The 57,671-nt window shown below is 71.3% G+C and carries 45 protein-coding genes and 2 pseudogenes (2 of these 47 only partly in view); 23 read left to right on the top strand and 24 right to left on the bottom strand.

Annotated features, from left to right (window positions below):
• The 4 genes from ACZ7M2_RS22450 to ACZ7M2_RS22435 all read left to right on the top strand — a co-directional run.
• Window positions 1-184: the 3' portion of a hemerythrin domain-containing protein gene (locus tag ACZ7M2_RS22450; protein WP_471596744.1), read on the top strand. Its footprint begins 446 nt before the window's first position; only the last 184 of its 630 coding nucleotides appear in the window; the start codon falls outside the window, past its left edge; it ends in the stop codon at window positions 182-184.
• Window positions 185-350: 166 nt separating this feature from the next.
• Window positions 351-596: a hypothetical protein gene (locus ACZ7M2_RS22445; protein ID WP_054234230.1), complete on the top strand. Its 246-nt coding sequence runs from the start codon at window positions 351-353 to the stop codon at window positions 594-596.
• 3 nt (window positions 597-599) lie between these two features.
• On the top strand, window positions 600-977 hold the full coding sequence (locus ACZ7M2_RS22440; RefSeq protein WP_355431836.1) for a toxin Doc: 378 nt from the start codon (window positions 600-602) through the stop codon (window positions 975-977).
• Between the two features lie 541 nt (window positions 978-1,518).
• Window positions 1,519-3,408, top strand: a complete 1,890-nt coding sequence (locus ACZ7M2_RS22435) for an RICIN domain-containing protein (RefSeq protein ID WP_471596743.1) — start codon at window positions 1,519-1,521, stop codon at window positions 3,406-3,408.
• Window positions 3,409-3,449: 41 nt separating this feature from the next.
• On the opposite strand, the gene ACZ7M2_RS22430 is transcribed toward ACZ7M2_RS22435, so the two are convergent.
• Window positions 3,450-4,487 (bottom strand): 2-hydroxyacid dehydrogenase, encoded by a 1,038-nt coding sequence (locus ACZ7M2_RS22430; RefSeq protein WP_471596742.1) that lies wholly within the window; start codon window positions 4,485-4,487, stop codon window positions 3,450-3,452.
• Window positions 4,484-5,653, bottom strand: coding sequence for a lactate 2-monooxygenase (locus ACZ7M2_RS22425; protein ID WP_471596741.1), 1,170 nt, complete (start codon window positions 5,651-5,653; stop codon window positions 4,484-4,486). The genes ACZ7M2_RS22430 and ACZ7M2_RS22425 overlap by 4 nt, the downstream gene beginning before the upstream one ends.
• A 113-nt stretch (window positions 5,654-5,766) precedes the next feature.
• On the opposite strand from ACZ7M2_RS22425, the gene ACZ7M2_RS22420 reads away from it, so the two are divergent.
• Entirely contained in the window at window positions 5,767-6,945 is a 1,179-nt protein-coding gene (locus tag ACZ7M2_RS22420) for a PucR family transcriptional regulator (protein WP_471596740.1), read from the top strand.
• A 620-nt stretch (window positions 6,946-7,565) separates the two neighbouring features.
• Here the strand turns inward: ACZ7M2_RS22420 and ACZ7M2_RS22415 are convergent.
• From ACZ7M2_RS22415 to ACZ7M2_RS22395, 5 genes and pseudogenes are all read right to left on the bottom strand, one after another.
• Entirely contained in the window at window positions 7,566-8,234 is a 669-nt protein-coding gene (locus tag ACZ7M2_RS22415) for a cyclase family protein (RefSeq protein WP_471596739.1), read from the bottom strand.
• Between the two features lie 71 nt (window positions 8,235-8,305).
• Window positions 8,306-9,888 (bottom strand): annotated as a pseudogene (locus ACZ7M2_RS22410) (purine-cytosine permease family protein).
• 244 nt (window positions 9,889-10,132) lie between these two features.
• Entirely contained in the window at window positions 10,133-10,579 is a 447-nt protein-coding gene (locus ACZ7M2_RS22405) for a TIGR03668 family PPOX class F420-dependent oxidoreductase (RefSeq protein WP_471596738.1), read from the bottom strand.
• A 64-nt stretch (window positions 10,580-10,643) separates the two neighbouring features.
• Window positions 10,644-11,471: an LLM class F420-dependent oxidoreductase gene (locus ACZ7M2_RS22400; protein WP_471596737.1), complete on the bottom strand. Its 828-nt coding sequence runs from the start codon at window positions 11,469-11,471 to the stop codon at window positions 10,644-10,646.
• 50 nt (window positions 11,472-11,521) lie between these two features.
• Window positions 11,522-12,073 carry a hypothetical protein gene (locus tag ACZ7M2_RS22395; RefSeq protein WP_067360110.1) on the bottom strand — a complete coding sequence of 184 codons (552 nt, stop codon included), beginning with the start codon at window positions 12,071-12,073 and terminating at the stop codon, window positions 11,522-11,524.
• Window positions 12,074-12,382: 309 nt separating this feature from the next.
• Here ACZ7M2_RS22395 and ACZ7M2_RS22390 point away from each other — a divergent pair, with 309 nt between their 5' ends.
• From ACZ7M2_RS22390 to ACZ7M2_RS22365, 6 genes are all read left to right on the top strand, one after another.
• Window positions 12,383-12,892 carry a subtilase-type protease inhibitor gene (locus ACZ7M2_RS22390; protein WP_471596736.1) on the top strand — a complete coding sequence of 170 codons (510 nt, stop codon included), beginning with the start codon at window positions 12,383-12,385 and terminating at the stop codon, window positions 12,890-12,892.
• Between the two features lie 400 nt (window positions 12,893-13,292).
• On the top strand, window positions 13,293-14,147 hold the full coding sequence (locus tag ACZ7M2_RS22385; protein ID WP_471597013.1) for an ABC transporter permease: 855 nt from the start codon (window positions 13,293-13,295) through the stop codon (window positions 14,145-14,147).
• Window positions 14,144-15,031 carry a carbohydrate ABC transporter permease gene (locus ACZ7M2_RS22380; RefSeq protein WP_471596735.1) on the top strand — a complete coding sequence of 296 codons (888 nt, stop codon included), beginning with the start codon at window positions 14,144-14,146 and terminating at the stop codon, window positions 15,029-15,031. The genes ACZ7M2_RS22385 and ACZ7M2_RS22380 overlap by 4 nt, the downstream gene beginning before the upstream one ends.
• A gap of 29 nt (window positions 15,032-15,060) precedes the next feature.
• Window positions 15,061-16,710 carry a type 2 periplasmic-binding domain-containing protein gene (locus ACZ7M2_RS22375; RefSeq protein WP_471596734.1) on the top strand — a complete coding sequence of 550 codons (1,650 nt, stop codon included), beginning with the start codon at window positions 15,061-15,063 and terminating at the stop codon, window positions 16,708-16,710.
• A 58-nt stretch (window positions 16,711-16,768) separates the two neighbouring features.
• The gene (locus ACZ7M2_RS22370) at window positions 16,769-17,923 is read left to right on the top strand and encodes a LacI family DNA-binding transcriptional regulator (RefSeq protein WP_471597012.1); all 1,155 of its coding nucleotides are present in this window, start codon (window positions 16,769-16,771) and stop codon (window positions 17,921-17,923) included.
• A gap of 186 nt (window positions 17,924-18,109) precedes the next feature.
• The gene (locus ACZ7M2_RS22365) at window positions 18,110-20,080 is read left to right on the top strand and encodes a DUF2264 domain-containing protein (RefSeq protein WP_471596733.1); all 1,971 of its coding nucleotides are present in this window, start codon (window positions 18,110-18,112) and stop codon (window positions 20,078-20,080) included.
• A 19-nt stretch (window positions 20,081-20,099) separates the two neighbouring features.
• Here ACZ7M2_RS22365 and ACZ7M2_RS22360 read toward each other — a convergent pair.
• A pseudogene (locus ACZ7M2_RS22360) lies at window positions 20,100-20,396 on the bottom strand (STAS domain-containing protein); the annotation flags it as partial.
• A gap of 143 nt (window positions 20,397-20,539) precedes the next feature.
• Between ACZ7M2_RS22360 and ACZ7M2_RS22355 the strand changes: the two are divergent.
• Complete coding sequence (locus ACZ7M2_RS22355) at window positions 20,540-22,135, top strand: phosphatase PAP2 family protein (protein WP_471596732.1); 1,596 nt, start codon at window positions 20,540-20,542, stop codon at window positions 22,133-22,135.
• Window positions 22,136-22,146: 11 nt separating this feature from the next.
• Here the strand turns inward: ACZ7M2_RS22355 and ACZ7M2_RS22350 are convergent, their stop codons facing one another.
• Window positions 22,147-23,646 carry an MFS transporter gene (locus ACZ7M2_RS22350; RefSeq protein ID WP_471596731.1) on the bottom strand — a complete coding sequence of 500 codons (1,500 nt, stop codon included), beginning with the start codon at window positions 23,644-23,646 and terminating at the stop codon, window positions 22,147-22,149.
• Between the two features lie 209 nt (window positions 23,647-23,855).
• On the opposite strand from ACZ7M2_RS22350, the gene ACZ7M2_RS22345 reads away from it, so the two are divergent.
• The gene (locus ACZ7M2_RS22345) at window positions 23,856-24,209 is read left to right on the top strand and encodes an ArsR/SmtB family transcription factor (RefSeq protein ID WP_471596730.1); all 354 of its coding nucleotides are present in this window, start codon (window positions 23,856-23,858) and stop codon (window positions 24,207-24,209) included.
• 5 nt (window positions 24,210-24,214) lie between these two features.
• Entirely contained in the window at window positions 24,215-24,751 is a 537-nt protein-coding gene (locus tag ACZ7M2_RS22340) for an SRPBCC family protein (protein WP_471596729.1), read from the top strand.
• Window positions 24,752-24,771: 20 nt separating this feature from the next.
• On the opposite strand, the gene ACZ7M2_RS22335 is transcribed toward ACZ7M2_RS22340, so the two are convergent.
• The 4 genes from ACZ7M2_RS22335 to ACZ7M2_RS22320 all read right to left on the bottom strand — a co-directional run bounded on the left by ACZ7M2_RS22335 (window position 24,772) and on the right by ACZ7M2_RS22320 (window position 30,935).
• Complete coding sequence (locus ACZ7M2_RS22335; protein ID WP_471596728.1) at window positions 24,772-27,597, bottom strand: NHLP bacteriocin export ABC transporter permease/ATPase subunit; 2,826 nt, start codon at window positions 27,595-27,597, stop codon at window positions 24,772-24,774.
• 1 nt (window position 27,598) lies between these two features.
• Window positions 27,599-29,821, bottom strand: coding sequence for an NHLP family bacteriocin export ABC transporter peptidase/permease/ATPase subunit (locus ACZ7M2_RS22330; protein ID WP_471596727.1), 2,223 nt, complete (start codon window positions 29,819-29,821; stop codon window positions 27,599-27,601).
• A complete protein-coding gene (locus tag ACZ7M2_RS22325; RefSeq protein ID WP_471596726.1) occupies window positions 29,818-30,627 on the bottom strand; it encodes a hypothetical protein in 810 nt (269 codons plus the stop codon). Before ACZ7M2_RS22325 ends, ACZ7M2_RS22330 begins: the two co-directional genes overlap by 4 nt.
• Window positions 30,628-30,719: 92 nt before the next feature.
• Window positions 30,720-30,935, bottom strand: a complete 216-nt coding sequence (locus tag ACZ7M2_RS22320) for a hypothetical protein (protein ID WP_067360085.1) — start codon at window positions 30,933-30,935, stop codon at window positions 30,720-30,722.
• A 669-nt stretch (window positions 30,936-31,604) separates the two neighbouring features.
• Between ACZ7M2_RS22320 and ACZ7M2_RS22315 the strand changes: the two genes are divergently transcribed.
• The gene (locus ACZ7M2_RS22315; protein WP_471596725.1) at window positions 31,605-33,029 is read left to right on the top strand and encodes a S1 family peptidase; all 1,425 of its coding nucleotides are present in this window, start codon (window positions 31,605-31,607) and stop codon (window positions 33,027-33,029) included.
• 149 nt (window positions 33,030-33,178) lie between these two features.
• Here ACZ7M2_RS22315 and ACZ7M2_RS22310 read toward each other — a convergent pair whose 3' ends face one another.
• Window positions 33,179-35,338, bottom strand: a complete 2,160-nt coding sequence (locus ACZ7M2_RS22310) for a SpoIIE family protein phosphatase (protein ID WP_471597011.1) — start codon at window positions 35,336-35,338, stop codon at window positions 33,179-33,181.
• A 178-nt stretch (window positions 35,339-35,516) separates the two neighbouring features.
• Between ACZ7M2_RS22310 and ACZ7M2_RS22305 the strand changes: the two genes are divergently transcribed.
• From ACZ7M2_RS22305 to ACZ7M2_RS22290, 4 genes are all read left to right on the top strand, one after another.
• A complete protein-coding gene (locus tag ACZ7M2_RS22305) occupies window positions 35,517-37,952 on the top strand; it encodes a SpoIIE family protein phosphatase (RefSeq protein ID WP_471596724.1) in 2,436 nt (811 codons plus the stop codon).
• 67 nt (window positions 37,953-38,019) lie between these two features.
• Complete coding sequence (locus ACZ7M2_RS22300; RefSeq protein WP_471596723.1) at window positions 38,020-39,540, top strand: hypothetical protein; 1,521 nt, start codon at window positions 38,020-38,022, stop codon at window positions 39,538-39,540.
• Between the two features lie 115 nt (window positions 39,541-39,655).
• Entirely contained in the window at window positions 39,656-40,822 is a 1,167-nt protein-coding gene (locus ACZ7M2_RS22295; RefSeq protein WP_471596722.1) for an acyltransferase family protein, read from the top strand.
• A gap of 27 nt (window positions 40,823-40,849) precedes the next feature.
• The gene (locus ACZ7M2_RS22290) at window positions 40,850-41,350 is read left to right on the top strand and encodes a metallophosphoesterase family protein (protein ID WP_471596721.1); all 501 of its coding nucleotides are present in this window, start codon (window positions 40,850-40,852) and stop codon (window positions 41,348-41,350) included.
• 5 nt (window positions 41,351-41,355) lie between these two features.
• Here ACZ7M2_RS22290 and ACZ7M2_RS22285 read toward each other — a convergent pair whose 3' ends face one another.
• The 7 genes from ACZ7M2_RS22285 to ACZ7M2_RS22255 form a co-directional block, all read right to left on the bottom strand.
• On the bottom strand, window positions 41,356-42,003 hold the full coding sequence (locus tag ACZ7M2_RS22285) for an SRPBCC family protein (RefSeq protein ID WP_471596720.1): 648 nt from the start codon (window positions 42,001-42,003) through the stop codon (window positions 41,356-41,358).
• Window positions 41,987-43,147, bottom strand: a complete 1,161-nt coding sequence (locus ACZ7M2_RS22280; protein WP_471596719.1) for an XdhC family protein — start codon at window positions 43,145-43,147, stop codon at window positions 41,987-41,989. The genes ACZ7M2_RS22285 and ACZ7M2_RS22280 overlap by 17 nt, the downstream gene beginning before the upstream one ends.
• 33 nt (window positions 43,148-43,180) lie before the next feature.
• Window positions 43,181-44,326 carry a vWA domain-containing protein gene (locus ACZ7M2_RS22275; protein ID WP_471597010.1) on the bottom strand — a complete coding sequence of 382 codons (1,146 nt, stop codon included), beginning with the start codon at window positions 44,324-44,326 and terminating at the stop codon, window positions 43,181-43,183.
• A gap of 68 nt (window positions 44,327-44,394) precedes the next feature.
• Window positions 44,395-45,279 (bottom strand): AAA family ATPase, encoded by an 885-nt coding sequence (locus ACZ7M2_RS22270; RefSeq protein ID WP_471596718.1) that lies wholly within the window; start codon window positions 45,277-45,279, stop codon window positions 44,395-44,397.
• Window positions 45,280-45,284: 5 nt separating this feature from the next.
• The gene (locus ACZ7M2_RS22265) at window positions 45,285-46,136 is read right to left on the bottom strand and encodes an FAD binding domain-containing protein (protein ID WP_471596717.1); all 852 of its coding nucleotides are present in this window, start codon (window positions 46,134-46,136) and stop codon (window positions 45,285-45,287) included.
• On the bottom strand, window positions 46,133-48,535 hold the full coding sequence (locus ACZ7M2_RS22260) for a xanthine dehydrogenase family protein molybdopterin-binding subunit (RefSeq protein WP_471596716.1): 2,403 nt from the start codon (window positions 48,533-48,535) through the stop codon (window positions 46,133-46,135). Before ACZ7M2_RS22260 ends, ACZ7M2_RS22265 begins: the two co-directional genes overlap by 4 nt.
• Entirely contained in the window at window positions 48,532-49,002 is a 471-nt protein-coding gene (locus ACZ7M2_RS22255; protein WP_054236554.1) for a (2Fe-2S)-binding protein, read from the bottom strand. The genes ACZ7M2_RS22260 and ACZ7M2_RS22255 overlap by 4 nt, the downstream gene beginning before the upstream one ends.
• A 247-nt stretch (window positions 49,003-49,249) precedes the next feature.
• Here ACZ7M2_RS22255 and ACZ7M2_RS22250 point away from each other — a divergent pair, with 247 nt between their 5' ends.
• Both ACZ7M2_RS22250 and ACZ7M2_RS22245 read left to right on the top strand, forming a co-directional pair.
• Window positions 49,250-51,235, top strand: coding sequence for a GTP-binding protein (locus ACZ7M2_RS22250; RefSeq protein ID WP_471596715.1), 1,986 nt, complete (start codon window positions 49,250-49,252; stop codon window positions 51,233-51,235).
• 116 nt (window positions 51,236-51,351) lie between these two features.
• Window positions 51,352-53,220: a cellulase family glycosylhydrolase gene (locus ACZ7M2_RS22245; RefSeq protein WP_471596714.1), complete on the top strand. Its 1,869-nt coding sequence runs from the start codon at window positions 51,352-51,354 to the stop codon at window positions 53,218-53,220.
• Here the strand turns inward: ACZ7M2_RS22245 and ACZ7M2_RS22240 are convergent.
• On the bottom strand, window positions 53,213-54,481 hold the full coding sequence (locus ACZ7M2_RS22240) for a YncE family protein (RefSeq protein WP_471596713.1): 1,269 nt from the start codon (window positions 54,479-54,481) through the stop codon (window positions 53,213-53,215). The two genes, ACZ7M2_RS22245 and ACZ7M2_RS22240, sit on opposite strands and share 8 nt — an antisense overlap.
• Before the next feature lie 173 nt (window positions 54,482-54,654).
• Between ACZ7M2_RS22240 and ACZ7M2_RS22235 the strand changes: the two genes are divergently transcribed.
• Both ACZ7M2_RS22235 and ACZ7M2_RS22230 read left to right on the top strand, forming a co-directional pair.
• Complete coding sequence (locus ACZ7M2_RS22235; RefSeq protein WP_471596712.1) at window positions 54,655-55,308, top strand: TetR/AcrR family transcriptional regulator; 654 nt, start codon at window positions 54,655-54,657, stop codon at window positions 55,306-55,308.
• 454 nt (window positions 55,309-55,762) lie between these two features.
• Entirely contained in the window at window positions 55,763-56,917 is a 1,155-nt protein-coding gene (locus ACZ7M2_RS22230) for a polyprenyl synthetase family protein (protein ID WP_471596711.1), read from the top strand.
• On the opposite strand, the gene ACZ7M2_RS22225 is transcribed toward ACZ7M2_RS22230, so the two are convergent.
• Together ACZ7M2_RS22225 and ctaD are read right to left on the bottom strand one after the other, a co-directional pair.
• On the bottom strand, window positions 56,904-57,242 hold the full coding sequence (locus tag ACZ7M2_RS22225) for a hypothetical protein (RefSeq protein ID WP_471596710.1): 339 nt from the start codon (window positions 57,240-57,242) through the stop codon (window positions 56,904-56,906). The two genes, ACZ7M2_RS22230 and ACZ7M2_RS22225, sit on opposite strands and share 14 nt — an antisense overlap.
• A gap of 5 nt (window positions 57,243-57,247) precedes the next feature.
• Window positions 57,248-57,671, bottom strand: partial view of an aa3-type cytochrome oxidase subunit I gene (gene ctaD / locus ACZ7M2_RS22220; protein WP_471596709.1) — the end only. The gene runs 1,262 nt beyond the window's last position; the window shows 424 of its 1,686 coding nt (coding positions 1,263-1,686); the start codon falls outside the window, past its right edge; its stop codon occupies window positions 57,248-57,250.

Here is a 57,671-nt window from a genome sequence, read left to right as displayed (position 1 = left end):
CACCGGCCGTATCCGTAAGACGCAGGGCGTGCGCGGGGCCGCGCTCTTCGTACCGTGGATCGTCGACGGAGCGCCGCCCGCCGACCGCGCCCGGTTCCTCGGCGCGCTCCCGCCGCCCGTACGCGTCCTCAACAAGCTGTTCTGGGAGGCGGGCTACCGCAGGCGCGGCCTGTGGGGGGCCTGAGAGCGCGGAAGCGCCCAGGCGGGGTTCCGCTCCATCCGGCCCTCCGGAGCGGGGCCGCCGCCGAGCGCCCGTACGTGGCCTCGCCGAATCGGCTCGCGGTACCGCCGCGCATACCCCTTGAGCAGGTGATATTTACGAGTAAGTACCCTCGCGGTACCGTGGTGGCATGCCAGCGTTGAATGTGGAGTTCAGTGACCGTGAACTCGAGGACCTCCGGCAGATCGCCAAGGAGCGCGGTACGTCGATGAAGGCCCTGGTGCGCGAGGCGGCCGCGGCCGACATTGTGCGGCACCGGGCGCTGAAGGAGGGCGCGGAGGTGTTCCGCCGCTTCTTCACGGCGCACGCCGACGAGTTCGCGGCCGCCTTCCCCGAAGACGAACCTCCTGGCAGGGGTGAGGGACGGGCGGCCTGAGCGATGGCTCCCGTCATTCATATCGACGTGCCGTGGCTGCTACAGCGCCACGAAGAGGTGCTGCCCGACCAGCCCACGGTCAACGACTTCTCGGCCCTGGTCGCCGCGGTGGCCCGGCACCGCGTGGACCCGCCCCGCCTCGGAGTCGACTCCGACCCGGCCTGGCGCGCCGCCGCTCTTCTGCACACCCTGGCCCTGCTGAAGCCGCTTCCGGCGGCCAACGCGCGTTTTGCCTGTTCGGCGGCGGTGGCGTACATGTTCGTCAGCGGTGTCGGGATCGACCCGCCCTACGGGGCGCTCGTCGATCTCGCCCGGGATCTGATCTCCGGCAAGGCCGACGTCTACGGCGCGGCCGACCGGCTGCGCTCCTGGCAGATCTGACACCTGCCGCGCGGCCGCCTGTCGCCCCCGAGGCCGCCGGCCGAGGGCGGGAGGATCGGGGCCGGCGGCCGGTTTCGCGCGGGAGAGCCGCCGTCCTGCGCGGGGCCTCCGAGAAGGGCCGGGTTCCAGTGGACTACGGAGGTCCGCGCGCCGGGAGCGTGCGACGGGCTCCGGAGTGAGCGCGCGGTTCACACGGGGCGCTTGAGCACCCCATGGCGTATGAACGTGGTGCCGCGGTGAGGCGCGTGAACGTGGCGCGGGAAATTTCGAAAACCGGTGCGAGCGCAGTGAGTTGGCGCAGTTACTGACTATCTTTCAATATGCGGATGTTGCCCAAGTGCCTTGTTGGTCGTGAGCGTGTTGTGCGAGGGTGAACTTACCGCGCGGGTCAATGGCCGGGTATGAAATCGGTGTTCAGTATTCCGGGCCGGCGGCCATTTTCCCGGCGCTCCGTCAAAAGGTGTGCACCAGGCAGGGGCTCCCTTTTCGGCGACCAAGGAATTTCTGTGCACCACCTTGCACCGTGGAAGGAACCCGCTCTGTGCCCACCCCCCACCCCCCTCGCCCGTCCTATCCTCCCGGCGGTGCTCCCGGGGAGTCCGACGAAAGTCTCGCCGCGCGGCTGAGAGGCCGGACGGAGGACGAGGCCACGCAGTCCGTCGCCCTGCTGATGGCGCGGCACTGGCAGCCGACGTACGACTACGCGGCCATCTGCCTCGCCTCTTCCTCGAACGTCGCCTCGATGGTCGCCGCGACGTCCTTCCACTACGCCCTCGACTGCCTGATACGCGGTGAGTCCGGAGCGGCCCTGCGGCCCCGGCTCCTCGTGACCGTGCGGGACACCGTCAACGAGTGGTCCGGCGAGGACCGGATATCCGGCGTTCTGCCGGATTTGAGGAAACCCGCCGGGGGGCGGGGTATGCGGGCGGCGCAGTCCATGACCACCGAAAATCGTAAGCTCGCCGAGCGTTCTTTCCATGCCTTGCCGCCCCTCGCCCAGTGCCTGCTGTGGCACACCGAGGTCGAGGCCGAGGACATTTCCGTACCGGCCGGTCTGTCGGGCCTGGACGTCGACACCGCGTCGGCCGCTCTGGAGCAGGCCCGTGAGCAATTCCGCCAGGGATGTGTGCGCGCCCACCGGGAACTCGCGCCGAGCAAGGAATGCGGCTTCTACAACCGGCTGCTCGACGTCCCGATTCGTCGTGGGGGCGCCTTGCTGCCGGATGTCCGACAGCATCTGGGGGAGTGCCGCCACTGTCGGCACGCGGCCGAGCAACTCGGTTATTTCGAGGGTGGCTTGGGGATTCTCCTCGCCGAAGCGGTGCTCGGCTGGGGCGCGCGACGCTACCTCGACGCACGCCCGGGGCGTGTGCGGGAAGCGATGCGCCCCGAGGAGGGGGCCGCGTTCGGCGTCGGACGGGCGGGCGCCGGCGGAGGCGCGGGTACCGGCGGGCGCGTGGGTACCGGCGGGCGTCCTGGAAGTGCCGGCCGGCATCGTCTGCTGGCGCAGATCCCCGCGCCCGGACGGCTGGCCCAGATCGCCCAGAAGCACTCGAAGGTCTTGCTCACAGGGGCGGGCACGGCCTCGGCGGTACTGCTCGTGACCGTGCTCACCATCAGCCTGTGGTCCCACGGCGACGGTGGCGCCGACCCGACCGCCTCCACGGGTGTCGGCAGCAGCCACACCGTCTCGCCCAGCCCGGTCGACCCGGACCCCTCCGCCGACTCCTCGCCCCCGACCTCGGCCGGACTGCCCACCAGCACCGAGCAGACCCGGCTGCGCAACCTCGCCGCCGATCTCTGCCTCGACATCCGGGGCGGAAAGGCCGAGGTCGGTGCCGAGGCCGAGCTGGCGGTCTGCTCGTCCGCCTGGACCCAGCAGTGGTCGTACGAGAGCGACGGCCTGTTGCGCAGCGTCGCCGACCCCGCGCTGTGCCTGGACTCGCACGCCGACGACGGTGTCGTCGCCCTGGACCGCTGCGTCGCGAACAGCGCCGCGCGGGGCGGTGACGTGCGCTACGACCTCACCGTGCGGGGCGAGTTGCTGTCCCGCTCGCGCGAGGGACTCGCGGTCACGCCCAGTTCCACCGATCCGAACGCCGACATCGTGGTCAAGGACCGGGACGGCTCCGACGCGCAGCGGTGGCGGACCGACTCCGCCTCGGCCGACCCCGGATCGCTGTCGATCGCGGGGACGGCGAGCTCCTCGACCCGGCCGGTCAGCAAACCGCCGTCCCCGCGGAGCACGGCCGATGAGCCGAGCGCGTCGCCCAGCGAGTCGCCGACGGACGGCGGGGCCGACCCGTCGGCGACTCCTTCGGAGTCCTCCGCCGAGCCCCGTTCCGTGACGGTCGGCGACCGCACGAGCGCCGGGCCCGCGCTTCCGCTGACCGCTCAACTCTCGTCCCTGGCAGAGGGGTTGGGACTGTAACGGGACGCGCCGGGCGGACGACGGGAAGGTGACGACAGGACCTAGGACACCACGTCCCGTGGCGGCTTGCCCGCCACGAAGTCGGCGGCGTTCTGGACCGCCGCCAGCGCGATCCGTACGAGCGTCTCGCGCGTGACGCCCGCGACGTGCGGCGACAACACCACGTTCGGGGACTTGAGCAACCGCAGGGCCGAGGTGGGCGGTTCGGGGTCGAAGACGTCGATGCCCGCCCCGGCCAGGGCACCCGCCTCGAGCGCGTCCGCGAGGGCGTCCTGGTCGATCAGGGCGCCCCGCGAGGTGTTGACCACGAACGCGGTCGGCTTGAGGAGCGCGAGCCGCTCGGCGTTCAGCACATGCCGGGTCTCCTCGGTGAGCGGGGCGTGCAGCGTGACGTAGTCCGACGTGCGCAGCAGTTCGTCGAGTTCGACATGACGGGCGCCGCCGAGCCGCGCCTCGGCCTCCGCGCCGACGGACTGCGGACCGGCATACACGATGCTCATGTCGAACGCGACCGCGCGCCGGGCGACCTCCTCGCCGATGTGGCCGAGCCCGACGATGCCGAGGGTCTTGCCGGACAGTTCGGTGATGGACCGCTGCAGCCTCGGCAGCGCCCAGTCGGCGTCGACGAGCGCGGTGTGCGCCGGGACCAGCTGCTTGGCGAGGGCCAGCATGAGGGCGAAGGTCTGCTCGGCCACGTTCTGCTTCTCGGCGCCGCTGGAGCCGATGTTGCACACCGGCACACCCTTGGCGCGGGCGGCGTCCAGGTCGACGTAGTCGAAACCGTGGCTCGCGCACTGGACCAGTTCCAAGTCCGGTGCGGCGGCGAGGTGTTCGGCGGTCACCGGGCTGAGACCCGTGATGATGACATGGGCCTCGCGCAGCGCGGCCGGGTCCTCGTCTGTCGTCTCCACGACGGTGACCTTGGCCTCGCCGGCGAAGACGCCGGCGAGCGCGGCGCCGGCGGCGCGACCGCCGACGTGGGCCGAGACCACGGCCAGGACGTTCTTCGCCGCCGCGGTGACCGACGGGTCGGTCGTGTCGGTCGTGCGGGCCGTGTGGGGGGTGTCGGTCGTGCTCATGCGGATTCCTCGATCAGGTCGTCGGGGCCGAGGGTGGCGGGGCGGGCGTGCCCGGACAGGGCGAGCGTGAGGTCGAACTCAGCGAGCAGACAGCGGACGACGTGTTCGACGCCCGCCTGTCCGTCCAGGCCCAGCCCATAGGCGTACGGGCGTCCGACGAGCACGGCTCGCGCGCCGAGCGCGAGCGCCTTGAAGACGTCGTCGCCGGATCGGATGCCGCTGTCGAAGAGGACGGTCAGCTGTTCGCCGACCGCCTCCACCACCCGTGGCAGCGCGTCGGCCGCCGCCACCGACCCCGCCACCTGCCGGCCGCCGTGGTTGGAGACGACCACGCCGTCCATCCCGGCGTCGGCGGCGCGCCGGGCGTCGTCCGGGTGCAGGATGCCCTTGAGGACGATCGGCCCGTCCCAGTTCTCCCGCAGGAACGCGAGATCGGGCCAGGTCTTGCCCGGGTCCGCGAACATGCCGACGAAGTGCATCACGGCCGCGTTCGGGTCCTCGTGCACCGGCTTGGCCAGACCCGCCTGGAACGCCGGGTCGGAGAAGTAGTTCGCCGTGCCCACACCGTGCAGGAACGGCAGATACGCCTGGTCGAGGTCGCGCGGACGCCAAGCCAGCAGCGGGGTGTCGAGGGTGACGAACAGCGCGGTGAACCCGGCCGCCTTCGCCCGGTCCAGGAAGGACCGGGTGACCTCGCGGTCCTTCGCCCAGTACAGCTGGAACCAGCGCTCCGCCCCGCCCATCGCCTCCGCGACCTGCTCCATGGGCGTGCTGGAGGCCGACGACAGGATGTACGGGACGCCCTGCGCCGCGGCGGCCCGCGCGGCGGCGGACTCCGCGTCCGGATGCATGATCGACAGCACGCCCACGGGCGCGAGCGCCAGCGGCGCGGGCAAGGCGCGACCCAACACCTCTACGGACAGATCGCGCTCGTGTACGTCACGCAGCATGCGCGGCACGATCCGGCGCCGGTCGAGGGCGGCCCGGTTGGCCCGGGCGGTGCTCCCGTTGCCCGCGCTGCCCGCCACGTAGCCGACCGGACCGGGCCCGAGCCGCTGCTCGGTGAGCTCCTCCAGCCGGGTCAGATCGGTGGGCAGCCGCGGTACGGCGCCCGTCATTCCGTTCAGATAGATCTCGTACTGGAAGTCGGCCCAATGCTTAGCCATCCGTACGTCCCGCCTCTCGTCCCTGAGACCGCGCTGTACGCCGTCGATCCTGGCGAAGGTGACAAGGCACGTCCACCGTGGTGCGCACATCGCGCGGCTGGAATCATCACCCTGTGACAAGTCAGCCCGTTGCCGCCAGAGAACACGTCCGGCAGGAGATGGTCGCCGATCCGCGCGTCGTGGCGGCGATCGTCTCGGCGGTCCACGAACAGGTCCCGGTGTACGCCGCGCTCGACGACAGCCGGCTGCCGGAGGTACGGGCGATCGCGGCCTGGGGCCTGGAGCGGCTCCTCCACCTGTGGGTCACCGACGGCGCGCTCGAACCGTCGGACCTGCGGCGCCTGCGAGGTATCGCGGCGGCCCGCGCGGCGGACGGGCGACCCGTGCAGGCGGTGCTGCGGGCCTACCGGGTGGCGGCGACCGTCCTCACCGACGAGATCGCGGCCCGCGCGCCCCGGCTCGCCGCCCCGGACGCCTTCGCTCTCACCCGGATGCTGCTGACCGCGCTCGACACCCTCTCCGAGGAGATGACCACGGCGTACGCCGCCACCGACGAGGACCTTGCGGCGGACCGTGACCGGGCACTGCGGCTGCTGCTCGACGACCTGATCGCCGGGCGGCACGCCTCGGTCGGCGCGCTGAGCGACCGGTCGACCCGGCTGGGGATCCAACTCCCGGATCCCTATTGTCTGTTGGTGGCCGAGCCGGTGGGCGCGGAGCGTCCCGACATGGCGCTCGACGCGGCGACGGGGCTGCTCGAGGCGTTGGCCGTGCCGGGGGACGAGGTGGCTTCGTCCGCAACGGTACGTGGCTCCCGTGCCGTTCTGTTGCTGCCGGGTGCCGCTGCCGCCGGGGCGGGGGCGGTGCTGGGCGCGCGGTCCTGGCGGGGCTGTGCGATCACCGGAGAGAGCCTGGACCGGGTCGCCGTGGCGCATCGGCTCGCCGCCGACGCCCTCGATACGGCGCCCGCCCACGCGCACCGGCCGGGGCGTGTGCTCACGGACGCCGACGCCCATGTCCTCGCCCTGCTCGGCGGGCATCCGGCCGCCGCGCCGGACCAGGTCGCCCGCCTCGTTCTCGGGCCGCTCACCGACCCGGGGCAGCGGCATCTCATGGAGGCGCTGACCGCGTACATCGACGCCGGCTCGGCGAACGCCGCCGCGCGGGTGCTCCACCTGCACGCGCAGTCCCTGCGCTACCGCCTGCGGCGCATCCACGCCCTGACGTCCCGTGATCCCCGCGACCCCTGGCAACGCCTCACCCTGGACATCGCCCGCACGATCAGGCCGTAACCTCCTCGCCCCCGCCGCCCCTACCCGCCCCATCCCCAGGGGCTCCGCCCCTTCAACCCCGACCCCGAAGGCCCTACACCCGTACACCCCACCGGGTGCTGCGGTCCTGCATCCCACCGGGGGCTGCGCCCCTGCACCCCTCCCGGGGCTGCGCCCCTGCACCCCACCCGGGGCTGCCGCCCAGGCCCTCCGGCGGGGCTGCGCCCCCGGCCCCCGCGGGGCTGTGCTGCTGGACGTCCCGCGGGGCTCCGCCGCCGCACCCCGCCGGGAGGCTGCGCCCCTGAACCTCCGCCGGGGGTGCGGCCCCCTGCCCCCCCGCGTCGCCCGAAGGGCTCGTCCTCAAGTGCCGGATGGGGTGAGTGACGTGCGCTCTCAACGGCGGCCGGGGCGAGGCTTTTAGGGGCGCGGGGAACTGCGCGAACGGCCCCCACCGGCCCGCAGCCAAACGAATCCGGGCGGGCCGGTATCCGGGGCGAAGCCCCGCCCGAGGGGCGCGGGGAACCGCGCGACCAGCCCCCACCTCCGCACCCGACGACCGCACCCCCGGGCAGGGACCCGCACCCGACGAACACACCCCCAGGCAGGGCCCCGTACCCGACGACCGCACCCCCAGACAGGAACTACCGCGCGCCGGGCGTGATGCGGGCCGTCGCCCGGACCGGGCCCCCGTCGGCCCCGGCGAGGCGCAAGGGGAACAGGAACACCTCCGCTGAACACCCCGCGGCCTGCGCGTCCGCGACGCCTCCGAGCCCGGTCAGGTTCTCGGCGATCACACCCCCCGCTCCGCACAGCACACGGTGGGAGGGGAGATCCACAGGACCGGTCGGATCGACGCTCAGCGCGTCGATCCCGACGGTGAGGACCCCCGCCGCGACCACGGCCTCCGCCGCCTCGGGCGTGAGCCAGGGATGGGCGAGGTAGTCCTCGGTTCCCCAGTAGCGCGACCACCCGGTGGCCAGCAGCAGGATCGAACCGGGCCGCAGCAGGCCGAGGGCCGGGGCGAGCAGGCCGGGAGTGATCGGCGCCCGCGCCGGCAGACCACGGACGTCGGCGACGACCGCCGCCCCCGCGAACCGCTCCAGCGGCAGATCGTCCAACGTGGGCCACGCCTCGTCCACGTGGTACGGCGCGTCGACGTGCGTACCGGACTGCGACCCCATGTGCAGCCGAAGGACGTTCACTCCGTGCTCGGCGACCCGCAACGCCCTGGAGACCTCCACCTCCGGGTCACCCGGATAGACGGGCATCCCGGTGACCACGGGCACGGACAGGTCGAGCCAGCTCTCCATCAGCCAGTTCTCCTTCGGTTCTCCATGAGTCAGATCTCCATCGGCTCGTCAGCCAGTTCTCCGTCGGCGCATCAACTGCCGTCGACGGCGAGCACCGCAGGCGTGCCCTCGCTCTCCGCACCCGGACCGGTGATCGGCGGCACCGGCACGTCGACGGCGCGGGCCAGCCGCGGTCCCTCGGGCCCGTACACCGCGCGAGGCTCGGGGAACAGTCGCAGCATCGCCAGATACAGCACGGCGGCGACGGCCAGCGACAGCGGCAGGCTGATGTCGATGCCGTTCGCGAGGTCGCCCAGCGGTCCGACGAACTGGCCTGGGATGTTGGTGAACAGCACACCGACCACCGCGGCCACCCACCAGGCCGTCATGCCCCGCCAGTTCCAGCCGTGTGTGAACCAGTAACGGCCTCCGCGCTGACGGCGGTTGAAGACCTGGAGCGCGTCCGGGTCGTACCAGCCGCGCCGGGTGTAGAACCCGAGGATCATCACGACCATCCAGGGCGTGGTGCAGGTGATGATCATCGTGGCGAACGTCGAGATGGACTGAACCAGGTCGAATCCGAAGCGGCCGATGAAGATGAACGCGATCGACAGGACTCCGACCAGGATCGTCGCCTGGACCCGGGACAGCCGCGGGAACACCGACGAGAAGTCGAGCCCGGTGCCGTACAGCGACGTCGTGCCGGTCGACATGCCGCCGATCAGGGCGAGCAGACACACCGGCAGGAAGAACCAGCTCGGCGAGATGGCCAGCAGGCCGCCGACGAAGTCGGGGCCGCCGGGTCGACGTACTTCGGCGCCTTGGTCGCGATGATGCTCGCGGTCGCGAGCCCGAACACGAACGGCAGCAGGGTGGCGATCTGGGACAGGAACGCGGCACCGACGACCTTGCGGCGCGGCGCGTTCGCCGGGATGTAGCGCGACCAGTCGCCGAGGAACGCGCCGAAGGACACCGGGTTCGACAGCACGATCAGTGCCGATCCGATGAAGGAGGGCCAGAACAGCGCCTGCGTCGCCGAGTCGGCCGAGGCCGTGAAGACACCGGCGTACGAGGGATCGAAGTCATCCGCGAAGGCGATCGCGCCGAGCAGGAACAGCACGGTCGCCGAGGTCACCGCGATCTTGTTGACGAACAGCATGAACCGGAACCCGTACACACAGACCGCGAGCACCAGGCAGCCGAAGAGCGCGTACGCGACCACGTACGACAGGTTGCTGCGCTCCAGGCCGAACAGCCGGTGCGCGCCGCCGACCAGGGCGTCGCCGGAGCTCCACACCGAGATCGAGAAGAACGCCACGGCCGTGAGCAGGGACAGGAACGAGCCGACGACCCGGCCGTGCACCCCGAGGTGCGCGGAGGACGCGACCGCGTTGTTCGTGCCGTTGACCGGGCCGAACATCGCCATCGGGCACAGGATCAGGGCCCCGACGACGACTCCGAGGAGGGTAGCCGCGAGCCCCTGCCAGAAGGAGAGGCCGAAGAGGATGGGGAAGGCCCCGAGGACGCAGGTGGAGAAGGTGTTCGCACCGCCGAAGGCGACTCTGAACAGGTCGAGCGGCGACGCGGTGCGGTCCGCGTCGGGGATGCGCTCGACGCCGTAGGTCTCCACCTCGGTGAGAGACCGCGACGACGTGGCGGGGGAGTTCTCGGACAAGGGTGCTCCAGCGAAGTGCCTGTGCCCGGAAGCGGGCGGTGGAGCGCGTGGTGGCGCGAGGGGAGGTCGGCTCCAGTGTCGCCGCGGGGGTGTGCGGCGGCGGATGCCGTCCTTGGTAGGTCTGCCGACGCTAAGGCCGGGCCGGAGACCTGCGCCAGAAGGTAAAACATCCATCTTCCGTGCCCGGGATGGAGCATTCGTCCAGTCCGGCGTGTGTCTGTCGCGGGAGGTGCCCGGCGGTGGCTCAGTGCTCCGGGCCGGGCTCCGGGGTGGCGCGCCAGCCGTGCCAGCGGTGGACGGTGACGGCGATCACCGGCCCGTCCGGCGGCCGCTGCCGGTACTGCGCGTACTTCTCGCGCAGCAGGTCGATCGCCGCCGTGTACTCGTCCTGTGGGCCGGGCGGCAGGACCCGGGCGTCGCCGTCCGCCCGTACCCACCACAGCCGCTCCCAGTCCTCGTCGTAGGCATCGACGAGCAGGCATACGGCGGGGTGGGCGGCGATGTTGCTCAGCCGCCGCAGCCGCCGCGACCTCTTCGGTTTGTGGTCGACCGCGGAGACGATCTCGCCGCCGCGCGCCGCGAAGACGAGGGGCACGAGGTGCGGGCGCCCCTCGGAGTCCACCGTCGCCAGGCGCGCCACCCGTGCCGCCACGAACCGGAGGCGCGCCTCCTGCTCGTCCATGTCCGGCACGGTGAGCTCCGATTCCCCGGCGGCGGGAACGCGGTGGGCTCACGATCCCCGGCGGCCGGAAGCGTCAGCGGTGGGCGGACACGGCCTCGGCCAGTTCGTCGAGTGTGCGCAGTGTCTCGTCCTCCGGCTGGGTCGGCAGATACAGCAGCACGCGGTCGACGCCGAGTTCCGCGTAGGTGTCGAGGGACTCCCGGTCGCTCCCGCCCGCGTAGACCACGACCGCCGGCCGGTCACCGGCGGTCTTGCGCATCTGTTCGATGCGCGTGCCCAGTTCCTTGGCCGGTACGCCACTGGGCAGCCACGCCGACCCGTACTCGGCGACGCGGGCGAAGGTGCGCTCGCTGTTGCCCCCGACCCAGATGGGCGGGTGCGGCCGCTGGACCGGCTTGGGCCAGGCGTAGACCGGTGCGAAGTCGACGAAGTCGCCGTGGAACTCGGCCTCGTCCTTCGTCCACAGTTCGATCATGGCGCGAATGCGTTCGTCCATCAGCCGGCCGCGGGAGGCCGGATCCGTGCCGTGGTTGCGCATCTCCTCCCGGTTCCAGCCGGCGCCGACACCGAACACGGCACGGCCGCCGGAGATCAGGTCGAGGGAGGCGATCTCCTTCGCGGTGGTGATCGGATCGCGCTGGACCACCAGAGCGATCCCCGTGCCCAGGAGCAGGTCCCGGGTCACGGAGGCAGCGGCGGCGAGCGCCACGAACGGATCGAGCGTGCGGTAGTAGATGCGGGGCAGTTCGCCGCCGCCCGGATACGGCGTCTCCCGGTTCACCGGGATGTGCGAGTGCTCGGCCAGGAGCAGCGTGTCGAACCCGCGCTCCTCCAGAGCGGGACCCAGGGCCCTGGGGCCGATGCCCTCGTCGGTGATGAACGTCGACACTCCGAACTTCATCCGCGACCACCTCGTCTTGTCGGCTGTTGTCGCCAGTGTGACGCGGTCGGTCACTCCTCGTCGGGTGTGGCGTCCCGCGGCGTGGCGTCCGGACCCTGGGCCCGGACCCGCTGCACGTGTTCCAGCGAGTCGCGCAGTTCCGTCAGCCAGTCGTCGGCGTGACGCTGGACGAGGCGGACACACCAGGCGAGGGCGTCGCTGCGGCTGCGGGCGACCCCGGCGGCGATGAGGGTGTCGAGGACCTGGCGCTCGGGCTGGCGCAACCGGGTCATGACGGGTGCGGCGATGTGGGTGAACAGGGCGCGCTCGCCCCCGCACTCCACACCCCAGGAGACCTTCTTGCCGAACCGGTGCTCGGCTTCCCGTGCCACCGCGACCCGGTCGTCGCGGGTGCGCTCGCGGAATTCCTGGATACGGGCCTGGGCGGCCGCCTCCTTCTCGGCGTCCGAGGCACCTTCGGCGAGCCCGGGTTCGGGGATACGGCCGACGACGGTGATCTCCTCCCGGTCGACCGTCACCTCCACCAGGCTCTCGAAGAGATCGTCGGGCAGGCGGCCGGCGAACCAGCCGCGCAGCTTCTCGTGCTGCTCTGAAGTAATCATGTAATGACGATTACTCCGTTGCCTGGAAGAAGCAAGGGAGTCCGCCGGATGCTGAACCGGAATGTTTCAGGCCTATTGCGGAGCCGGGGGAATCCGGCCAGGAGGGTGCCCTTGGCGATCAACAACCCCTCAGTTCCGGGGCTTGAACGTTCGAATTTCGTTACTTCGCGCCACTGATTCAATACTCAAGGTTACTGAAACGCATGGGGTCGATGTGTGTTTCCGGTCCGGACTCGGCAGACTCGCGCTCGCCGCACCGGCACCCAACCGAGCCGGTACTGCATTCAATCGAGCGGAAGGATGCACACAATGCCGACCACCGCGCGCTGGGCAGCGACTCTCACCCTCACGGCCGCTGCCGTCTGCGGCCCCCTCGGGGGGTCCGCCCTCGCCACCCCGACCCACACGACCCAGACGGCCGAGACCTGGACGATCACGAGCCAGGCCCACGCCACGCCGGCACACGCCACGCCGGCCCTCGCCCCCTCAGGGCTCTACGCCCCCTCGGCCTTGGTGCTCACCATGGGCCACGGAGAGACCGCCGCCACCGTCACCCCGGAGCGCGCGGTCACGCTGAACTGCGCCCCGACCCCCTCGGGCACCCACCCCGCCGCCTATGACGCCTGTGCCGAACTCCGGGCGGTGAACGGCGACTTCGACGCCCTGACCCTAAGAGACGGCGCACTGTGTACGCGGCAGTTCGATCCGGTGGTCGTCACCGTCCAGGGTGTCTGGCGCGGCAAGCGCGTCGCGTACGAACGGACCTTCGCCAACGAGTGCGTGAAGAACTCCTACGGGACGAGCTTCTTCACGTTCTGAGAGACCGGGATCGCGCGGCCTTCGTGAGCGTCGAGCGGGGTCAGTAGGTGGGGAGTGCGCGCCCCGAAGCACGGAGTACGACGCGATCTCGCATCGGGGGTCGGTCAGGCGGAGTGGGGCCGCCGGCCGGCCCCCGACATCTGTTTGTCCGGCGTCCGCCCCGGCGCCCGCCCCGGCTGGGTGTCCTCAACTCGTAGTTGTGTCAGAAGTGTTGACCCCGCATTGGAAACGTTTTAATTTCCCCTCACCCGACAGTCTCAGGTGAGGAGGCTCCGTGGCCGCAGTGTTGCGGGACCACGCAGGTACAGAGGTGGTGGACCCTTCGCGCCGCCCTCCGATCGAGGCCCGTCGCGGCTTGAAACGCTTTCATAGACGTGGCGGCAGGGCGCTGTTCCTGCTGATGCTCCCCGGGCTCGCCTACTTCCTGGTCTTCCACTACGGCGCCCTGCTCGGCAACGTCATCGCGTTCAAGGACTACGTCCCGTTCGACGGCATCTGGGGCAGTCGGTGGGTGGGTCTCGACAACTTCCGGCGCATGTTCGAGGACGGCGAGTTCTGGGACGCGGTCCTCAACACCCTCTGGATCGCGGTCCTGCAGATCATCTTCTACTTCCCCGTCCCGCTCGCCCTCGCCCTGCTGCTGCACAGCCTCACCCGCAGCAGCATCCGCCGCTTCGTGCAGTCGGTGGCCTACCTGCCGCACTTCATCTCGTGGGTGATCGTCGTCGCCCTGTTCCAGCAGGTCCTGGGCGACACGGGCATGGTGAACAGCTATCTCGGCGACGCCGGCCTGCACACCGTGGACATCATCGGCAACGCCGACGCCTTCAAACCGCTCGTCGTCGCCCAGGTCATCTGGAAGGACGCCGGCTGGGGCACGATCATCTTCCTCGCCGCGCTCTCCCAGGTCGACGAGCAGCAGTACGAGGCCGCGGCCATCGACGGCGCGGGCCCCTGGCGCCGTTTCTGGCACGTCACCCTGCCCGCCATCCGCGCGGTGATCGTGCTGTTGCTCATCATGCGGCTCGGCGACATCCTCTCGGTCGGCTTCGAACAGATGCTGCTCCAGCGGGATGCCGTCGGCCCGCAAGCCGCCGAGATCATCGACACCTTCGTCTACTACCAGGGCATCGTCGGCGGCGACTACGGATTCGCCGCCGCCGCGGGCTTGTTCAAGGGGGTCGTCGGCGCCCTGCTCGTCTACGCGGCCAACAAGGTCGCCCACCGCCTCGGCGAACAGGGGGTCTACCGGTGAGCACCCATGCCCGGCCCGGCTGGATGGAGAAGCCGAAGCCCGCGACCCAGGCCGCCAAGGCCGTCGCCCTCGTCACCGTCGTCCTGCTGGTGTGCGTGCCGTTCCTCGTCATCCTCTCCACCTCGCTCGCCTCCCAGCGGGAGGTCGTCGCGAACGGCGGCTGGGTGCTCTGGCCCCAGCACCCCACCCTCAAGGCCTACCGCGACATCCTCGACGGCGGCATCGTCACCCATGCCCTCGGCGTCAGCGCGGGCGTCACCCTCGTCGGCACCCTGCTCAGCCTCGTCTGCACCGTCACCCTCGCCTACGCGCTGTCGCGACCCGGCGTCTTCGGCGGCAAACCGGTCCTGCTCCTGATCCTGTTCACCTTCCTCTTCCCCCCGGGCATGATCCCCGGCTTCCTGCTGGTCAAGGAGCTGGGCATGCTCGACACGTACAGCGCGCTGATCCTTCCCGTGCTCGTGAACGTGTTCAACCTCGTCGTCCTGCGCGGCTTCTTCCAGGCGATCCCGGAGGAGTTGTACGAGGCCGCACGGCTGGACGGGGCGGGGGACTGGCGGGTGCTGTGGTCGGTCGTACTGCCCCTGTCGAAGGCGGCCCTCGCCGTCGTCGGACTGTTCTACGCGGTGGCGTACTGGAACTCCTGGTTCTACGCCTCCCTGTATCTGGAGAGCGACCACTGGCCGCTCCAACAGGTGCTGCGCACCTACGTGGTGGCCGGCTCCGGGCTCACCGACACGACGGTCGGCGAGGGCACGGTCAACGCGCCGCAGACCGTGCAGATGGCGGTCCTGGTGATCGCCACCGTACCGATCCTGCTCGTCTATCCCTTCCTCCAGAAGTACTTCACCAAGGGCGTGCTCACCGGCGCCATCAAGAGCTGACTCCGTCCACCAGGAAAGGTCGGTTTCCCATGCCCTCCCTGTCCCGGCGCACCCTGCTGCGCTCGATGGCCGTCGGCGGCGCCGCGCTCGCCGCACCCGGCACACTGGCCGCCTGCTCGACCGGCTCGGGCGACGGCGACGTCTCCAACGCGGGCAAAAAGCTGGCCCCTTGGCCCGCGTACAAGGCGTTCGCCGGCCCGAAGCCCGACCTCGCTCCCACCGACGCCGGGGTCCAGGCCGGATACACGGCCTACCCCGCCGACCTGGTCACGGCGGTCTCGGGCACACCGGGCGACGGCTCCACCGTCAAGGTCATGTCCGTGACCTTCGGTACGCCGCCCAAGCCGGCCTCCGCGAACCAGTTCTGGGCGGCGGTCGAGAAGGCGCTCGGCGTGAAGATCGAATACACGATCATCTCGCAGACCGACTATCAGAAGAAGATGGCCACGGTGATGGCCGGTGACCCGGGCGAACTGCCCGACATCATCAACGTCTTCTCCGGCTTCGTCCTGCCCCGCGAGGCCCAGTTCGTACAGCGCAGGGCCGAGGACCTCACCCCGTACCTCTCCGGCGCGGCGATCGCGGACTACCCCAACCTCGCCAACATCCCCACCCACGCCTGGCGCGACATGGGCCGCGTCGGCGGCCGGATCTACGGCATCCCCCTGGAACGCCCGCTGCCGGGCTCCACCCTCTGGCTCAACCAGGCCTTCTTCACCGACGCGGGGATGAAGGAGGGCTGGACCTCCCAGGACTTCGCCGCCGTCGCCAAGAAGGGCACCAGCGGAAAGAAGTACGCGCTCGGGGCCGCGACCGGCTCGCTGTTCGGCAACGCGGTGCACTCCGCCGCGCACAACGCGCCGCAGGGCTGGGCCGTGGACAAGGACGGCACCTTCCACGCGAACTACGGCGACGAACGCTACAAGGCGGCCATCGCCTACCAGGCGCAGCTCCGCAAGAACGGCTCCTACCACCCCGACGCCACCTCCCTCTCCCAGCCGGACCTGAGCACGCTCTTCCTCAACGGCACCGTCGGCTCCATGCAGGACGGATTCGGCGGCTACCTCCCCAAGTACCTCGACTCCAAGGGCCTGTTGACCCCGGCCGCCGCGCTGCCGTACAGCGTGGACGGGACACCCGGCGGGATCGTCGCCGGCCGCCGCTCCTTCGGCTACACGGTCCTGAAGAAGGCGAAGAAGGAGCGCATCGAGCTTCTCCTGCGCGTCCTGAACTACCTCGCCGCGCCCTTCGGCAGCAAGGAGTGGGAACTCGTCCACTACGGCGTCGAGGGCACCCACTTCACCCGCGGCAAGGACGGCTCGCCCGAGGCCACCAAACTCGGCGACGTCGAGAACAACACCAACCTGCCGCTGAAGTACCTCGCCGAGGGGCCCCAGGTGCTGTTCGTGCCGGGCATGCCCGAGGCCGTACGCGCCCTGCACGCCTGGCAGGTGAAGGTGGTCCCGGTGGCGATCCGCAACGCGTCCTTCGGGTTGCAGTCCCGCACGTACACCGCCCAGGGCACCACGCTCAGGGCGCTGATGGACGACACGGTCACCGGCGTCATCGCGGGCCGCCTGCCGCTGTCCGAGCTCGACGCGGCCGCGAGGAAATGGCGCGATCGCGGCGGCGACAGAATGGCCGAGGAGTTCGCGAAGGACTACGCCGCCAACACCTGAGGCGGCGGAGCCGGTCGAAGGAGAGGCACGGGGGATGGGCATGGGGATGGGGAACGACATGACGTCGAAGGGGCGGGTCACGATCCGCGAGGTGGCCGAGCGGGCCGGAGTGTCCATGGCCACGGTCTCGCGCGTGCTCAGCGGCAACCACCCGGTGCCCGCGTCCACCAGGGCCCGGGTGCTGCGCGCCGCCCGCGACCTCGACTACGTCGCCAATGCGCACGCCCGCGCCCTGGTCGGCGGCGGCCGGAAGATGGTCGCCGTCGTCCTGCGCCAGGTCACCAGCCCCTTCTACGCCCAGGTCGCCGAGGGCGTGGAGGCGGAGGCCGCCGCCCGCGGCTGGCTCTGCCTGGTCGGCACCACGGGCGGTGACCCCGGGCGCGAGCTGGAGTTCGTCCAGCTGATGCGCGAGGAGGGGGCAGGGCTGGTGATCCTGGTCGGCGGGGTCGTCGAGGACGACGCCTACCGCGAGCGCGTCGCGCACTACGCCCAGGCCCTCGCCTCGTCCGGCGCGCGGCTCGTCCTGTGCGGTAGGCCCGCGCCGGATGCCGACATCCCGGCGCTCGTCGTCGAGTTCGACAACGAGGCCGGGGCACGCGCGATCACCGGCCATCTGCTCTCGGCCGGCCACCGCAGGATCGTCTTCCTCGGCGGCCTGCCCGGCAACACGGCCCTCGACGCCCGCGTCGCCGGATACCGGGCCGCACTCGCCGAACACGGCCTGGGCCCCGAGGCCGCCCACGTCGTCGACTGCGGCCTGGGCCGGGCCGCGGGCCACCGCGCGATGACGGAACTGCTCAAGGCGGGCGGGGGCCCGGGCCCCGGTGACACCGCCACCCTGGACACCGCCACCGTCGACACCTTCACTCCGGACCCCGCCACCGCGGGAACCGCCACCCCGGACTCCGGCCCCGCGCGCTTCACCGCGGTCTTCGCCGGGGACGACATGGTCGCCGCCGGAGCCCTGCGGGCCATCGCCGACGCCGGGCTGCGCGTGCCCCAGGACATCTCGGTGGTCGGCTACAACGACATCCCGCTCGCGGAGGACTTCAACCCTCCACTCACCACCGTCCGCACCCCCGCAGAGGAACTCGGCCGCGCCGCCGTCCGCATCGCCCTGCGCGACCCCGAACACGCGGCGGGCGCCCACCACTTGCTCGGCACCCACATCGTCGTGCGCGACAGCGTCCAGCCGCCCCCGCCGGGGGCCTAGGGCCTGTGTGGAGTTGTGATCTGGGCTCGCGGGGCGTGGCACGCACGCTCGCCGCGTTGCCGAAATGCCCTAGTAGCTCCGCTACGAGGACATTCCGGCGCCTTGCGATCGCACGCACCACGCCCCGCTCCCTGATCCAGATCACAACTCCACACAGGCCCTAGAAGACGGAGGATCCACCCCCGTATGACCGTGCCGCACGTGTCGCTCACCACCCCGACACACCTGCCGCCCCCCGACCCCACCACCTCACCGGTCACCGGCTGGACCCGGGCCCACTGGGAGGCGACCGCCGACCGCCTCCTGGACGGACTGCTCCCCTATGCCTCACCCACCTGGGCCCAGTACCGCCTCCCCGGCCGGGTCAGTCACTCCGGACCCTGGTCCGACGGCCTCGAGGGCTACGCACGTTCCTTCCTGCTCGCCGCCTTCCGTATCGCGGGCTCCGGCGGCCGGGTGGGTCCCGGGCTGATCGAGCGCTACGCGGCGGGGCTCACCGCCGGGACGGACCCGCACGGCCCGGACCGGTGGCCGCCCATCACCGACCGGGGCCAGCCCATGGTCGAGGCCGCGTCCGTCGCGATCGCCCTGCACGAGACACGCCCCTGGCTCTGGGACCGCCTCGACGACTCCGTACGCGGCCGTGTCGTCGACTGGCTGAGCGGCTTCATCGGCGCGAGGGCCAACGACTCCAACTGGCGGCTCTTCCAGGTCATCACGGAGGAGTTCCTCGCCTCGGTCGGCGCCCCGCACAGCCGGGACGAGATCGACGCCGGGCTGGCGCGGCTGGGGGACTGGTACCGGGGGGAGGGCTGGTACACGGACGGCGACGGCCGCAAGTTCGACTACTACAACGCCTGGGCCCTGCACCTGTACCCGGTGCTGTGGGCGCGTGTCGCCGGATCGCGGGCCGCCCCGGAGCTGGTGGCCGGGCACCGCGCCCGACTACGCGAATTCCTCGGCGTCCATCAGTACTTCTTCGGCGCGGACGGCGCCCCCGTGCACCAGGGCCGCTCCCTGACCTACCGCTTCGCGACCACCGCCCCCCTGTGGGCGGGAGTCCTCGCCGACGCGACCCCGCTGGCACCGGGCCTGACCCGACGCCTCGCCTCCGGAGCCCTGAAGCACTTCGCCGAACGCGGTGTGCCCGACGAGAAGGGGCTGTTGTCGCTCGGCTGGTACCGCCCCTTTCTCCCGGTCACCCAGCGCTACTCGGGACCCGCCTCCCCGTACTGGGCGAGCAAGGCGTTCCTCGGCCTGCTGCTCCCCGCCGACCACCCCGTGTGGACGGCCCCCGAGGAGCCCGGCCCGGTGGACACCGCCGACGCGTGCGTGGCGCTGCCCGTCCCGGGCTGGCTCCTGCACTCGACGGCCGCCGACGGCGTCGTACGCCTGGTGAACCACGGGAGCGACCGACTGCCGCCCCCGCCCGCACCGGACGAGGACAGCCCGCACTACACGAGGTTCGCCTACGCCAGCGCGGCCGCGCCCGACACCGAGTGGGCCGGGATGGCCACCGGGGGCGCCGGGATCGACAACCAGCTCTCGCTGGTCGCGGCGGACGGCACGCGGTCCCGGCGCGGCCGGATCCATCCGCTGGGCGCGGCCGGGCGCCGCGCCGCCTCCTGGCACACGGCACGTCTGGCGGGCGCCGAGCATCGCATCGAGACGACCAGCGTGGTGCACGGTCCGTGGGAGGTGCGGGTGCAACGGGTGGCGGGGCCGCGCGGCGCGGTCGTACGGGAAGGGGGGTGGGCGCTGGCCGACGACGCCGGGGCGCCTGCGGAGGGCACGGGGCCGCGATGGGCGTGGGCGCGACGCCCGGACGGGCTGACGAGCGCGGTCGTCGGACTGCTCGGCTGGGACGCGTCGGGAAACGGCCTGGTCGCGCGGGCCAGGGACGCCAACGCCTACGGGGTCCATTCGGCGACTCCCCACCTCGCGCTGCCCGCTCACCCTGGCGGGGTCCATCTCCTCGTCACCCTGGTGGTCCTCGGCCGCGATCCCGAACTCGTCGGTGCGAGCGCCCGGGTCACGACCGGGGGCGGGGTTCTGATCCGCTTTCCCGACGGGACGGAGGAGGAACTGCCGGGCGGTTTCGCGGGTCCGTCGATTCCGGTGGTTCCGGGAGGCCGGCCAGCGGTGGAAAGCGGCTGAGCAGGTGCGCGGCGCGCAGGAGGCGGTGGACGCGGTGCCCGTCGGAGACGACGCGGAGCCGTCCGCCGCGCTCCCGCGCCCGTGTCTCGGCGCGGCACAGTACGCGCAGGCCCGAGCAGTCGAAGAAGGCAACCCGGCGCAGATCGACCAGCACGTCCGGCTCGGCCCGCGCCGTCGCCGCCGACAGATGCTCGGCCAGCGCCTCCGCCGTCGCGATGTCGATCTCTCCCGTCACCTCGACCACGGTGAACGGACCGCGCGGATAACTGTGGGCGTAGGGGTTGGTCGAGGGAAGCCCGGAATCTGCGAGGGTCATGTGGTCTCGCTAGCTACCCCGGCCCGGCCGGAAACATCCTCAGGTCGCCACAGACGCGATCCCGTTCACTCGAACGGGTGAATATTGGGGATGGTGTATTGACTGGGGATGCCGGGGCGGGCCGGGTGCCGTAGCCGTGGGGCATGAGAGTTCTCGGCGAGTGGGACCGGCGGCTGTTCACGCGGGTGGCCGCGGCACGGGTGCCCGGCGCGGATCCGGCGCTGCGACGGCTCAGCCGCTCCGCCGATCACGGACGGCTGTGGCTCGGCACGGCGGCCGGCCTCGCGCTCGTCGGGGGCCGGGCGCCCCGCCGGGCGGCCCTGCGGGGCGTGGGCTCGCTCACGATCGCCTCGCTGACCGTCAACACCGTCGTGAAGTGGAGCACCCGGCGGCCCCGTCCGCTGCTGGAGCATGTGCCGTCGATCCGGCACCTGAAGCGTCAGCCGCACACCACCTCCTTCCCCTCCGGCCACTCCGCCTCGGCCGCGGCGTTCGCCACCGGGGTCGCCCTGGAGTCGGCCGGATACGGCGCCCTGGTCGCGCCCTTCGCTGCCGCCGTAGCCTTCTCGCGGGTGTACGTCGGGGTGCACTACCCCGCGGACGTGCTGGCCGGGATGGCGATCGGCGTCGCAGCCGCCGCGCTCACCTGCCGCTGGTGGCCGCCGCGCCCCGCGCTCCCGGCGCGCGAACGGCCCTCGGCGTCCGCGCCCGCGCTGCCCGGCGGCGAAGGACTCGTCGTCTTCGTCAACGCCCGGGCCGGGACGGGTGCGCCGGGCACCCCGTTGCCGCCCGCCGAGCGGCTGCGCGGACTGCTGCCGCGGGCCGAGCTGATCGAGCGCGGCCCGGACGACGACTTCGCCGCGCTGCTGGAGCGGGCGGTGGACCGGGCGGTCGAGCGGGCCGGGGCGGCGGGCGGTGCGCTCGGTGTGTGCGGGGGCGACGGCAGTGTCAACGCGGCGGCCCGCGCGGCGGCCGGGCGGGGGCTCGCACTCGCGGTGTTCCCCGGCGGCACCCTCAACCACTTCGCCCAGGACGTCGGCGTACGGGATGTCGAGGACACCGCCGTCGCGGTCGCGCGGGGCGAGGCGGTGGCCGTGGACTTCGGCGTGGCGCGGTCGGGGGCGGGGCACGAGGTGCGGTTCCTCAACACCTTCAGCATCGGCCTGTACCCCGAACTCGTGCGGACGCGGGAGCACTTGGAGCAGCGCATGGGCAAGTGGCCGGCGGCGGCCGTCGCCCTCGTCCGGGTGCTGCGCACCGCGACGCCCGTGGAGCTGAGCGTCGGCGGACACCACCGCCGGCTGTGGCTGCTCTTCGCGGGCAACGGCCGCTACGAACCCCAGGGCTTCGCTCCCGCCTACCGGCCCCGCCTGGACGACGGGCTGATCGACCTGCGCCTGATCGACGGCGAACACCGGCTCGCCCGCACCCGGGTGATCGTCTCCGCGCTCGCCGGCACGCTCGGCCGGTCCCGGGTCTATGGAGCGGAGGTGGTTCCGTGGGTCGAGCTGGCGGAACTCGGTGGTACGGACACACTCGCGTACGACGGTGAAGTCGCGCCCGCGCCGCCCGGGCTGAGGCTGGAGAAGGAGCGGCGGACGCTCGTCGTGTACCGGCCCTCCGTACAGCGGAACGAACCCGCCCGGAGTACCCGGCCGGCCGCCGTGACGGCCCGCCGCCGCAGACGTGAGAGGGGCCGCCGTCTCCCTGCAGACGGCGGCCCCTCGGCCTGTGAGTGATCACACGGGACTTACATGTGGACGGCTTGTACGGCGTCCGGGTCCGCGTCCAGGGTTCCGCGGCGGTAGAGCAGGAAGGCGATCACCGCGCCCGCGGCGAAGAAGCCCGCCGACCACCAGAAGGCGGTGGTGTAGCTCTCGATCGTCGCCTGTGCCTGGACCAGCTTGCTGGTCGCGTCCTTGCCGGCGAGATAGCTCGTCGCGGCGCTCGCGGCCAGCGTGTTCAGCAGCGCCGTACCGATCGAACCACCCACCTGCTGCATGGTGTTGACCGTCGCGGAGGCGACACCCGCGTCCTCCGCCGCGATCCCGCTGGTGGCCAGCGACATGGCGGGCGGCATCACGATGCCGAGGCCCGCACCGATCAGCAGCAGCGGCGGCAGCACGGCGGTCGAGAAGTCGGAGGCGACTGCGATGCCGGTCAGCCAGGCCATGCCGCCCACCGCGATCGCGAAGCCCGCGGGGATGACGACCTTCGGTCCGATCCGCGGCACCAGGACGGTGGTGGAGACCTGGGCCATGACCATCAGGGCCGCCATCATCGGCAGGAACGCCACACCTGTCTTGGTGGGGCTGAAGCCCAGGTTCAGCTGCAGGTAGTAGGTGAGGAAGAGGAAGACGCCGAACATGCCCGCACCGGTGATCAGAACGGTGATGAAGGACGCGGCACGGTTGCGGTCGAGCAGCACGCGCATCGGCAGCAGCGGGTGCTCGGCGCGCGTCTGCCACCAGGCGAACGCGCTCAGCAGGACACCACCGGCGATGAGGAATCCCCAGGTCAGGGGTGAACTCCAGTCGTGCGTCTCGGCGTTGGAGAAACCGTAGACGAGGGCGAAGAGACCGGAGGAGACCAGCAGCGTGCCCGGCAGGTCGAGCTTGGAGTTCGCCGCGTCACGGTGATTGCTCAGCAGCACCCAGCCACCGGCGAAGGCGACGACCGCGAAGACGAGGTTGACGAACAGCGTCCAGCGCCAGTCGAGCGCGTCGGTCAGCACACCGCCGAGCAGGAGGCCCACCGCGCCACCGGCGCCGGCGATCGCCCCGTAGACGCTGAACGCCTTGGCGCGTTCCTTGGCGTCGGTGAACGTCGTGTTCAGCAGCGAGAGCGCGGCGGGCGCGAGCAGCGCGCCGAAGACACCTTGCAGGGCGCGCGCGGTGACCAGCATCCCGAAGCTGGTGGAGGCGCCGCCGAGCACCGAGGCTCCGGCGAATCCCGCGATACCGATGAGGAAGGCGGGCTTGCGCCCGAAGAGGTCGGCGATGCGTCCGCCGAGCAGCAGCAGGGAGGCGAAGGCCAGCGAGTACGCCGTGACGATCCACTGCCGGTTGCCGTCGGAGAAGCCGAGGTCCGCCTGCGCGGAGGGGAGGGCGATGTTCACGATGGTGGCGTCGAGGACCACCATCAGCTGCGCGATGCCGATGATCGAGAGGATCCACCACCGCTTCGACGATGGAGTGGACGAACCGTCCACGGTGCCCTTGCGGGCGCCTTCGGTCAGGGTCTGGGACATGGGAGAACCACTCCAGGGAAGTCGCTCAGGGGTTACAGGAACGTAAACGAAACTGTTTCGTACACCTCGAAGACTAGAACACCCTCAGCGAAACGGCAACGTTTCGCTGAGGGTGTCGGGTGAGGCGGCCGTCACAGTGATGGCTGGAGTCGGTCGGCTGCGACGCGTATGCCTTGACGGGCATATAACCGTCGGGGCATATTGAGGCCATGTCCGACGCCACCCTCTGGACCGCTCTCGCCGACCCCCACCGTCGTGCGATCGTCGCGCTGCTCCTTGAGCGCCCGCGGCCGGTCGGAGAGATCGTGGAGGCGTGCGGTCTGAGCCAGCCGAGCACGTCGAAGCATCTGCGGGTGCTCCGGGACGCGGGCCTGGTGCGCGTACGACAGGACGCGCAACGCCGTGTCTACGCCCTCGACCCGGCCCCGATCGCCGCACTCGACGCCTGGTTGACCCCGTACCGGAAGCTGTGGAACGAGAGCCTGGACGCCCTGGGCCGCCGCCTGGACAGGACGGCGCCGGCGCCGTCGGACCCCCCGGAAAACCCCACTCTTAAGGACTGAGCCACATGTCCGCCGAACCCACCGCGCTCACCGGCACCTACCTCACCCTCGACGACGGCCGGCCCGCCGTCCGTTTCAGCCGCACCTACGACCACCCCGTCGACCGCGTCTGGCGGTTCGTGACCGACCCGGACGAGCTGGTCGAGTGGTTCCCGTCCCGGGCCGAGATCGAGCTGCGCCCCGGCGGCACGATCAGGTTCAGCGGCGACCCGAACATGCCCGAGTCCACGGGCCGGGTCCTCGCCGTCGACCCGCCCCGGCACCTCTCCTTCGACTGGGGCGGCGACGAGCTCCGCTTCGACCTCGACGCCCTGGACGACAAGCGCACCCACTTCACCCTCACCCACGTCCTCGCGGCCGAGAACACCGCCGCCCGCAACGGCGCCGGCTGGGAGGTGTGCCTCGCCGCCCTGGACACGAAGGCCCGCGGCGAGCGCTTCGAGGGCCCGCACGCCGGGGCCACCGCGCCCTGGAAGGAGATCTACGCCCGATATGTCGAGGCCGGGATCCCGTCCGGTGCCCCGGTACCGGGGATGGACTGACGGCCCCTCGTGGGCGACCTTCAGGCCAGCTGCCGTCGCACCAGCTCGTGCAGCCGCCCGCCCGTGTCCGCGAGCAGATGCGCGGGCGGGCCCTGCTGGGCGACCCGGCCGTCCTCCATCACGATGACACGGTCCGCGTCCATCACCGTGGACAGCCGGTGCGCGATCACGATCCGGGTGGCGTGGAGCGCCCGGGTGCTCTCGATGACCGTGCGCTGGGTCTCGTTGTCGAGCGCGCTGGTCGCCTCGTCGAAGAAGAGGATGCGGGGCCGACGGATCAGCGCCTGGGCGATCATCAGTCGCTGCCGCTGGCCGCCCGAGATCGCGCCGCTGCCGGAGACGATGGTGTGCAGCCCCATCGGCATCCGCTTGATGTCCTCGGCCAGGCCGGCCATCTCGGCCGCCGCCATCGCCTCCTCGGGCGTGTACGGCTCGGTACCGCAGATGCAGTCCAGGATCGAGCCGGTGAACGGCTGCGCGTGCTGGAGCACCACACCGCACTGACGGCGTACGGCGGACTGGTCGAGCGCTCCCAGGTCCTGCCCGTCGTAGAGCACACTGCCCGAGACCGGCTTGTCGAAGCCGATCAGCAGCCGCAGCAGCGTGGACTTTCCGCAGCCGCTGGGGCCGACGATCGCCACGAACTCGCCGGGCTTGATGTCGAACGACACGTCGTCCAGGACCAGCGGGCCGTCGTCGGCGTACCGGAAGGACAGCCGCCGGGCCTCGATCGCACCGGACAGCACCCCGGGGCGGGTGCTCGCCACCCGCACCTCCGGTGTGGCGTCGAGCACCGGCTTGATCTCCTCGAACATCGGCAGCGCGGCCGCCGCCGACACGAACGCGCCGGTCACCTGGGTGACCGAGGTCAGCAGCATGGTCATCGACGTGTTGAAGGTCAGGAAGTCGGCGGCCGACAGCGAGCCGCGCGCCGGACCCGCGAGCAGCATGAACATCAGCAGCGAGCACAGCGGCAGGTACACCGCGCCCATCACCGTCGTGAGGTTCTTGATGCGGCCGACCTTCTGCTGGAGCTCGCGGCTGCGCGCGAACTCGCCCGCCCAGGCGGCGTACGCGTAGTTCTCGGCCGCCGCGACCCGCAGCTTGGGCAGGCCGCGCAGGGTCTGGAACGCCTGGTTGTTCAGCTTGTTGCTGAGGACGACCAGACGGCGCTGCCAGCGCACCTGCCACAGACCGAGCCCGAGGAACGCGGCCGCGATGACGACAAGCATGCCGATCGCGGCGAGCGCCATGGGCACGCTGTACCAAAGGAGAAGCCCCAGGTTCATCGCGCCGACCGTGCCCGCCTGCGCGAGCGTCGGTCCGACGCCCGCGAGGAGGCGGCGGATCGCGCTGATGCCCATGGCCGCGCTGGCCAGCTCACCGGTCGAGCGGGACGTGAAGAACTTCGTGGGCAGCCTCAGCAACCGGTCCCACACGGCCGGTTGGAGCGTCGCCTCGATCCGCCCCTCCATCCGCAGCATCGTGAGGTTCTGGAGCAGCATGAACGCGGCCGACACGATGCTGGTGACCATGATGGCCAGACAGACCTGCACGATCAGGCCGTGCTGGGCCTTGGGCACGTACTCGCCGAGCACCTTGCCGGTGGCGATCGGCACCAGCGCGCCGATCGCGACGGTGACGAGACCGCTGATCGCGAGGTTGCGCAGGTCGCCGCCGGTGCCCTGGAGGCAGAAGCGCAGCAGCCGCAGCGGGCTCAGTTTCCGCTCGGGCAGTGGACGGTAGAACATCACGGCCCGCGGCTCGAACTCCGGCGCGTTGGCCTTCTCGACGGGGGTCTCCCGGCCTGAAGACGGCTGCACGGCCACGTATCCGCCGCGCCGCCACAGCAGCGCGACCGGGGAGCCCGACACGGCGCGGTGGCCCACCAGCGGGCCGATGTTGTCGCGCCACCAGCGCCCGTCGAGGCGTACGGCACGGGTGCGGACGCGCGAGGCGAGCGCGATCCGCTCCACCGGGTCGAGCCGGTCGCTCTCCGTGCCGCTCTGCGCGGACTCGGCGAGGGTGATCCCGGACGCGCGGGCGACCAGCTTGCAGGCCGCGTACGTGGCGTCCGCGTCGGCCGCCGTCGGGCGCTTGGACGACTTGCCGATCGACGCCAGCAGGGTCCGGTCGGCCTGGGCGCGGACGGCCTCGCCCGCCTTGATGCCCGCCGCCGTGCGGTCCTCGTGGCTGGCCTCCAACTGCTCGATCCAGCGGTCGAGCGTGGACAGCAGCCGGTGCTGCTGGCTGACCATGCCCTGCCAGACACCGGAGTCCATCAGCAGATCGGCCGCCGCCTCGGCGCCGTACAGGGAGCCGTACTGGACACTCCCGGGCGGCACCTGCATCCAGAAGACGTCGTCATCGGTCAGCGCGGCGGCGTTCTCCGTGGCCATCGGCGCCTGGAAGAGAATGGACAGGCTGCGGCCGACGCCGAGGGCGAGGGCGTACTCCAGCGGGCTCGAGGTCGGCGGTACGTACTGGGGGTTGCCGTAGTCGTCGTAGGACCAGGTCTGGGTGTCCACCGGCTGGTACAGCTCGCGCAGCACGATCCTGCGCACCACGCAGCCCCGCAACGGCCGCCCCACGAGGGTGTGTTGCGGGCCGGCGACGGGGCCCAGCAGCAGGGAGCCTGCTTCGAGGCGCCCGAGGTGGTGCCAGTGGCCCTGCTGGACGGCGTCGACCGCGAACAGGTCCATGGCGCCCGCCGCCACCAGCCAGAGGACCTGCGGTCCTTCCAGATCGAGGCGGCCGAGGCCGGAGCAGTCGACCGGCGTTCCCATGCCGCCGAGCGCGCCGAGGACGAGGTCTCCCTCGCGTGCGCCCTCGTGAACCGTGGTCATCTCATCGCTCCTTGACCAGCTCGGCGTACGGACCGCCGGCCGCCACCAGGGCGTCGTGCCGCCCGCGTTCCACGATCGTGCCGTGCTGCAGCACGACGATCTCGTCGCTGTCGCGCACGGTGCTGAGCCGGTGCGCGATCACCACACAGGCGCAGCCGCGCTTGCGCAGGTTGTCGATGACCGTCTGCTCGGTCTCGGCGTCCAGCGCGCTGGTCACCTCGTCGAGCACCAGGATGCTGGGCCGGCGCACCAGCGCCCGTGCGATCTCCAGGCGTTGGCGCTGGCCACCGGAGAAGTTGCGGCCGTCCTGCTCGACCCGGCTGTGGATGCCACCGGGGCGGCGCGTGACGACGTCGTACAGCGCCGCGTCCTCCAACGCCGCGACCACGGCCTCGTCCGGGATGGACGGATCCCACAGGGCCACGTTGTCGCGGACCGTCCCCTCGAAGAGGAACACGTCCTGGTCGACGAAGGAGACGGAGGCGGCGAGCGCGCCGCGCGGGATGTCCTCCAGCCGCTGTCCGTCGATGCGGATCGTGCCCTCCCACGGGGCGTACAGGCCCGATATGAGCCTGGAGACCGTGGACTTGCCGCTGCCCGAGCCGCCGACCAGGGCCACCTGCTGGCCCGGTCCGACCGTCAGTGAGAAGCCGGTGAGCAGGGGTTTGTCGAGCGGGCTGTAGCCGAACGTGATGTTCTCCAGCTCGACATGACCCTGGAGGCGGCGGGTGGACTCGCCGCTGCCGGAGCGGGCGTAGAGCGGGTCGGTCTGGAAGTTCTCGACGTCCTTGAGCCGGGCCACGTCGGCGGCGAAGTCCTGGATGCGGCCCGCGACGCCGTTGAGCCGGGTGAGGGGCGCGGTGAAGCGGGTGACCAGGGCCTGGAAGGCGACGAGCAGACCGACGGAGATGTGCCCCTCGACCGCCCGCAGACCGCCGATCCACAGGATCAGCGCGGAGTTGAGCGTCGCGAGCGTCGGTGCGACCACGCCCAGCCAGGCGCTCGGCACCCCGAGGCGCTGCTCCTCCTCCAGGGTGGTCGCGTGCTGGCCCGCCCACTTGCGGAAGTAGCCGTCCTCGCCGCCGGTCGCCTTCATCGTCTCGATCAACTGGAGGCCGGTGTACGCGGTGTTGGTGAGGCGCGCGCTGTCGGCGCGCAGCTTCGCCGTACGGGTCGCGCGCAGCCGGATCACCACGCGCATCGCGATCACGTTGAGCAGCGCGACGCCGATGCCCACGGCCGTGAGCTGCGGGTCGTAGGTGTAGAGGAGCACCGCGTACAGGACGACCACGATCGCGTCCACGCCGGCCGCCGCGAGGTCGCGGGCCAGGGTCTCGGCCACCGCGTCGTTCGACTGGAGCCGCTGTACCAGGTCGGCCGGGCTGCGCTGGGAGAAGAAGGTGACGGGCAGCCGCAACAGATGGCGCAGGAAGCGGGCGCTGGAGAGGGTGGAGGAGATGATCCGGCCGTGCAGCAGGTTCGCCTGCTGGAGCCAGGTCAGCACGATGGTCAGCACCACGCAGGCGCCCATCGACGCGAACAGCACGCCCAGCAGCGAGGTCCGGCCGCCGATCAGATACGTGTCGATGTACGTCCGGCTCAGCGCGGGGACCGCCGCGCCGACCGCGACCAGCAGCAGGCTCGCCAGCACGGCCGCGGGCATCGTGCCCGAGGTGCCGCGCAGCCGGGCCGGCATGGCCCCCAGCACGCCCGGCTTGCGGCCGCCCTTGTGGAAGTCGGGCCCCGGCTCCATGACCAGCACCACACCCGTGAAGCTGGTGTCGAAGTCCTCCATCGGCACGAAACGGCGGCCCTTGCCGGGGTCGTTGATGTGCACGCCGCGCCGTCCGAAGCGGCGGCCCATGCCGTCGTAGACGACGTAGTGGTTGAACTCCCAGAACAGGATCGCGGGCGCCTTCACCTCGGCGAGCGCGGCCGTGTCCATCTGCATGCCCTTGGCCGTGAGGCCGTAACTGCGCGCCGCCTTGAGCAGGTTGCTGGCGCGCGAGCCGTCCCGGGAGACACCGCACGCGATGCGCAGCTCTTCGAGGGGGATGTGGCGGCCGTAGTAGCCGAGCACCATGGCGAGGGAGGCGGCGCCGCACTCCACGGCCTCCATCTGGAGGACGGTGGGGGTGCGGACCGTCTTCCCCTTCGCCTTGGGGACCGTGCGCTTGGGCGGGGCGGTGCGGCGTCTGCTCCGGGTGTCTGGTGCGGCGGTCACGGCAGGAGCCAATCGACGGGGCGCTGATCGGCCAGGCGGATCGAACCCGTGGCCAGGGTCATGGAGGTGAGCGCGAACGGCGGCCCGTCGGCCGAGGACCACTTCAGGCCGCTCTTCGTCGCGGCGGAGCGGTCGAGGCGGACCAGGACGGCCACCGGCCTGCCCTTCTTGGTGAACTGTTCGCCGAGTTGGCTGTCACCGAGGAAGGAGGAGATCTGCTGGGGGGTCTGCACGCTCCGGCCGACCGCCTTCACATGGCCGCGCAGTACTCCGTACTGCTGGGTCGGCACCGACTGCACGGTGAGGTCGACCGCGGCGTTCGCGGGGATGGTGGCGGCGCTCTCGGCGGGGACGTACACCGTCGCGTAGAGCGGATCGTCGGCGTGGGCGACCTTCTCCACGGCGGCGACGTTCGCGCCGGTCGAGATGATCGCGCCGATGCTGGCGGCGAGCGCGGTGACGCGTCCCGCCGCGACCGTGCGGACGACGGTCGTACCGTCCTGGGCCGTACGGACCTTGAGCACGGGCGCGTTCGCGGGCAGTCGTTCGCCCTCCTGGGCGACGACCTCGGTGACCTGCCCCGCGACGGGGCTCTGCAGGATGTAACTGCCCTCGCCGTGGGTGAGGACGGCGGGCGCGCTCACGGTGGACGTCACCGTGCCCGTCACGGCCCAGACGGACGCCGCAGCCATGACGACCACCGTCACGGACAGGGCGAGCCAGCCCTGGGGGCGGGCGAAGCGCACCGGAAGGTCGAGTTCTTCGGGCGACTGCAGCTTGGCGAGGGCCTGTTGGCGGAACTGCACGGGACTTCCCTCACCTGTTCGAGAGGTTCACGGCATCCGAGAAGTCCCGGAACCGGGGAGTGGTTCCGGGACTCAACGGCACTGAAACGCGATCAGAGACCGGCGACCAGGCCCGTGACCGGGGCGGTGTTGAGGCCGGTGACACCCTCGACGGTGCCGACGACCGTGTTGACCAGGCCGGAGACCGGGGCAACACCGTCGACCAGGCCGGAGACGGTGCCAACGGCGTTCAGCGACAGGCCGCCGGAGACGTTGTCGAGGTCGGCGTCCGAGATCTCGGCGGTGGCAACCTGGGGGGTGGAGTTCATGAGGGAACTTCCCTTCGTATGGATATTCATAAGGGGGAGAGCGGCCCCCCTCTGGGGACAGATGACGGCCGCCACCGCGGTGGTGCGGCACCCGATTCCGGGCGCTGTGGGGCGCCCGTTCCCGGATGCCTGGCTGCGACCTCCGCGGTGCAACGGATCAAAGCACGCTCGCGGCGCGCGCATCCAATCAACCGGCGCTCTCACCTGCGAACTTGAGGGCGGCCGGGGCCCAACCGTGCAGGTGTGCGCACGTCTCGGCAGTCAGTTCTTCACATGCTGCACGGCATTGTTCCGTCCCCGCGCTTGTCGCCCCGTACCCGAAAGGGACAGTCCCACCGCAATGGCGCGGAGGGGGGCGCGCGAGTGTGCAGATCCGCTGTCCGCCGTGAGGCGCCTGCGTATTCGATGTGCAGATTCCCTGAAGTAGGGATTCCGTTCCTGCCGGAAGACGGACCGTTACCGGTCGGTAGCGGAGCGTGCCGGATCGGCTGCTCACTCGGTGTAATGGCCCGATTGCCTCGTATTTCGTGTGTTTGGCCGAGCCAACTCGGCTCTTTTTTAAACACAGTTGAACAGCCCGTGCGGCTCACGCGTATCAACAGGCATCCAGGCGCCCCCCAGTCAGCCGCCGGACGGTGGCCTCGACCCCGTCCCCAGGAGGTCAAAGAGTTGAGTCACAAAAGGATTCCCAAGCGCAAGGCCGCCATCGCTGTCGGAGGCGTCGCGGCGCTCGGAGCGGCGGCCCTGCTGCTGCCCCACGCCAACGCCTCGCAGACCGACGCGAAGGACGCCACTCCCAAGACGCTGAAGTCCGCGGACGCCTCGAACCTGGCCTCGCTCATCGCCTCCCAGCTCGGTGACGCCTTCGGCGGCGCGTACTGGGACGCCTCGAAGCAGCAGGTCATCATCAATGTCGTCGGCAACAACAGCAATGTCGTCAACACCGTCGAGAAGGCCGGCGCTGTTCCCCGCAGCGTCAGCAACAGCCTGTCCTCGCTCAAGACGGCTGCCAAGACACTGAAGTCCGACGCGACCATCCCCGGCACCGCCTGGTCGATCGACCCCAAGACGAACCAGGTCCAGGTCACCGCCGACAGCACCGTCACGGGTGCGAAGTGGGCCAAGCTGACGTCGACCGTCGACTCGCTCGGCTCCGGCGTGGCCACGGTCAAGAAGTCCGCCGGTTCGTTCAAGACCTTCGTGTCGGGCGGTGACGCCATCTTCGCCCAGGCGAACGGCGGCGGCGTCCGCTGCTCCCTCGGCTTCAACGTCACAGCGAGCGACGGCGCCCCCGCCTTCCTGACCGCCGGGCACTGCGGCGTCGCGGCCAAGCAGTGGTCGGACTCGCAGAACGGCCAGCCGATCGCGACCGTCGACCAGGCCACCTTCCCCGGTGCCGGCGACTTCTCGCTCGTGAAGTACGACGACCCCGCCACCCAGACGGCGAGCGAGGTGAACGAGGGCAACGGAAAGACCGTCCAGATCACCCAGGCGGCGGACGCCACGGTGGGTCAGCAGGTCCTCCGGATGGGCAGCACCACCGGTCTGCACGACGGCTCGGTCACCGGTCTCGACGCCACGGTCAACTTCCAGAGTGAGACCGACCCCAACGGCGTCGACACCGTCACCGGTCTCATACAGACCGACGTCTGCGCCGAGGCGGGCGACAGCGGCGGCTCCCTGTTCACCGCGGACGGCAGCGCGATCGGCCTGACCTCCGGCGGCAGCGGCGACTGCACCGCCGGCGGCGAGACCTTCTTCCAGCCCGTGACCGCCGCCCTCCAGGCGACCGGCGCGACGCTCGGCGCGGGTGGCGCCGCGGGTGCCGGCGACGCGAGTGCCGCGGCGACCGACCCGGCGGCCACCGACCCGGCCGCGACCGATCCTGCGGCCACCGATCCGGCAGCCACGGACCCGGCAGCCACGGACCCGGCAGCTACGGACCCGGCGGCCACGGACCCCGCGGCGACCGACCCCGCGGCCACGGACCCGGCGGCCACCGACCCGGCCGCGGGCGGCCAGTCCGGGACCGGCAGCGGCCAGTCCAGCACCGGTATGGACGCCGGCTCCGGCCTGGTGACCAGCACCCCGTGACACCGGTGACCACGAGCCACTGACCCGGCCGCGCCACCACGGCCCGGTCGGCAGTGGAAGGGTCCGGCCCTCCGGCGGGAGGGCCGGACCCCACCGCGTTTCCCCCGCCGCTCACCAGAGAGCCGGACCTAGCGGGGTTCCGGTACCGCTCAGTCGTGCGGACGCGCCCGCAACAGAAGCAGCGCCACGTCGTCGAGCCGCTCCTGCGTCGCCGCCCCGCTCTGCTCGACGAGACGGTCGGCCAGCGCGTTCAGCGACAGGTCACCGCCCTCGGTGAGTTTGCGGCCGAGGTCGGCCAGGGCGTCCTCGATGTCCACGCCGGGCGACTCGATCAGACCGTCGGTGTACAGGGCGAGGACCGAACCGGGGACGAGCGGCACCTCGGTCGTCGGATACGTGGCGGCCGCGTCGATCCCCAGCAGTGGCCCACCCGCCAGGTCGAGCACCCGGACCCGCCCGTCCGGCCGCCGCAGCAGCGGGGGCGGGTGGCCCGCGCGTGCCATGACGGCCACCTCGCGCGCCGGGTCGAGACGCAGATAGAGACAGCTCGCGAACAGCTCGGCCCCCAGGTCGATCAGCAGCCGGTTGGTGCTGCGCATGACCTCCTCCGGCGGCTGACCGACGGTCGTGTACGCCCGTACGGCCATACGGATCTGCCCCATCAGGCCAGCCGCCGTCACGTTGTGCCCCTGCACGTCACCGATGACCGCGACGGCCAGACCGTGCGAGGGCACCAGGTCGTAGAAGTCCCCGCCGATCTCCATCCCCTGGGTGGCCGGGAGATAACGCGCGGCCGCCTCGATCGAGGGCAGTGAAGGCAACGAGTGAGGCAACAGCGCGGCCTGCAGACCGTGCGCGAGCTGCAGCTTGGCGTCGTAGAGCAGGGCCCGCTCCAGGGCCTGCGCGATCAGACCGCAGAGGCTGGTCAGCACGGCACGCTCGTCCGCCGGGAAGGTGTGCGGTTCCGCGTACCCGAGGACGCAGGTGCCCACCGGCCGTCCGGACGCGATCAGCGGCAGATACGCCCACGCCGCCATCCCGTCGGGCGTCGCACTCCGGTCCGGGTAGAGGCGCTCCAGCTGCTGACGGGAGTCGAAGAACGCCGGCACCCCCGTCTTCAGGGCCTGGGTGCCCGGGGTCTGCGCGCTCAGTGGCACCCCGTGCCAGCGCTCCACGATGTGCGCGTCCGCGTACCCACGGTGGCCGAGCACGTGCAGGCGGCCGGATCGCGAGCCGAGGACGACCAGGGCCTTGCTGCCGACGGCCGGCGCGATCTCGTCCGCCACCAGCTGCACCACGTCCTCGACGCCCGCCGCCTGGGTGAGCGCGCCGGCCAGACTCAGCACCTGGGTGATGGTCACCAGGCGCGGGGTGGTGTCGTCCTCGCCGTGCCGGGACTCGACGCGCCCCATCTCGGCCACCGCCCGGGCCCGGGAGATGCGCACGCTCAGTCCGGTCGTACTCGGATAGAGCCGGAACGACAGCCAGTTGCCGGGCGGCCGCAGCGCCACGAACGACGTCACATGCTGGCTGATCAGCGCGGCCCGGTAACGGTCCTCGTAGACGGGGTCGTTGAGCCAGGGCACCGACGCCCACAGCTGGGTGCCCAGCAGCCCGCTGACCGGGACGCCGAGCATGTCGGCCGTCGCGGTGTTGGCGAAGCTGACCCGGCCGTTCAGATCCAACGCGCACAGCCCGTACGGCAGTCGCGCCACCATCCGCGCCGCTTCCAGCGTGCCGAGCACGCCGGTGGCCGTAGCCGCGGACGACGCCAGCAGATCCGGCTCGGGACGGACCGGATGCCCTTCCGCCGTCGCCCGCTCCAGACGCAGCGCGAGCCGGGCGCAGGACGCGGTGAGATGGTCGCGTTCCCGGTCGGAGAGGTCCAGTGGATGCGAGCCGGGCCAGGTCACGAAGAGCGCACCGTACACGGTGCCCGCGGTCGCCACCGGGAGGGCGGCCAGTGCGAAGGGGTACGGCAGGACCACGGCGATCCGCGGGAAGCGGCGGGCCATCTCCTCCTCGTCACCGACCCAGACCAGCCGCCGCTCCCGCACCGCCACGGCGACCGGAATCGGCGCGTTGAGCCCCACCCGCTCCCACGGCGCCGCGAACGACCTGGGCATGCCCGCCATGACCGCCATCTCCAGCACGGACTCATCCGGCGTCAGCAGGTACACCGCCCCGGAGTGGGCGTGCACCTCCTCCAGTATCGAGGCCAGCGTCAGCGACAGCAGCGGCCGTCCGACCGGCGTCGGCCGACCCGCCGGCGCCTGCTCGGACCTCTGCCAGCCGGGCACGCCGACCACCTCCTCGCAGGGCCGTGCGACGGGCCCAGGGATCAAGGCTCCCTCGTGACGGCCCTTCCCGCACGGCGAGCGCCACGCGCGGCACAGGGTGCCGCTTGCGGGCTCCGCCGCAGGCCCGACGGCCCCGGAACGGTCGCAGGGGCTGCGCGAGCGTCCCGGAAGCGCTGTAATTGCGGACGTGGTCAGTGAGGGCGCTGCGGAACGCGGAAAGAGGACGCTGCGTGCCGAACTTGCCCTCAAGACGCCCACCCCGGACCTGGACCCGCGCGAACGACAGCGCCGCGTGCTCGAACAGGCACTCGTCTTCGCGGGCGCGAGCGTCGTCGCGGTGTACTCGCCGTCCGAGAGCGGCGACGAGCTGTACCTGTCCGAGTCGGCAGGTGTCCCCAGGACGCTCTACGGCCTGCGCGACAGCTATGTCCTCACCGGCGGTTCGCCGGCGGTGGACGCGTACCGCTCGGGCCGGCCGCTGTGGCTCGGTCCGGCGGAGATCGCCCGCTGCGCCGACGCCCGCAGGCTGCCGTCCCAGGACTTCTGGCTGGCTGTCCTGCCCCTGCCGGACGGCGGCTGCCTCGTGGCGGCCGGCGAGCGCCCGGGCGGCTTCGACGAGGAGGACCGGGAGTGCCTCGGTCTGATCGCCGAGGCCGCCGTCACCCCCGCGCCCGGCTCGCCGCGCGCCGCCGCCGCCCGGCCCACCAGCTCGTTCGACCTCGCCATGGACACCGGACACCTCGAGGTCGACGACGAGATGCTGGAGCTGTTCGGCCTCGACCCGGCCGAGTTCGACGGCAAGGTCGAGAGCCTGCTGTCGATGACCGTCCCTGAGGACCTGCCCACGCTGATGTCCGTGGTGGAGGCGGACCACATGTCCATCGGCGACCGCGAGCTGGAGTTCCGCATCCTCCAGCCCTCCGGAGAGCCGAAGTGGCTACGCCTGCGCGGCCGTCTCGTGCCCGGCGGAGAGGGGCGCCCGGCGCACCTCGTGGGCACCGTCGCCGACGCCTCCAAGCTGCGCTCCGGCGTCAGCGACGTGGCCCGCGTCCAGCGACTCGCCTCGACCCTCGCCACCGCGGGCACCGTCCGTGACGTCGGCCGGGCCGTGGTGGCCGCACTGCGGGGCCCCCTGCGGGCCGACCGGATCGCCCTCGCCGAACTGGAGGGCGACCGCCTCGTCGTCACCCTCCTCGACCCTCCCGAACCCGAAGCCTGGCCCGAGGTGTGGCGCTCCGAGTGGCGCTCGGAGTGGCCCGACGCGCCCGTACGCGCCATGCCCACGCTGGAGGCGGCCCTCATCGAGGGGCGCCCCGCCGTCTGGCCCGCCGGAGCACCCCTGGAACCGGCGCTCGCCGACGTCGGCCCCGGCGGTCTCGCCATCCTGCCGCTGCCCGCCGGCGGCCGGATGGCGGGTGCGTGTCTGATCGGCTGGGACGACCCGCACGAGTTCGGCACCGACGAGCGCGCACTGCTCACCGCGTCCGCGGGCCTCGCGGGCCAGGCCCTGACACGCGCCCGCGCCTTCGACGCCGAACACGAACTGGTCGGCATGCTCCAGCGCTCCCTGCTGCCGCGGCGCCTGCCCCGGATCCCCGGCGCGGTCGCCGTCGCCCGCTATCTGCCCACCACGGCGGGCCTGGAGGTCGGCGGCGACTGGTACGACGTCATCCCGCTGCCCGACAACCACGTCGCCCTCGTCATCGGCGACGTCCAGGGCCACAACGCCCAGGCGGCCACCCTGATGGGCCAGATGCGCACGGCCCTGCGCGCGTACGCCGTCGAGGGCCACCCCCCGGACGTCGTCGTGCAGCACGCCAACCGACTCCTCATGGACCTGGAGACCGACCTCTTCGTCACCTGCTGCTACGTCGACGTGGACCTGGAGGAGGGCACCGCCTGGTGCGTACGCGCCGGACACCACCCGCCCGTGCTGCGCCACCCGGACGGCACAACGGAGGTCACCATGTCCGAGGGCGGCCCCCCGCTGGGCGTCGTCACGCAGGCCGACTTCCCGATGATCCCGCTGCGACTCCACCGCGGCACGGTCCTCGCCCTGACCACGGACGGTCTCGTCGAGTCCGCCGAGGTCGACATCGAGGACGGACTGAACCGACTGGCCGGCGAACTGGCCGCGTCCGACCCCGCCCACCTCGGAGTGGTGGCCGACGGACTGCTCACGGGCGCGAACCGCAGCGACGACGTGGCCCTCCTCCTGATGCGCTACGACGGTCTGGAGACCCGCCCGTTGCGGGAGAGCTGGACGGTGTGGCGCGTCCCGGAGGCGGTCCGGCACGCCCGCCGCTTCACCCGGCGTACCCTGCGCGCCTGGGGAGTGCCCGACGACAGGATGGACGGCGCGCTCCTCGTCGTCTCCGAACTCGTCACCAACGCCCTCGTGCACACCGACGGGCAGGTCAGACTCGACATCACCCTCATCAACCACCGCCTGCGGATCTCCGTCGCCGACACCTCACCCCGTACGCCCGTCAAGCCCACCAGCATCGGCTGGGAGGCCACCGGCGGTCGCGGCATCCTGCTCGTCGAGGCCATGTCGACGCTCTGGGGCACCGTGCCGGTCAGCGGCGGCAAGCAGGTGTGGAGCGAAATCCCGCTGGACTGAGGGGGATAGGGTCGGGCACCAGGTGCTCCTGGGGGCGGGAGCCGGTCTGCACACGGGGGTACTGCGCATGGTGAAGACGCCTGAGCGGATATGGGAGGAAGCCGGCCTGGCCGCACGGCGGCTGGCCGGGCTGGCACTCAACCCGTCCACCCCGCAGGACGTCCTGCTGCGGCTTCTCGCCGAGGGTTCGGCGGCGGTACGGATGGTGCTGTGCCGCGACCGGGTCCTGCCCGACGCCGTCGTGGACGCGGTGATCGAGCACCCCGACACGTACACCCGCAGCTTCTTCGCCCGCAATCCCCACGTCGATCCGGCCCAGCGGGTACGACTGATCGACGATCCGGAGTGGTTCGTCCGCGCCCACGTCGCCGATGGGCCCCGGATGCCTTTCCAGGTCCGGCCCGAGCCACTGCCCGACGAGGCCCTCGTCCACATGATCAGGACGTACGAGAGCGACGCACTCGCCGGTTCCTTCTACCAGCAGATCTCCACCGAGTTGCTGCGGACGATGCACACGCACCCGGACGCGAAGGTCCGTCGCTGGGGGGTCGGCGCGTGGGAGTGGCTGTCCGCCGACGCGCGGGCCGCGCTGCTGGCGGACCCCGACGCGGGCGTCCGGGACAGGGCGCTGTTGCACACCCAGAACGAGGATGCGGCCTGGTTGGAGAGCGCGCTGCCCGATCGTCCCTGTCACGGACGCACCGGCATGCTGTGCAACCTGCCCCTCACCAGAGCCGTCGTGGACCTTGTCCTGACCGCTCCGGCCAGTGACGACGAGCGGGCGATGATCGCAGGCAACCCCAGCCTCCCCGCCGATGTGGTGATCCTGCTGGCAGCCGATCCGGACCCGGAGGTGCGGGAGGGCATCGCGTACCGCGCGGACCTCGGCCCCGCCGAACGCCGTGCGCTCGCCGTGGACCCCGACCCCAAGGTGCGGCTCGCTGTGTCCGTGCACCCGGCGCTGAGCGAGGAGGAGCGGGCCGCGATCGACTACGAGGTGCCCACGGACCGCGGTTTTTTTCACTCGCCCGCACCGTGGGTGCCACGGGCCCCCGAGGACGTCCGCCGGGACGCCCTCTCCGCCCATCCGATGCTGCGCTGGAAGGCGGCACGGGTCCACGAACTCCCGCCGGACCTCGTGGCACGCCTGGCCGACGACGAGGACCTCGGTGTACGCGTCACGCTCGCCCAGAACCATCCCGACGCCCCCGCGGCCCTGCTACTGCGCAGTTTCCTGGAGTACACCGGTGTCGACCGCGCGCACCTCGCCACCCGGCCGAACTTCCCGACCGCCCGACTGGCCGCGTTCGCCGACCACGAGGACCCCGAGGTCAGAGCTCTGGCTATTCGTGACCCCGAGATCGCGCCGGCCGTCGTGGAACGCCTCACCGGGGACACGGACCCCGCCGTACGGGCCGCGGCGACCCGCCACCCGAACCTCCCGCGGCCCCGGCTGACGGAACTCCTCGACGACGAGGAACTGGCCCATCCGGCAGCCGCGAACCCGGCGTTGGACGTGGCGGAGATACGGCGGCTGGCGCGGACGCTCGGAGACTCGGCCGGGCCCTGCGTCGATACGCTGAGCTGAGCTGAGCTGAGCGGTCCGGACCGGTCGGCTGTTCCAGTGCCTCGACTCCGAGGCGTACAGACCGATGACCGGACGGTAGTTGAACATCGGCCCGAGACGACACGTGAGAGAGAGTATGGGAATCCCACTCACCGTCTCTCCACCGCTGCAGCGGCCCGAAACGCGTGGTCGCGGCCAGGTGCTGGGCCTTGACGGGCTCCGCGGCCTGGCCGCGCTCTACGTGTTGCTCTTCCACTGCTGGCTTCTGACCATGCCGGGCTTTCCCAAGAACTCGGGTCCCTCCTGGCTGGGCTGGCTGATGTACGGGCGTCTCGCCGTGGTCTTCTTCCTGGTGCTGTCCGGTTTCTCCCTGGCCATCTCGCCGGCGCGCAACGGCTGGCAGCTCGGCGGCGTTTCCCGGTTCCTGCGGCGGCGCGCGTGGCGCATCCTGCCTCCCTACTGGGCGGCACTCGCGTTGAGCCTGGCGGTCGCCTGGTTCGTGGTGCCCGCCTCGCATTTCGGACCGCCGACCGGCACCTCGATTCTGGTGTACGGCTTCGTGGTCCAGGACATCTTCACGGCTCCGACGCCGAACGGGGCCTTCTGGTCGATCGGCGTGGAGGCGGAGCTCTATCTCGTCTTTCCGCTCCTCCTTCTCGTCCGACGGCGGCTGGGCGCGGTCGTCCTGGTCGCGGGCGTGACGCTCCTGGTGATCGCGCGTGGCCTGCTGGCGCCGAACGCGTCCCCGGTGGAAGGCGTGAACTGGCTGACGCCGAACCTCGCCCCCGTGTTCGTCGCGGGACTGGTGGGCGCGGGGATCGTCGTCGCGCCGGAGAAGGTCCGGCGGCTGCCGTGGCACCGGCTCGCCGCTCTGGCCGCCCTGCCGGTGGTGGCGCTTGTCGTCATCAAGGGGTCGGTGTGGACGGTGGACCACTATTTCTGGATCGATCTCGCCGTGGCGCCCGCCATGACCATGATGATCGCGGCGGTTGCCACCGGCAGGCCCGCGTTCCTCATGCGGCTCCTGGCCACGCGTCCGATGCGCGGCCTCGGCGACTTCTCCTACAGCCTCTACCTGGTCCACCTGCCGATCGTCATGATCGTCTGCCGGAAGCTGGCCCCCCATTTCGTATCGCCGGGTCTGCCCGCGTTCTGGTTCACGCTGACACTGGCACTGCCCGCCTCGGTGCTGGGAGCGTGGCTGTTCGCCAAGCTGTTCGAGCTGCCGTTCAAGCGGAACCGGTCATGGAAGTCCATGTTCGCGGCAGGGCGCGCGCCGGCACGACCGCACTCCTCGCGATGACTCGACCGCACTCCTAGGGTGGGTGCCGTGCGTCTGCTCCTGATGTCCGACACCCACCTGCCCAAGCGGGCCAAGGCGCTGCCGCCGCAGCTGATGGCCGAACTCCCGCACGCCGACGTCGTCGTCCACGCGGGCGACTGGGTCGACACCGCCACCCTCGATCTGCTGGAGGAGCGGGCACGCAGGCTCGTCGGGGTGTACGGCAACAACGACGGCCCCGCCCTGCGCGCCCGCCTCCCCGAGGTCGCCCGCGTCGACCTCGACGGTCTGCGCCTCGGCGTCGTCCACGAGACCGGTGCCGCCCAAGGCCGCGAACGGCGTTGCGCCGAGCGCTACCCCGACCTCGACGTCCTGGTCTTCGGACACAGCCACATCCCCTGGGACACCACCACCGGGACGGGCCTGCGCCTGCTCAACCCGGGCTCCCCGACCGACCGCCGTCGCCAGCCGCACCACACGTACATGACCGCGACCGTGGCCGAAGGACAGCTGACCGAGGTGACCCTGCACCGCGTCGACCCCGGCTGAGGCACTCAGGCGTGCCGGTGCCGTCGGATGCGCACGAAGACGAGTGCCAGTACGGCGATGGCCGCGGCGACCGCCACGCGCTTGGCGACCGGAGGCCCGGCGGTCCGCAACAGGTCGATCGGCTCGACCGGTTGGACCGGCGGCACCGGTTGGACCGGTCGCGCCGGCTGGAATGGCTCGACCGGCTCGGGTGACTCGGTTCGTTCGGCCGGTTCCTCGAGGCGCCGTGCCAGACACTCCGCGAACTGCCCGACCAGCTTGTCGCCCACCTCCGCCATGACGCCGCGACCGAACTGCGCCGGACGCCCGGTGACGGTCAGGTCGGTCCGCACCGACACCGCCGTGCCCCCGTCGCGTTCGGCGAGCGTGCCCGTGACCGTGGCCCGTGCCGTGCCCTGGCCGCGCGTCTCCTTGCCGTTCGCGATCAGTACCATCCGGTGCGCGGAGTCGTCCTGTTCCTCGAAGACGGCGGTGCCCCGGTACGTCACCGTGATGGGCCCCACCTTGACCTTCACCGAACCGGTCACGGTCTTGCCGTCATAGTCGTCCACCGTCGCGCCCGGCATGCACGGGGCGATCCGTTCGACGTCGAGGAGTGCCCGCCAGGCGTCGTCGACGGGAACGGGGACGGTGAACTCATGATGCAGTTCCATGCTGCTCTCCTCCAGGCGTATCGACGGGTCCGGCAGGCGTATCGACGGGACCGGGATGGATCGCCCCGCCCGTCGCCGTCAGCGGCGCCCCGCTGCCGCCCCACCGCAGTGCGACGATCTCCGCGGCGACGGACACGGCCACCTCCTCCGGTGTACGGGCACCGAGGTCGAGCCCGACCGGCGAGCGCAGCCGGGACAGTTCGCCCTCCGACAGACCGGCGTCGATGAGCCGTTTCCTGCGGTCGTCGTGGGTACGACGACTGCCCATCGCCCCGATGTACGCGGCAGGGCGGCGCAGTGCCTCCTCCAGCAGGGGCACGTCGAACTTCGGGTCGTGGGTCAGGACGCAGATCACCGTGCGCGCATCGGTCTTCGTACCGCGCAGATAGCGGTGCGGCCAGTCCACGACGACCTCCACACCCGCCGGGAACCGTTTCGCGGTGGCGAAGACCGGGCGGGCGTCGCACACCGTGACCCGGTAGCCGAGGAAGTCCCCGATGCGGGCCACCGCCGCCGCGTAGTCGATCGCGCCGAAGACGAGCATGCGCGGGGGCGGCGCGAAGGAATGGAGGAAGACGGTCACGGCGTCCTCGCGGCGCTCACCGTGCGGCCCGTAGTGCCGCCGGATCGTGGCGCCCTGGGCCAGTTCACCGCGGGCGTCGGCGGTGACGGCCACGTCCAGACCCGTGGAGCCCAGCGAACCGGCCACCTCGTCCGGCCACACCGCGAGCGTGGCCCCGAGCGGCGCCGGTCCCTCGATCACCGTCGCCACCGTCACGGGCCGGCCGGCGGCCACCGAGTCGGCCACCGCGGCGAACGAGGGGTCCTCGGCGGGCGTCACCCGGCGGATGAGCAGGGTGATCTCGCCGCCGCAGGTGAGTCCCACGGCGAACGCGTCCTCGTCGCTGTACCCGAAGGTCTCCAGACGGGCCTCGCCGGACGCCACGACCTCCTGGGCCAGCTCGTACACCGCCCCCTCGACACAGCCGCCGGACACACTGCCCACGACCTCGTCGCCGGGTCCCACGGCCATGGCGGCTCCCGGGTCCCGGGGCGCGCTGCGGCTGACCGTGACCACCGTGGCGAGCCCGAAGGGGGAGCCCGCCGCGTACCACCGCTCCAGCGCCGGGAGGATCTCACGCATCGCTCGCTCCGCTCACCACAGGGTGTGTCCCACTCAAGAGTCCGCTCCTCTCACCACCGCCGCCAGCCGCTCCAGCGCGGCCGGACTGTGTCCCTCGACGAACGCGTCCACGCTCGGCAGCGCCGCGGCCATCCCGCCGGCCAGGGGCGCGTAACCGGGTCGGGCCTTGCGCGGATTCGCCCAGATCACCCGGTGCGCGAGCCGGTGCAGGCGGCGCATCTGCTCCGCGAGCAGAGCCGGATCGCCACGCTCCCAGCCGTCGGACAGCACGACGACCACCGCGCCGCGCGCCATGCCCCGCCGCCCCCACCGGTCCAGGAAGCCGCGCAGCATCTCACCCAACCGGGTGCCGCCACGCCAGTCCGGAACCGCCGCCGCGAGCGCGGCCATGGCCGTGTCGGGATCCCGGTGCGCCAGTTCACGGGTCACCCGGGTCAGCCGGGTACCGATCGTGAAGACCTCCGTGCGGGTGCCCCGTGCGGTCCCACCCATGCGGGGGCCGTGGAGGGCCGCGTGCGCGAAACGCAGCAGCGCGTCCGCGTACGGCCCCATCGAGCCGCTCACATCCACAAGCAGCACCACCCGGCGCGGGCGTTCCGCTCGCGCCCGGTGCCGCAGCCGCGCCGGCTCCCCGCCGCCGCGCAGCAACTCGCGTACCGTGCGCCGCGGATCGACGGCGCCCCGCCGGGCCGGATGCCGCCGCGCAGTGCGCCGGGCCTCGCCGCGCAGGGTGAACGCGGCCCGCAGCCGCCGCAGTTGGTCGCGCTCGGCGGCGGTCAGCTCGGCGAAGTCCCGGTGGCGCAGTACGTCGGTGGAGTCGGCCAGCACGGCCACGGGGACGGCGTCCTCGGCCCGCGCCGCCGGGCGGGGCACCGTACCGGCGCCGCGCAGGACCGTCCGGGTCCGCGGCGGGGGAGCGGGCCGGACCGGGGCGCCGCCGGGCCGGCCGCCGAAGTACGCCGCGAAGACCCGTTCGTAGCGCTCCAGGTCGTCCTGGCTCCCGCACAGGGTGAGACGGCCCGCCCAGTACACGTCCGAACGCGCACCGGGATCGAGCACGTCGAGCGCGCCCAGGAAGGCCTGCACGCGGTCGGGCGAGGCGTCGACGCCCGCGGCGCGCAACGCGCGGGCGAACCCGACGACCACGGCGGACGCGTCGACGGCGCGCCGCTGTCCCACCTCGTCCCCGCCGTCCCCGCCCTCCCCGCGGCTCCGGCCGTCCTCGCCGTCCCGGCCGTTCACGCCGCTCACGTCTCCCGTGCCGCGAGGATCGCCGCCAGATCCAGCCCCCGTGCCCGCTCGGCGTCCTCCCGGTACTTCAGCACCGAGCCCAGGGTCGCCACCGCCAGCTCCGCGTCCACCTCGCTCGCCCCCAGCGCGTCCAGGGCCTCCGCCCAGTCGATGGTCTCCGCGACGCCGGGCGGTTTGACCAGGTCCTCGGCGCGCAGGGCTTGCGCGAGTGCGGTCACCTGCTCGGCCAGGCGCTCCGTGATCCGCGGCAACCGCCTCCGCACGATGGCGAGTTCACGGGCGAATCCGGGATGGTCGAACCAGTGGTAGAGGCACCTTCGCTTCAGCGCGTCGTGCACTTCACGCGTCCGGTTCGAGGTCAGCACCACGACGGGCGGCAGCTGCGCCCGCAGGGTGCCCAGTTCCGGAATGGTGATCGTGTACTCGGACAGCAGCTCCAGCAGGAACGCCTCGAACTCGTCGTCGGCGCGGTCGATCTCGTCGACCAACAGCACCGACGGCTGGGTCTCCAGCGCCCGCAGCAGCGGGCGCGTGACGAGGAACCGCCGGTCGTACAGCTCGCCTTCGAGCCGGTCGGCATCCGTCACGCCCGCTGCCTCGGCCGCCCGCAGGTGCAGCAGCTGGCGCGGGAAGTCCCAGTCGTACAGGGCCTGGGAGGCGTCGATGCCCTCGTAGCACTGGAGCCGGATCAGCGGAGCGTCCATCGCCTCGGCCAGGGCGGACGCGAGCGCGGTCTTGCCCACGCCCGCGTCGCCCTCGCAGAACAGCGGCCGGTGCAGCCGCAGCGCCAGGAAGCAGGCCACGGCCAGCCCGTCGTCGACGAGATACCCCGTCTTCTCCAGGCGGGCCCGCACCTCCGCCGGACCGCTCACCTCGTGCATGGGCGCTACTCCAGGGCGGCCAGCACCGCGCGTCGCGTCAGCACCCGGGCCAGGTGCGCGCGGTACTCGGGTGAGCCCGAGGGATCGGACGACGGATGCGTGCCCTCCGCCGCGGACTCGGCGGCCCGTGCCACCGCGCCCGGTTCGGCGTCGGCGCCGGTGAGCGCCGCCTCGGTGGACGTGGCCCGCAGGGGCGTGGAGCCCATGTTGGTCAGCCCGATCCGGGACTCGGCGAGGTGTCCGTCGTCCCGCCGGACGAGCGCCGCCACGCCGACCACCGCCCAGGCCTGCGCGACCCGCTGGAACTTCTCGTAGTGGAAGCCCCAGCCCTCGGTCGACGGAATCTCCACGCCCACCAGCAGTTCGTCCGGGCGCAGCGCGGTCTGCAGATAGTCGACGAAGAACTCGCGGGCCGGGATCGCGCGCCGCCCCTCCGGTCCCACCGCGATCAGGGTCGCGTCGAGCGCGAGGACCACGGCGGGCAGGTCACCGGCCGGATCGGCGTGGGCGAGCGAACCGCCGAGGGTGCCGAGATGGCGTACGGCGGGATCGGCGACCGTGGCGGTGGCCGCCGCCAGGAGCCCGGCGTGCCGGCGCACCAGCGGATCGCGGATGACGTCGTGGTGCGAGGTCATCGCACCGATGACCAGCGTGCCGGCGTCCTCGCGGATGCCACGCAGCTCCGGGATCCGGCCGATGTCGACGACCAGTTCGGGGAAGGCGAGCCGCAGCCGGAGCAGGGGCAGCAGGCTCTGCCCGCCGGCCAGCACCTTCGCGTCCTCGCCCGCGTCCGCGAGGGTGCGCACGGCCTCGTCGACGCTCACGGGCCGCACGTAGTCGAATGCGGGGGGAATCATGCCGACGCCTCCTCACCGGCGCGGGCGGACCCGTCCGCCGCCCGAGCGGACCGAAGGGCTTCCCAGACCCGCTGCGGCATGCAGGGCATCCTCACCTCGGTCACTCCGAGCGGGCGCAGCGCGTCCACGATCGCGTTGACGACGGCGGGCGTGGAGGCGATGGTCCCCGACTCTCCGACTCCCTTGGAACCCAGGGGATTCGATGTCGCCGGTGTCTCCGTCCGGTCCGTCACGAACTCGGGCAGGTCGGCCGCCGAGGGCACGAGGTAGTCGGCCATCGTGCCCGAGACGAGGTTGCCCTCGTCGTCGTACACGGCCTCCTCGTACAGCGCCTGCGCGATGCCCTGCGCGACCCCGCCGTGCACCTGCCCCTCGACGATCATCGGGTTGATGACGCTGCCGACGTCGTCGACGCAGACGTACGAGCGGATGGTGGTCCGTCCGGTCTCGGTGTCGACCTCGACCGCGCACAGGTGGGTGCCGTGCGGGTAGGAGAAGTTGTCCGGGTCGAGCAGGTGCTCGGCGTTGATGGTGGGCTCCATGCCGTCGGGCAGGTCGTGGGAGGAGAACGTCTCGAAGGCGACCTCCTGGATGGTCCTGCGCGCCTCGGGCGAGCCCTTCACGGAGAACACGCCATGCGTGAACTCCAGGTCGTGCTCGCTCGCCTCCAGCAGGTGCGCGGCGACCTTCCGCGCCTTCTCCACCACCTTGCGCGCCGCGTGGTGCACCGCGGCCCCGCCCACGACGAGTGAGCGCGACCCGTAGGTGTCCATGCCCTGGGGCGCCGCCCTGGTGTCGCCGTGCACCACCTCGATGTCCTCGAAGGGCACTCCGAGCACATCGGCGGCGATCTGGCTCCAGCAGGTCACATGGCCCTGCCCGTGCGGGCTGGTGCCGGTGACCACCTCGACCTTGCCGGTGGGCAGCATGCGGATGCTCGCCGCCTCCCAGCCTCCGGCCGCGTACCGCAGGTCACGCAGCACCCGGCTGGGCGCGAGCCCGCACATCTCGGTGTACGTGGACACGCCGATGCCCAGGCGTACGGAGTCGCCGCGCCGGTTGCGGTCCGCCTGCTCGGCGCGCAGCTTGTCGTATCCGAAGAGGGCGAGCGCCTTGTCCGTGGCGGCCTCGTAGTTGCCGCTGTCGTAGGTCAGACCCGCGACGGAGGTGTACGGGAACTCCTCGTGCCTGATCCAGTTGAGCCGCCTCAACTCGACGGGATCCAGGTCGAGTTCGACGGCCAGCTCGTCCATGATCCGTTCGATGGCGTACGTCGCCTCGGGGCGCCCCGCGCCGCGGTAGGCGTCGGTCGGCGTCCTGGTCGTGAAGACGCCGGTGCACGTGAAGTCGTACGCGTCCATCTTGTAGATCGCCGGGTACATGAAGGCGCCCAGGATCGGGATGCCCGGGGTGACGAGCATCAGATAGGCGCCCATGTCGGCGAGGAGGTCGACCTTGAGGCCGAGCAGCCTGCCCTCGCTGGTGGCGGCGATCTCGATGTCCTGGATCATGCCGCGGCCGTGGTGGGTCGCGAGGTAGCCCTCGGAGCGCGACTCGGTCCACTTCACGGGCCGTCCGAGCCGTCGGGCGACGGTCAGGGCGAGGGCCTCCTCGCCGTACACCTGGAGCTTGGAGCCGAAGCCGCCGCCGACGTCGGGGGCGATCACGCGCAGCTTCTGCTCGGGGATGCCGGTGACGACGGCGAGCATGATCCGCAGGATGTGCGGGATCTGCGTGGCCGAGTAGACGGTGTACTCGCCGGAGGCGGCGAGCGGCGTGACCACGACGGCGCGCGGCTCCATCGCGTTGGGGATCAGGCGCTGCTGGAGGTAGCGGCGCTTCAGGACGACGTCCGCGCGCTCCCGCACGGTGGCGTAGTCCGCACCGGTCGCCAGCGGCCAGACGTAGCAGCGGTTGGTGCCCTTGTCGGAGTGGACCAGTGGGGCGTCCTCGGCGAGGGCGGCCTCCAGGTCGAGCACCGGGGGCAGGGGTGTGTAGTCGACCTCTACGGCTTCCAGGGCGTCGGCGGCCGCGTACCGGTCGCGGGCCACGACGACGGCCACCGGGTCTCCCGCGTACCGGACCTCGTCGACCGCGACCGGCGGGTGGTCGGGCAGCACGATGTCCTCGGTGACCGGCCAGGCGCAGGGGAGTGAGCCGAGGCCCTCGGCGAGGTCCTGGCCGGTGAACGCGGCGACGACGCCGGGGCGCTCGCGGGCGGGTGCGACGTCGATCCGGTCGATCCGGGCGTGTGCCATGGGGCTGCGCAGGATGGCCAGGTGGAGCAGTCCGTTGACGTTGATGTTGTCGGTCCAGTTGGTCTGCCCGGTGACCAGACGGGCGTCCTCCTTGCGCGGCCGGGAGCGGCCGACCTCGCCTTCGACGATCTGGTCCGTCACGGCGAGACCTCCTGTCGGGAGGCGGCGAGGACCGCGCGCACGATGTTCTGGTAGCCGGTGCACCGGCAGAGGTTGCCCTCCAGGGCCTCCCGTACCTCCTGCGGGCCCGGGGCCGGGTTCTCGCGCAGCAGATCGCGGGCCGCCATGATCATCCCGGGGGTGCAGTAGCCGCACTGGAGCGCGTGCCGCTCGTGGAACGCCTTCTGGAGCGCGTGCCACTCACCGTCGTGCGCCAGCCCCTGGATGGTGGTCACTTCGCTCCCGTCCGCCTGGACGGCGAGGACCGAGCAGCTCTTGACGGTCTCCCCGTCCAGGTCGACCGTGCAGGCCCCGCAGTTCGACGTGTCGCAGCCGATCGGGGTGCCGGTCAGACCCAGGTGGTCGCGCAGATAGTGGACCAGGAGAAGGCGGGGTTCGACCTCGTCCTCGTACGTGGTGCCGTCCACCTTCACCGAAATGCGGGTCATGTGCCCTCCCGGAGAGCCAGGTGAGGGGTATCAGCCATTTTACGTGGTGTGCGTCACTCTAGGGCCGGGCGGGGAGGGCGGCGAGTGCTGCGGCGGGGATTTGTTGAGCGTTAATCCGTTGCTGCCGGGCGAGGCCGCCTGCTCCACTGAGGGCGAAGCGTCCACCAAGATCAGGGAGCAGCGATGCGCACACCGTTCATGTCCACCCAGGAAGGAATCACTCCCACTCCAAAGGACATGACACCCGGTGCATATGCTCAACCTGGGAATCCTGGCGCACGTAGACGCCGGTAAGACAAGCCTGACCGAGCGGCTGCTGCACTCGGTCGGAGTCATCGACGAGATCGGCAGCGTCGACGACGGGAACACCCAGACCGATTCCCTCGCGCTGGAGCGGCAGCGTGGCATCACGATCAAGTCCGCCGTGGTCTCCTTCACGGTCGACGACGTGACCGTGAATCTGATCGACACCCCGGGACACCCGGACTTCATCGCCGAGGTGGAGCGCGTGCTGAGCGTGCTCGACGGCGCCGTGCTGGTGATCTCCGCGGTGGAGGGCGTGCAGGCCCAGACCCGTGTGCTGATGCGGACGCTCCGGCGGCTGCGCATCCCCACGCTCGTCTTCGTCAACAAGATCGACCGCGGCGGGGCGTGCCCCGAGCGCGTGCTCGACACCGTCGCGGCGCGGCTCACCCCGGCGATCGTCCCCATGGGCGAGGTCCGGGCGCGGGGCACGCGGGACGCCCGCTTCGGCCCGTTCGACGAGGCACGGCTCGGCGCGCCGTTGCTCGACCTGCTCTCCGAGCACGACGACGCGCTGCTCGCCGCGTACGTGGAGGGCCGGGTGTCGTACGACCTTCTGCGCGCCGCTCTGGTGCGGCAGACCGGGCAGGCCCTGGTCCATCCGGTGTTCTTCGGCTCGGCCGTGACGGGCGCGGGGGTCGACGAACTGATCGCGGGGATCAGGGAGTTACTGCCGCGCGCCGAGGCCGATGTCGACGGCCCGGTGTCGGGCAGCGTGTTCAAGGTCGAGCGCGGGCCCGCCGGGGAGAAGATCGCGTACGCCCGGATGTTCTCCGGGACGCTGCGGACGCGCGACCGGCTGCCCCTGGGTGACGGCAAGGAGGGCAGGGTCACCGCGATCAGTGTCTTCGACCGGGGTGCGGCGCTGCGCGAGCAGTCCGTCGCGGCGGGGCGGATCGGCAAGCTCTGGGGCCTCGCTGACATCCGGATCGGTGACACCATCGGCGTACCGCGGAAGTCGTCGGGCAGCGAGCACCACTTCTCGCCCCCGACCCTCGAAACCGTCGTAGAAGCCTGCCGTCCGGCCGACAAGGGCGCACTGCACGCCGCCCTCACCCAATTGGCCGAGCAGGATCCCCTGATCGATCTGCGCCAGGACGAGACGCGCAAGGAGATCTCCGTGTCGCTCTACGGAGAGGTGCAGAAAGAGGTCATCCAGGCGACTCTGGCCGATGAGTTCGGCATCGACGTCCTGTTCAGGGAGACGACACCGCTGTGCATCGAGCGGCCCCTCGGCAGCGGCGCGGCGGTCGAGTTCATCAAGAAGGGTCTCCATCCCTTTCTGGCGACCGTCGGCCTGCGCGTCGATCCGGCCCCGGTCGGCTCCGGGGTGGAGTTCCGGCTGGAGGTCGAGCTCGGAGCGATGCCGTACGCGTTCTTCAAGGCGGTCGAGGACACCGTGAAGGAGACGCTCGCGCAGGGAATCCACGGCTGGCAGGTGACGGACTGCACGGTCACCATGACCCACTCCGGCTACTGGCCCCGGCAGAGCCACGCCCACCAGGGCTTCGACAAGAGCATGTCCAGCACGGGCGCCGACTTCCGGGGCCTGACCCCCCTGGTGGTGATGGACGCGCTGCGGGCGGCGGGTACCCAGGTGTACGAGCCGATGCACCGCTTCAGGCTGGAGGCCCCGGCGGACACGCTGGGCGCGGTGCTGCCGGTGCTGGCGAAACAGGGAGCCGTCGCGGGGACCACCGAGCTGCGGGGTGCTTCGTGCGTGCTGGAGGGCCGGATCCCGGTCGCCCGGGTCCATGGGCTGGAGCGGCAGCTTCCGGGGCTGACCCGCGGCGAGGGCGAGCTGGAATGCGCCTTCGACCACTACGCACCGGTCCTGCGGGGAACGGTCCCCGACCGCCCGCGCACCGACCTCAACCCGTTGGACCTGAAGGAGTACCTGCTGAACGTGACGCGGCGGGTCGGCGCCTGAGCCCGCACGCGGCGACACGTCTCCCCAGGAGATCTCCAGAAGATCCCCAGAACGTGAAACTTACTCAGGAGTCAGAAGTATTGACGCCCACTTGCGCACCCGCGAATGTTGTGGACATGTCGAAGTTACGTGCGCGTCTGCTCGGCGTCCTCGTGCTCCTCACCGGCTTCCTCTCGGCGGTGGGCGCCCAGCCCGCCGCCGCGGACGGACTCCCCGACTCCCTGTGGTTCGACGCGCCGGCGGCGGCCACTCTCACGGTCGACAAGGGCCACTTCCTCGACGGGCTCGGCCGCGAGGTCGTCCTGCGCGGCTACAACGTCTCCGGCGAGACGAAACTCGAAGAGAACAGCGGTCTGCCCTTCGCCTCGGTCGCCGACGCCAAGAAGTCCGCGACGGCCCTGCGGGCCCTCGGCGGCGGCAACTCCGTGCGCTTCCTGCTCTCCTGGGCCCATGCCGAACCCGTACGCGGCCAGGTCGACTCCGCCTACCTCGCCGCCGTCACCGACCAGATACGCGCCTTCCTCGACGCCGGAATCCGCGTGTATCCCGACTTCCACCAGGACCTCTACTCCCGCTACCTCTTCAACTCGGGCAGCTGGTACACCGGCGACGGAGCCCCCAAGTGGGCCGTGGACGCCGGGAACTACCCGAGCGAGTCCTGCGGGATCTGCCTCTTCTGGGGGCAGAACATCACCCAGAACGGGGCCGTGAAGCAGGCACAGTACGACTTCTGGCACAACGCGTACGGCGTCCAGGACGCCTTCCTCGCCACGGCCCAGGCCACCATGACCTACGTCAAACAGCACCTCACCGCGGCCCAGTTCGCGGGCCTCGTCGGCTTCGACCCGTTCAACGAGCCGTACGCGGGCACCTACGACTCCGGGCAGACCAGCCGCACCTGGGAGCGGGACCTGCTCTGGCCGTTCTATGTGAAGTTCCGGGCCCGGATGGACGCGGCCGGCTGGCAGGACAAGCCCGCCTTCGTCGAAGCCAACCTCTTCTGGAACTCCAACATCGACTCCCAGAAGCAGGAGGGCGGCCTGCTCGACGCGGGCACCCTCGGCCCGCGCTATGTCTTCAACACCCACTTCTACGACCAGAAGGCCATCTCGGGCATCCTCATGTGGGGCAATGCCGCGGACGGCCAGTACGCCACCGACTTCGGGACGGTCCGCGACCGCGCCTCGGCCGCGGGGACGACGGCGATCGTCAGCGAGTTCGGCCATCCGCTGTCGGGAACGGTCTCCGGCAAGGCCCCCACGGTCGACAAGGCGATGTATCAGGCCCTCGACTCCCGCCTGCCGGGGTCCACTTGGTGGACCAAGCCGGCGTCCTCCGGCCCGGTGCTCTCCGGCACCCAGTGGCAGTGGGACCTCTACAGCGGCCGCCATCACGAGCTGATGAACGGCAACGCGAGCAAGGTCCTCACCACGGGCGACGCCTGGAACGACGAGGATCTGTCCGCCGTACGCCTCGACGACTCGGGCACGGCCGTCCTGCGTCAGGACGCCCGCCTGCTCGACCGGCTCTATCCGAGCGCGACCTCGGGCAGCACGGTCGCCTTCACCTACGAGGACCGCTCCCGGGACGGGTCCACCACCCTGACCTGGAACCCGGTTCCGTCGTCCCTGCCGCACGTCTCCCAACTGGTGGGATCGGGCCAGTACGGGCTGCTCCTGTGGCGCTCGGGCGGCGGCAGCGCTCCCACCGAACTCCATCTCCCGGCGTCCTTCCCGACCGCGTCCACGACGGTGGTCTCCGACCTCGGTGCGACGATCTCCCCGCCCGCCTACACCACGACCACCCCGATCGCCGTGGCCCCCGAGCCGGGCGGCACCGGCAGTCGCCGACTGCTGCTCACCGCACCGGACTCGGGGACCCTGCACTACGCGCTGGTCACGAACGGGGCGACGGCCCCGTCCGCCGATCTGCTGAGCGCGGCCCGTTCCGAACTGAGCTCTTGGGCCGCGTCGTCGGTCAACTAGTCGAAGGACCGGTCCAGTTCGCCTCCACATGGCCGAGGCGAACACGCTGGGGGTGGTCGCCGACCGGCACCGACACCGTCTTCTGCCCGGTGGCGAAGTCGATGGCGGTGACCTGGTCGGCGCCGCTCTCGGAGATGATGCAGTCCTTGCCGTCACCGCTGACGGTCGCCCAGTACGGCTTCGAGGCGGTGACGAGCGGGCCCTCCTGGAGGGTGGCCCGGTCGACGACGGTCGCGTAGTCGTCCATCGTTCCGGCGACACACAGTTTGGTGCCGGACGGGTTCATCGAAATGCCGTGGTGGCGCGAGTCGTTGACCCACGTCGTGCGGTCGGTGCTGGTCGCGGGGTTCATCGGCAGGGTCTTCACCCGGGTGATCCGGTCGGAGGCCACGTCGTACTCCAGGAAGCCGTTGAAGAACGACACCTGGAAGTACAGCTTGGACTCGTCGGGGCTGAAGACGGCGGGCCGGACCGCGTCGGAGAAGTCCGTGAGACCGATCGCGTCCAGCCGCTGCCGCATGTCGATCACCTTGACCTGCTTGTAGGTGGTCGCGTCGACGACGGTGATGCGCCGGTCGCCCTTCGTCCAGTCCAGCCACGGGTCGTCGAGCGAGGTGTTCACATCGCCGATGGCCATGTTCCAGATGTACTTGCCGTCCCGCGTGAAGATGTTCTCGTGCGGCTTGTCGCCGGTGCCGAAGGAGCCCAGCTGCTTGCCGGTGTTGATGTCCAGCACGTGCACGGTGTTCGCGGTCGACGCGGAGACCGCGACGCGGGTGCCGTCGGGGGAGACGGCCATGTGGTCGGACCGGTAACCGGCCACGGGGAAACGCCAGTTGATGTGCCCGGTCGCCAGGTCGATCGAGACGACATCGGCGAAGCTCGGGCGGGAGACGACCACCGACTTGCCGTCGGGCGTGGAGTACATGTCGTCGACGAGCTGGTCGTGGCCCTCGCCGACGCCGTTGCGGATGGCCTGGAAGTAGATCCACTTGATCGGATCGGCGTTGATCTCCGCCATCCGGGCGTCCTTGTCCGGGACGACGTTGATCCGGCCGACCTTCGCGAAGTCACCGGTGGACTTGATGACGTCCGCGGTGCCGTCCCAGTTGTTGCCCACGAACATCACTTCGCGCAGGTCGGCCGCGGCGGTCTGCGCGGCGGCCCGCGCGGGGGCCGCGGTCGCCGCACCGCCGAGGGTGAAGGTGAGGGCGACGGCGGCGGCGAGCGTACAGAGGTGTCTGGGTCTGAGGGCAGACATGGTGGGTCCCTTGTCGTAGGCGGGGGGTGCGGGTACCGAAAAGTCTGAACACGACTGCGTTCACATTGGACTTACTGGAAAGTAAGGAAGGACCGCCGCTCTCCACAAGGGTCCGTGCACGACAAAATCATCGGAGGGACGAACGGTTCGTCCCTCCGGCGAGGGAGGAACGTGTGGCGGGCAGGATCAAACAGCCGACCGGCCGTTACGGAGGCAGGACCGCCGCGGAACGGCAGGCCGAGCGGCGCTCGCGCTTTCTGACCGCCGCGCTCCAACTCTTCGGTGACAGCCCGGGGTTCAGATCCACGACCATCGCGGCGCTGAGCGAGGCGGCGGGACTGTCGACGCGTCAGTTCTACGAGGAGTTCCGCACCCTCGAGGATGTGCTGGCCGCCCTCCACCTCCAGGTCAACGACTGGGCCGAGCAGGCGGCCCTGGCCGCCCTTGCCGACGCCCAGGACCTGCCGCTCGCCGAGCGCGCCACCGCGATCTTCCGCGCCTACGCCGCGAACGTGACGGCGGACCCGCGCCGCATCCGCATCACCTTCGTCGAGATCATCGGCGTCAGTCCGCGCCTGGAGGAGCAGCGGCTCGCCCGCCGGGCACGCTGGGTCGACTTCATCTGTGCCGAGGCGACCGCGGCCGCCGACCGCGGTGAGGCGGTGCCGCGCGACTACCGGATCGCCGCCACCGCCTTCATCGGCAGCGTCAACGGCCTTCTGCACGACTGGAGCGCCGGGTGGGTGGCGGCGACGCTCGACGAGGTGGTCGAGGAACTGGTCCGTCAGCTGCTGGGGATCCTGCGACCGGCGGGGTGGAACCCGTAGGGGTCCGGAAGCCGATGCCGTGACCTCACCGTGAGTGCCGTGTCGTACCGGGCGCCGGTCGAGGTGTCCTCGAACCCGGCGGTGAATCCCGGGGATCCGCCACCGGGTTCGGGACCCGCGCGCCACTCCCCGTCCCCACGGGTTCGGCGCAGTGGGGCCGCCTCCGCGCGAGGATGCCCCTGCCGGCAGCCCACGACCGGGGGAAGTCGTGGGCTTGCGCGGCCCGAGGGCCCAGAGGCGCAGATGTGAACACGGTCGCTCCCTGGGCACCGCCCATCCTGTCCGACCGGGACCCGCCGCGTCGTCGTGCGCGTGCCGAACATTGCACTACTCGGAATGCAGGAGATGAGCTCGGTCATGTCCTCCGGAGGTAGGACGGACACGGAGGAGAGACTCCCGTCACGGTCGTCGGTCCGCCCACGGGGCCGGTACGCCGGCGAGCCGAGGTACGGACTTGACGGACGGGCTCCCGCGGCCGGACCGTCCGGCTCTGTCTCCAGGGAGCCGGGCAAGGAAACCGGTCGTGGCTGAAAGGCGCTCTGGTTGCCCTCCGGCCGGAGTGATCGAATCGATGCTCGGTTCAATCTCGGTGGTGAGGGGCCCGCACGTGCGTTCCATGTCCTATTTGGACCTTCATCGGCAGTTTTCGGCGAACATCGACGCGGAGAGGGAGGCCACGCTGGAAAGACTCGCCCCCGGGGCCGACGCGGTGCGGGCCGCGGTCGCGGAACTCGTGCGGAACCGCGAGTTCACGTACCCGCTCTCGGTGCTGCCGCTGATCGTGCATGCCGTGGAGACGGGCGCGCCCGAACCGGCCGTGCCGCTGGCCGTCGTGCATGAGCTGTGGTGGATCTCGGCGTGCCATCTCGACGACCTGGCCGATGGGCAGAGCGCCCACCTCGCCGGTGACCTCGGCGGAGCTGAGGCGCTGCTCGCCGCGCTCGTCTGCGGGACTCCGCTCCCTCTGCTCGTCGTCCAGGCGCAGGCCGTCCCGGAATCGGTGCGCGGCGCCTTGTCGGCCGAGATCGTGAAGTGCTGGATCGTCGCGGCCGAAGGCCAGTTGAGTGACCTGCGTGGAGACGCGGCGACGGCCATGCGCGAATCGGTGGTCACGGCCTACCGAGGGAAGTCCGGGGCCCCCTTCAGCATGATCACCGCAATGGCCGCCGAATTGGCGGGTGTCGAGAAGGAGAGAGTGGAGCTCTGGCGCGATTTCGGCGATGTATTCGGCATCCTGTGGCAGACGTTCAACGACCAGGAAGACATCCTGTCCGGACGCAACGAGGACCTTCTGAACGGCACGGTGACGTATCTCCTGGCATGTGCCCTCGATGCGTCCGCCTCCGGCTCCACCGAGCGCATCCTGAGGCTGCACGCCGACGCGAGGAATTCCCGTGACGCCCGAGCGGAACTCATCGACACGCTTCTGGCACCGGTCGTTCTTGGACGCTACGAGGACGACATCAACGAGTTCCGCGGCGAGGCGCACCGCATTCTGGACGAACTGGGTGGCGACGAGCCTTACCTGTCGATGATGCGGAATCTGGTGGACGAATCGTCCAGGATGCTTCTGCGTGCCGGCCTCGCTCGCGAGGTCACCGTCGGCTGACCGCATCGACGGTCAGCAGCGCGAAAGCGGCACCGAGAAGGAACACCGCGCCAAGGCGCCGACGCAGCGCGCGGTACCTCGCCTCGTACTCGGCGCGCAGTTCCCGGCCGCGCCGTGCCGTCCGTTCCCAGGAGCGGCGGTTGAGGGCCAGGTAGGTGTCCGCGAAGCGTTCTTCCACCTCTTCGCGTTGGGTGTCCGTCAGGCAGGCCAGGGAGTGGGTGAAACGAGCCGCCTCCGCCCGCCCCTCGGCCTTGGTGGCCTCGATGAGCAGATGGCCCTCCAGTTCGTCGATGAGTGCCCGCGAGGCCGGCGGTCGATCGTCCATGGTCGTCATCGCGCTGCCTTCCGGGGCGTCTCCAGACGTGCGGCCGCGGCCGTGATCTCCGGGTGGTGCAGGTCGAAGGCGGGGGACTCGCTGCGGATGCGCGGCAGGGTGAGGAAGTTGTGGCGCGGCGGGGGACAGGACGTCGCCCACTCCAGTGAGCGGCCGTAGCCCCACGGGTCGTCGACCTCGACCTTCTCGCCGTACTTGGCGGTCTTCCAGATGTTGTAGAAGAACGGCAGGAGGGAACTTCCGAGGAGGAAGGAGAAGATCGTCGAGATGGTGTTGAGGGTGGTCAGGCCCTCCACCGCCAGATAGTCGGGGATACGGCGCTGCATTCCGTTCGCACCCAGCCAGTGCTGCACCAGGAACGTGCCGTGGAAGCCCACGAACAGCGTCCAGAAGGTGATCTTTCCGAGGCGCTCGTCGAGC

It is taken from the genome of Streptomyces sp. NPDC111507, from assembly GCF_055638955.1.
Note: the sequence above shows the minus strand (reverse complement) of the source record. Positions and strands in the feature narration are given on the sequence as shown.

Excerpts from the sequence above, each read along its gene's own strand:
- ACZ7M2_RS22370 (WP_471597012.1), top strand. The coding sequence starts at position 16,769 with ATGACGTCGAAGGGGCGGGTCACGATCCGCGAGGTGGCCGAGCGGGCC.
- ACZ7M2_RS22345 (WP_471596730.1), top strand. The coding sequence starts at position 23,856 with ATGTCCGACGCCACCCTCTGGACCGCTCTCGCCGACCCCCACCGTCGT.
- ACZ7M2_RS22265 (WP_471596717.1), bottom strand. The coding sequence starts at position 46,136 with ATGATTCCCCCCGCATTCGACTACGTGCGGCCCGTGAGCGTCGACGAG.
- ACZ7M2_RS22395 (WP_067360110.1), bottom strand. The coding sequence starts at position 12,073 with ATGATTACTTCAGAGCAGCACGAGAAGCTGCGCGGCTGGTTCGCCGGC.
- ACZ7M2_RS22270 (WP_471596718.1), bottom strand. The coding sequence starts at position 45,279 with ATGCACGAGGTGAGCGGTCCGGCGGAGGTGCGGGCCCGCCTGGAGAAG.
- ACZ7M2_RS22365 (WP_471596733.1), top strand. The coding sequence starts at position 18,110 with ATGACCGTGCCGCACGTGTCGCTCACCACCCCGACACACCTGCCGCCC.
- ACZ7M2_RS22430 (WP_471596742.1), bottom strand. The coding sequence starts at position 4,487 with ATGAGCACGACCGACACCCCCCACACGGCCCGCACGACCGACACGACC.
- ACZ7M2_RS22385 (WP_471597013.1), top strand. The coding sequence starts at position 13,293 with ATGCTCCCCGGGCTCGCCTACTTCCTGGTCTTCCACTACGGCGCCCTG.
- ACZ7M2_RS22285 (WP_471596720.1), bottom strand. The coding sequence starts at position 42,003 with ATGGAACTGCATCATGAGTTCACCGTCCCCGTTCCCGTCGACGACGCC.
- ACZ7M2_RS22245 (WP_471596714.1), top strand. The coding sequence starts at position 51,352 with ATGTCGAAGTTACGTGCGCGTCTGCTCGGCGTCCTCGTGCTCCTCACC.
- ACZ7M2_RS22445 (WP_054234230.1), top strand. The coding sequence starts at position 351 with ATGCCAGCGTTGAATGTGGAGTTCAGTGACCGTGAACTCGAGGACCTC.
- ACZ7M2_RS22240 (WP_471596713.1), bottom strand. The coding sequence starts at position 54,481 with ATGTCTGCCCTCAGACCCAGACACCTCTGTACGCTCGCCGCCGCCGTC.
- ACZ7M2_RS22355 (WP_471596732.1), top strand. The coding sequence starts at position 20,540 with ATGAGAGTTCTCGGCGAGTGGGACCGGCGGCTGTTCACGCGGGTGGCC.
- ACZ7M2_RS22390 (WP_471596736.1), top strand. The coding sequence starts at position 12,383 with ATGCCGACCACCGCGCGCTGGGCAGCGACTCTCACCCTCACGGCCGCT.
- ACZ7M2_RS22300 (WP_471596723.1), top strand. The coding sequence starts at position 38,020 with ATGGTGAAGACGCCTGAGCGGATATGGGAGGAAGCCGGCCTGGCCGCA.
- ACZ7M2_RS22255 (WP_054236554.1), bottom strand. The coding sequence starts at position 49,002 with ATGACCCGCATTTCGGTGAAGGTGGACGGCACCACGTACGAGGACGAG.
- ACZ7M2_RS22425 (WP_471596741.1), bottom strand. The coding sequence starts at position 5,653 with ATGGCTAAGCATTGGGCCGACTTCCAGTACGAGATCTATCTGAACGGA.
- ACZ7M2_RS22320 (WP_067360085.1), bottom strand. The coding sequence starts at position 30,935 with ATGAACTCCACCCCCCAGGTTGCCACCGCCGAGATCTCGGACGCCGAC.
- ACZ7M2_RS22280 (WP_471596719.1), bottom strand. The coding sequence starts at position 43,147 with ATGCGTGAGATCCTCCCGGCGCTGGAGCGGTGGTACGCGGCGGGCTCC.
- ACZ7M2_RS22295 (WP_471596722.1), top strand. The coding sequence starts at position 39,656 with ATGGGAATCCCACTCACCGTCTCTCCACCGCTGCAGCGGCCCGAAACG.
- ACZ7M2_RS22335 (WP_471596728.1), bottom strand. The coding sequence starts at position 27,597 with ATGACCACGGTTCACGAGGGCGCACGCGAGGGAGACCTCGTCCTCGGC.
- ACZ7M2_RS22225 (WP_471596710.1), bottom strand. The coding sequence starts at position 57,242 with ATGGACGATCGACCGCCGGCCTCGCGGGCACTCATCGACGAACTGGAG.
- ACZ7M2_RS22415 (WP_471596739.1), bottom strand. The coding sequence starts at position 8,234 with ATGGAGAGCTGGCTCGACCTGTCCGTGCCCGTGGTCACCGGGATGCCC.
- ACZ7M2_RS22375 (WP_471596734.1), top strand. The coding sequence starts at position 15,061 with ATGCCCTCCCTGTCCCGGCGCACCCTGCTGCGCTCGATGGCCGTCGGC.
- ACZ7M2_RS22440 (WP_355431836.1), top strand. The coding sequence starts at position 600 with ATGGCTCCCGTCATTCATATCGACGTGCCGTGGCTGCTACAGCGCCAC.
- ACZ7M2_RS22340 (WP_471596729.1), top strand. The coding sequence starts at position 24,215 with ATGTCCGCCGAACCCACCGCGCTCACCGGCACCTACCTCACCCTCGAC.
- ACZ7M2_RS22350 (WP_471596731.1), bottom strand. The coding sequence starts at position 23,646 with ATGTCCCAGACCCTGACCGAAGGCGCCCGCAAGGGCACCGTGGACGGT.
- ACZ7M2_RS22400 (WP_471596737.1), bottom strand. The coding sequence starts at position 11,471 with ATGAAGTTCGGAGTGTCGACGTTCATCACCGACGAGGGCATCGGCCCC.